Consider the following 53,486-nt stretch of genomic DNA (forward strand, 5'->3'; position numbering starts at 1 on the left):
CCGCCATCACCGCCGTGGTCCTGGAGGAGCCACCGCCGCCACGGCGGGCCGGAGCGCTGCGACCGGTCGTCGAGGCACTCCTGGTCAAGGATCCCGCCCGGCGGATCTCCGCGGAGGACACGGCGGCGGCGCTGGCCAGGATCATCACGCCCGAGCCCCACCCGCCGACCCGGGTCGACACGGGCTCGCAGCCGCCCTGGGCCGGTCTCGTCACCTCCGACGGGTCTTCGGGTCCCGGCGGGGCGGTGGGCGACCAGGGGTTTGCCTCTCCGGGCGCGTACACGCCCACGGCCGTGGGCTCCGGCAGCCCGGCCCGCGACCAGGGCTTCGCCGCTCCGGCGGCCGCGTACGCGCCCACCGCCCAGGCACCAGGTGCGTACATGCCGGCCGCGCCGGGACCAGCTGCGTATACGCCGACCGCACCGGGACCAGGTGCCTACACTCCGCCTGGCCAGGGGTTCGGCCCGCCCTGGTACGGAGGGCCGGCCACCCCTGTCACCGGTCCCGGTCCCGGTCCCGGCAGGCGGCGACGCAAGCGCCCGCGCGCCCTGCAAGCCATGACGGCGGTGCTCCTCGCGCTCGGGCTGACGGCCGGCGGGGTCTGGTACGCCATGGCGCACAAGGCCGAGCTGCCGTACGGCGCCGAGGTGGGCCTCTCCGAACCGCTCCGCAAGGGCGACTGCGTCCTCGGTGACCCCGCTCCCTGGAAGGCGGCGGGTGTCCCGCGTCTCAGGCTGGATCCGAGCTGCAAGGCGCTGCGCCCCGACGGGCAGGTGATGGCGCTGTACAAGGCGCCCTCGTTCGAGGTCGCGCGGCGTCAGGGTGAGAACCAGTGCTTGGAGCGGACGAAGGAGACCGCGGGCAAGCTCGCGTGGAACGTGCGCAGCATGGCCGTCGTCCCCACGCGCGAGGGCTTCGGCGCCACCGGCGGCAACGTCGCGTGCCTGCTGGTCGGCAAGGACGGCCCGGTGTACGGCCCGCTGGGCGACCTCCGCCCGTACGGGATGACCTTCGCGGACGCCACCCAGATACAGCGGAAGGACTGCCTCGGCCATGTCGACGGCGACGCACAGGTCAATGATCACTACGAGCTGGTCGCCTGCGACAAGGAGCACGTCGGGCGCGTCGTCGACATCACGCACCTCACGACCTACGCGTCGGACGAGGACCCCTTCGACCAGGCGAACGCGCAGTGCGAGAAGGATGCACCACCGGAGAAGTACCACTACCCCCGCACCGTCTACTGGAGTCATGGTCTGCGCAGCACAGGGATCTGGTCGAAGGGCAGGTACCTGGTGGTCTGCAGCATCGAGCGCTTGGACAAAGCCCCCATGCACGCAGACCAGTAGGCCACCCGGCCCTGGCGAACCGCCTCCCTCCGGGTGAAAATGGGCCCAAGGCCACGGCCCGCGTCGCGGACCCGCCTGGAGGAGGGTGTCGCGATGCCCGGTTCGACGAAGACGATGGGCGTGATCACCGTGAGTGGGCTCGTCGTGGTGACGGCCTACACGGTGGCGCTCGGCAGCAACGGCTGGCTGTGGTTCGGCTGGGTCGTTCTCGGCCTGATCACGCTGGGGATGGTGGCCTCGCGCAGCACCTGATGGTCACTCCCGGGGCAGCCGCCCCGCCGAGTGCACGCCCGGCTGGTACTTGGGCAGCCGGGCGGTGATCTTCATGCCGGCCCCCACCGCGGTCTCGATGACGAGGCCGTAGTCGTCCCCGTACACCTGGCGCAGGCGTTCGTCGACGTTGGACAGCCCGATGCCGCCGGAGGGGCTGACCTCTCCGGCGAGGATGCGGCGCAGCCGGTCGGGGTCCATTCCGGCGCCGTTGTCCTCGATGACGACCAGCGCCTCGGCGCCCGCGTCCTGAGCCGTGATGCTGATGTGGCTCTTGTCGGTCTTGCCCTCCAGACCGTGTTTGACGGCGTTCTCCACGAGGGGCTGGAGACAGAGGAAGGGCAGTGCGACCGGCAGCACCTCGGGCGCGATCTGCAGGGTGACCGACAGGCGCTCCCCGAAGCGGGCCCTGACCAGGGCCAAGTAGTGGTCGATGGCGTGCAGTTCGTCGGCGAGCGTGGTGAAGTCGCCGTGTCGGCGGAACGAGTAGCGGGTGAAGTCGGCGAATTCCAGTAGCAGTTCACGGGCCCGCTCTGGATCGGTGCGGACGAACGAGGCGATCACCGCGAGCGAGTTGAAGATGAAATGCGGTGAAATCTGGGCGCGAAGTGCCTTGATCTCGGCCTCGATCAGCCGGGTACGGGACTGGTCGAGGTCGGCGAGTTCCAGCTGCACCGAGACCCAGCGGGCGACCTCGCCCGCGGCCCGTACGAGGACGGCGGACTCGCGGGGCGCGCAGGCGACGAGCGCCCCGTGCACTCGTTCGTCGACGGTGAGCGGCGCGACGACGGCCCAGCGCAGCGGGCAGTCGGGCTCGTCGCACCTCAGCCGGAAGGCCTCGCCTCGGCCGGTCTCCAGCGGTCCGCCGAGCCGCTCCATGATCTCGGAGCGGTGGTGCGCCCCCACTCCGTCCCAGGCGAGGACCGTCTCCTGGTCGGTGAGGCACAGCGCGTCCGTGCCGAGCAGCGTGCGCAGCCGTCGCGCGGACCGGCCCGCCGTCTCCCCGGTGAGGCCCGCGCGCAGCGGGGGCGCGGCGAGCGAGGCGGTGTGCAGGGTCTGGAAGGTGGCGTGCTCGACGGGGGTGCCGAGCCCACCGAGAATTCCGGGCCGCGCGGTGCGCCTGCCGAGCCAGAAACCGGCGGCGAGCAGCGGCAGCACGGCGACACAGAGCCCCGCGAGGAATCCGCTCATCCCGCCGACTCCCCCGGCACGCCGCACACACCTCGCCCCTCGCCGACCCTCCACGCGCCTCCCCGCCCGCCGACGCCCGTCACGCCCCGGCTCCCACCACTCCCCCACACACCTCGGCCCCCACCCGTCCTCCTCAGACCCCCGCTCCCGCCGATCGCCCTCACGCCTCGACCCCCGCCCGACTCCGCAACGCCCCGGCCCCGCCACTCCCCCACACACCTCGGCCCCCGCCGCTCCCGCTCACGCCCCGGCCTCCTTCGTGGTCACCGTGGCGCGCACCTGGGCGCCGGCCAACTCCTCCGGAAGATGGAACCGTGCCAGGATCGCCGCCGTCCCGGCCGGCACCCGGCCCGGCGTGGCCAGTGACACCAGCATCATCGTCACGAATCCGAGCGGTACGGACCACAGGGCCGGCCAGGCGAGGAGCGCGTGCAGGGAGCCCGTGCCCGGATAGCCCGCCATGGTCGCGCCGACCGCGACCAGTGCGGAGCCGCCGCCGATCAGCATCCCGGCGGCCGCGCCCGGCGGGGTCAGCCGCCGCCACCAGATGCCGAGTACCAGCAAGGGGCAGAAGGAGGAGGCGGAGACGGCGAACGCGAGCCCCACCGCGTCGGCCACCGGCAGCCCGCCCACCAGCACGCTCGCCGCGAGCGGCACCGCCATCGCGAGCACGGTGCCGAGCCGGAAGTGCCGTACCCCACGCGTGGGCAGCACGTCCTGGGTGAGCACGCCCGCCACCGCCATGGTCAGTCCGGACGCGGTCGACAGGAACGCCGCGAAGGCGCCGCCCGCCACCAGTGCGCCCAGGAGGTCCGCGCCCACTCCGCCGATCATCCGGTCGGGCAGCAGCAACACGGCGGCGTCCGCGTCCCCGGTGAGGCTGAGCTCGGGGGCGTACAGCCGACCCAACGCCCCGTAGACGGGCGGGAGGAGATAGAAGGCGCCGATCAGGCCGAGCACGGCGACCGTGGTACGGCGGGCGGCGACGCCGTGCGGGCTGGTGTAGAAGCGGACGACCACATGCGGCAGTCCCATCGTGCCGAGGAAGGTGGCGAGGATCAGTCCGTACGTGGCGTACAGCGGGCGTTCCTCGCGCCCGGCCGCCAGCGAGGTCGACATGCCGCCGTTGCTGCCGCGGTCGGCCACCGGGACCGGGTCGCCCTTGGCGAAGGTGAGCCGGGTGCCGCGGTCGATGTGGTGGACGCCCGCGGATAGTTCGACGCGCTCGCCCTCGTACCGCCGTCCGTCGACGCCGCCCGTGGCCGTGACGCCCAACGGCCGGGAGAGCTTCAGGTCGAGAGTGTCGTCGACGCGTACGACCCGCTGTTCGCGGAAGGTCGCCGGTTCGTCGAAGGTTTCACGGGGTGCGCCGTGGGCCTGCCAGGCGAGGACCAGGAAGAGCGCGGGGACCAGCAGCGCGGTGAGCTTGAGCCAGTACTGGAAGGCCTGCACGAAGGTGATGCTGCGCATGCCGCCCGCGGCGACGGTGGCGACCACGACGACGGCCACGAGCACCCCGCCGAACCAGTCGGGCGCGTCGGTCAGCACGGCCAACGTCAGTCCCGCGCCCTGCAGTTGAGGCAGCAGATACAGCCAGCCGACGCCGACGACGAAGGCGCCGGCCAGCCGGCGCACCGCCTCCGAGCCGAGCCGCGCCTCCGCGAAGTCCGGCAGGGTGTAGGCGCCGGAGCGGCGCAGCGGGGCCGCGACGAACAGCAGCAGTACCAGGTAGCCCGCCGTGTAGCCGACCGGGTACCAGAGCATGTCCGGGCCCTGGACCAGCACAAGGCCGGCGATGCCCAGGAAGGAGGCGGCGGAGAGGTACTCGCCGCTGATCGCGGCCGCGTTGAGCCGGGGGCCCACGGTGCGCGAGGCGACGTAGAAGTCGGAGGTGGTCCGGGAGATGCGCAGGCCGAAGGCGCCGACCAGGACGGTGGCGACGACGACGAGGGCGACCGCGGGGACGGCGTAGTTCTGGTCCACGGTTCAGCGGTCCTCGACCAGGCGCACGAAGTCCTTCTCGTTGCGCTCCGCCCGGCGTACGTACCAGCGCGCGAGCAGTACCAGCGGTGGGTACACGCAGAATCCGAGCACGGCCCACTCCAGGCTCGCGCCGTCCGGCATCGCGGCGAAGACGAGGGGCAGCGGGCCCACGAGCAGCACCAGGACGGCGAACACCACGAGGGCGACGCGGAGTTGACTGCGCATCAGGGAGCGGACGTAGGTGTGGCCGAGCGTGGTCTGTTCGTCGATCTCGGTCCTGGGCCGGTAGTAGCCGGACGTCCGGCGGGTGTGCCGGGGCACACCGGTGACGACCACGCGGCGTTCGGTCGGGTCCTGCGGCACGCGGCCCTCCTCAGCTCGTGGTCCGGCGCAGCAGCAGATCGCGCAGTTCGCGCGCGTGCCGGCGGCTGACCTGGAGTTCGACGGAGTCGACGAGGACGCTCACCGTACCCGCGTCCAGGCGGAGTTCGCCGATGTGGCGCAGGGCGACGAGGTGGCGCCGGTGGATGCGGACGAAGCCGCGGGAGCGCCAGCGCTCTTCGAGGGTGGACAGCGGGATGCGTACGAGGTGACTGCCCTGGGCGGTGTGCAGGCGGGCGTAGTCGCCGTGCGCCTCGACGTGGGTGATGTCCTCGACGGCCACGAAGCGGGTCACACCGCCGAGTTCGACGGATATGTGGTCGGGGTCGGGCTCGTGCACAGGAATCAGCGGTGCCGTGTCCCGGAGTTGGGCGGCCCGCCGGACGGCCTCGGCGAGCCGCTCCCGGCGGACGGGTTTGAGGACGTAGTCGACGGCCTTGAGGTCGAAGGCCTGCACGGCGAAGCCCTCATGCGCGGTGACGAACACGACGAGCGGCGGTTTGGCGAAGCCCGTGAGCAGCCGGGCGAGGTCGAGCCCGTCGAGGCCGGGCATGTGGATGTCGAGGAAGACGACGTCGATCGCCTCGGGCCCGTCGGGTCCGGACTCCAGCGCCCGGTTGATCCGGCGCAGCGCCTCGGTCGCGTCGCTCGCGCCCTCGGCGCTGCTGACGCGTGGATCGGCGTTCAGCAGATAGAGGAGTTCCTCGAGGGACGGTTGTTCGTCGTCGACGGCGAGCGCGCGCAGCATGAGAGTGGAGTGTAAGAGCGATTCCGGCGACTGGACATGTGCGGGGCGTGGACGTTGCCGCTGGATGCGGCACGGATGTTGCGCCGGACGGGGCGTGGGCGGCGCGCTGGATACAGTGCCGCCATGAACAGCAAGCCCGCGATGTTCGACGACCTCGACCGCAAGATCATCACGGCCCTGATGGCCAATGCCAGGACGAGCTTCGCGGAGATCGGCGCGGCGATCGGCCTGTCCGCCACCGCGGTCAAGCGCCGCGTCGACCGGCTGCGCGAGACCGGCGTGATCACCGGGTTCACGGCCACGGTGAAGCCGACGGCGCTCGGGTGGCGCACGGAGGCGTACGTGGAGGTGTACTGCGAGGGCGCGGCCCCGCCCCGGCGGCTCGCGGAAGTGGTCCGCAACCATCCGGAGATCACCGCGGCGATGACCGTGACCGGGGGCGCGGACGCGCTGCTGCATGTGCGCGCCACGGACGTGGAGCACTTCGAGGAGGTACTGGAGCGGATCCGTGCCGAGCCCTTCATCCGGAAGACGATCAGCTACATGGTGCTGTCCCACCTGCTGCCGGAGGCCCCGGAGGCGGGCGCGACCCACGCCGCACCGGATGACGCAGCAACCGTGCGCTGACCCCCCGGATTGCGCAGCAAAGCTGCGCACACGCGCAGCTCTCGTCGCTTGTCGCCCGTATCCCCCGCTTCTTACCGTGGAGGCACACCCCCAGCCGACACCGCAGGAAGCGGAGGAACCTCTCTGTGCCCGACAGCCGTGTGCCGCGCCCCCGGCGCTTCCTCGTCTGCGAACCCAGACACTTCGCCGTGCAGTACGCGATCAATCCCTGGATGCATCCCGACACCCCCGTGGATGTCGACCTGGCCCGCGACCAGTGGCAGGCGCTGATCCGCGCCTACCGCGCCCACGGGCACACGGTCGACTCCGTCGAGCCCGTCGCCGACCTCCCCGACATGGTGTTCGCGGCGAATTCCGCGCTCGTCCTGTCTGGCCGTGTCTTCGGCTCGCTCTTCCACGCGCCGCAGCGCCGCCCCGAGTCCACCGCGTACGAGACCTGGTTCAAGGCGGCCGGTTTCGACGTCTACCGCCCCGAGTCGGTATGCGAGGGCGAGGGCGACCTGGTCCCGACGGGCCGGTACGTCCTGGCCGGCACCGGATTCCGTACGACCCCCGAGGCCCATCGCGAGGTCCAGGAGTTCTTCGGCGTCCCGGTGATCAGCCTCCAGCTGGTGGACCCGCGGTTCTACCACCTGGACACGGCCCTCTTCGTTCTGGACGACGAGAACATCGCGTACTACCCGCAGGCGTTCTCGCCGGGCAGTCGCGAGGTCCTCACGCGCCTGTTCCCGGACGCGGTTCTGGCGACCCGCGAGGACGCCATGGCCTTCGGCCTCAACTCCGTCTCGGACGGCCGCCACGTCTTCATCTCGCCGCGCGCCGAAGCCCTCGCCGACCAGCTCGTACGCCACGGCTACGTCCCCGTCCCCGTCGACCTCTCGGAGTTCCACAAGGCCGGCGGCGGCATCAAGTGCTGCACTCAGGAGATCCGTTCATGACCGCTCCCACCCGTACGCGCACCTCCGCCGACCTGATCCGCGCCGAGGCGCCCGTCCTCGCGCACAACTACCACCCGCTGCCCGTGGTGGTCGCCCGCGCCGAGGGCACCTGGGTCGAGGACGTCGAGGGACGCCGCTATCTCGACATGCTGGCGGGCTACTCGGCGCTCAACTTCGGCCACCGCAACCCGGTGCTGATAGAGGCGGCGCATCAGCAGCTCGACCGGCTGACGCTCACCTCGCGCGCCTTCCACAACGACCAGCTGGCCCAATTCGCCGAGTCGCTGGCCGAGTTGACGGGCCTGGACATGGTCCTGCCGATGAACACGGGCGCGGAGGCCGTGGAGAGCGCCATCAAGGTGGCCCGCAAATGGGCGTACGAGGTGAAGGGCGTCGCACCGGACCAGGCGACGATCGTCGTGGCCGCCGACAACTTCCACGGCCGTACGACGACCATCGTCAGTTTCTCCACGGACGAGACGGCCCGCACGGGCTTCGGCCCCTTCACCCCCGGTTTCCGTGTCGTCCCCTACAACGACCTCGCCGCGCTCGAAGCGGCGGTCGACGAGACGACCGCGGCCGTGCTGATCGAGCCCATTCAGGGCGAGGCGGGCGTCGTCATCCCCGACGACGGCTACCTCACCGGCGTACGCGAACTGACCCGACGCACCGGCTGCCTGTTCATCGCGGACGAGATCCAGTCGGGCCTCGGCCGCACGGGCACCACCCTCGCCGTCGACCACGAGGACGTCGTCCCGGACCTGCTGCTGCTCGGCAAGGCGCTCGGCGGCGGCATCGTGCCGGTCTCCGCGGTGGTCGGCCGCCGGGATGTGCTCGGAGTGCTGCGGCCCGGCGAGCACGGCTCCACGTTCGGCGGCAATCCGCTCGCCGCGGCGGTCGGTTCGGCCGTCGTCGAGCTCCTTGAGACCGGTGAATTCCAGCGCCGGGCCACAGAGTTGGGCGTGGTGCTGCGGGGCGGCCTCGCGGCGCTCGTGGGCAAGGGCGTCGAGGGCTTCCGCTCGCGCGGGCTGTGGGCGGGCGTCGACATCGACCCGGCCATCGGCACGGGGCGCGAGATCAGCGAGGGCCTGATGCGCGAAGGGATCCTGGTCAAGGACACCCACGGCTCGACCATCCGGCTGGCACCGCCGCTGACCATCACCGGCGAGGAACTCCGGTCGGCGCTCGGGGCGTTGGAGAAGGTCCTGACGCAAGGGGTCTGACACCGACGGCGATCTGGCAAGGGCGTCACCCCCGCTGGTGCGAGGCGATCCTGGCGGCGGAGGTTCCGAGGCCGGTGGGGCCGTGGAGGAGGCGCTCCGCGGGCCCTCGCGTGGAGCGGCCGGGTCGGCGGTACCACTCGTTGTCGCCGGCCATCCAGTCCTGGAGCGTTCTGACGTACCCGAGGACGTTCTCGGACACGTCCGGCCCCAGTTCCGCGAGGAGCTGGGGCAGTTCCGTGTCGGTGGTCTCCTCGAATTCGCGGATCCGGGCGGCGAACCGGTCGTAGGCGATGTCCACGGCCTGCTGCAGCTCGCAGTCGAGGAACCGCTGGCATCACGGACGTCGCCGAGTGGATGGGCCACAAGTCGATCGAGGTCACGTTCCGTATCTACCGGCATCCGTTGCCGTCATCGATCGGTAGAGCTGCAAAGCTGCGTGAGCTGTCGCTCTGCTTGCCGGGAGGCGGCAGCGGGCCCGGCGGGCCGAGTGTTGGCGGCCTGCCTATGGTCCACATTCAAGGAAGCTCGGTGGAGTCCTATGTGACGGTGCGGCGAGCCCACTTGCAGCAATTCTCGGAAAGCGCAATCCACCGAGGGATGTCTTCCGTATCCATTCACAGGAGGCAACCCCTCCAGACAAACAGATCCGCGATGCCGGGACCCACATGGCGAACCAGCGCGCGATGTCCCTGAGCGTCACCCGACATCGCAGGTACGGCCCGGTCGGCTCAGCGCGGAGCACTGATCCTCTTTGCCTGCAGCAGCCTTGATGGCCAAGGCTCCGACCATGTGCGCGGCCTGGCAAGCGACAAGGCCTCAACAGTGCTCACCGCGCGACCCGGCTCATGCTGCGTCGATCGGCGTGGCGGAACACGGCCGATTGCTGTCTTCCGTAGAGCCCCTTTGCTCCATGCACTGAACACCTGGAGTCACGATGAACTCCACCAATGCTGTCGAAGCCACCTCGACGGGTCTGGTCGAAGCCACCTCGACGGGTTTGGGAGTGTGCTGCGCCGTTGGCAACACGGTGCTGCACACGCTCCTCGTCCCTGATCACCTTGAGGAGATGTTCTACATCGGCGTCCTGTTCGTGGTGGGGAGCGCCATCATGCTCGTTGTGGCAGTAGCGCTCGTCATCATGAAACACCCCTTGGTCGCTTGGCTGACCGGGACACTCGTCAGCCTCGGCATGATCGTCGGTTTTGCGCTGTCGCGTACTGTCGGCCTGCCGGGCGGCTACTACGAAGCCGGCTGGGAGCCGCCATACGGCCCCCTGTCCTTGCTCGTCGAGGGGCTCTTTGTCCTTGCGTTCCTTGCCTGGCTCGGCGACCGGGCAGCCCATGGCGCCACGCCGAAACTGCTGTCCAGGTCGGACCACGAGCCGGTCGCGGTCGGGGCGGACGTTTCAACCGAGCGTCGCTGACTTGCGGCGCACGCGCTGGATACGGCGGATGCCGCCGCGGACTGCGTGTGCCCGCCGGTGGATGTCGTCGGCCGCGGCGGGCGGGGGCCCCTCGCTCCGGTGGCTGGGGGACTGCGCGAGGTCCAGCAGGCCGTGCTGCGCCACTTCGCGGCCACCGGCCACGCCCCCGGCATCGTGGAACGGGAAGCCGCTGCCGCCGCTCACGGCCGTACTGCCGGAGAGGCGATGGCCGAGCTGAGCGGCGACGACTTCCGGGCGTCGCAGGTGCGCCGGGCGATGTAGTCGCCAGTGCGCCGGGCGATGTGGACGAAGACGCTGCCGGGCCGCGCCCTGTCCGTGCTCGCGGCGTGGGCCGGGTCAGGGCAGCTTCTGCAGCCCGGCACCGGTCAGTAGGTAACCCGGGGCGACGGTGGCGGCATCCGCCCGTACCAGCTCCACCAGCGCGGCGCCGGCGACCTCTGGAGTGAGCGGCTCGCCCATCTGCTGGAGGTACTCCTCCTCGGACTGGCCGCTGCGAGCGGCGTACGCCCGAACCGCCGGCCGACCGAGGTCGGTCAGCGGCGTGAGCCGGGGCAGTACGGCGGTGAAGGTGATGCCCAGACCGGCGCGCTTCGCCTCGTCCTGGGCGTACCCCGTGATGAAGTGCTGGGTGGCCTTGGCGCCGGCGTACCCGCCGCTGAGCGGCGACCCGGCCAGCGCGGCGCCGCTGCTGACGACGATCACCCTGCTGCCGGGTCGCAGCGGCTTGAGCAGAGCCTCGCGCAGCCAGTGGAAGGCGATCCGGACATCGGTGTGCCAGTTGACCGAGAACGTCTCCCACGTGTGGTGCTGCAGCGGACGCATCAGCGGGCTTGCGCCGGCCACCAGGATGACGACCTCCGGCTGATGGCGGTCGAGGAGGCTGCCCGCCACTGTGGCGTCGCCGGCATCGGCGGCCTCTTGCTGGATGGTGCGGCCGCCGTTGGCCGGCTCGGCGAACGCCGCCGCGGTGCGGGCCACGGCGACCACTGGGGCGCCGGCCGCGGCGAAGGCCGTGGCGATCCCGCGGCCCAGGCCGCGGCTCGCACCGACGACGATGGTGGTCCTGCTGGACAGATCGCTCATTGTGTCCTCCACTGTTCCGCCCTCGCGGGCATCCAGACGCCGTACCGAGCCGACACCGCTGCTGCGCGGGTCGCGGTTGCGGACGCGTTCAATGGGACAGACACAGGGCGCGTCCGAAACTGGGCGCACTGGAGGTGACCAGTTCCGCCGGCCGTCGGTGTCAGTACACAGAGACGATCCAGACGGAGGTGGCAGATGTCGGCAGAACTGCTCCGGCGGGCGCGCGCCGGCGACCGGGACGCGTTCACCGCCCTGGTCGAGCCGCACCGCGGCGAACTGCAGGCGCACTGCTACCGCATGCTCGGTTCGCTGCAGGACGCCGAGGACGCGCTGCAGGAGACGCTCCTGGCGGCGTGGCTCGGCCTCGACGGCTTCGAGGGGCGCTCGTCGATCCGCACTTGGCTCTATCGCATCGCCACCAACCGCTGCCTCAACCTGCTGCGGTCGTCCGCACGACGGCCGGTGAGCGCGGCGCCGCTGCCAGTGCCGACGCCGGAGCCGACCCGCCTGGGCGAGGTGCCGTGGCTGCAGCCGTATCCCGACGCGCTGCTGGAGGGACTGCCCGATCAGGCGCCGGGGCCCGAGGCCCGGTACGAATCCCGCGAGGCGATCTCGCTCGCGTTCGTCACCTCCGTCCAGCTGCTGCCGCCGAACCAGCGCGCCGTGCTGCTGCTGCGCGACGTGCTCGGGTACCGCGCGAAGGAGACCGCCGAGCTGCTCGGGCTCACCGAAGACGCGGTGACCAGCGCACTCAAGCGCGCCCGCGCGACGATCGACATCGCTCACTCGCCCGACCAGCCGTCGCCGCCCCCACCCGGCGCGCCGCAAGAGCGTGCGCTGCTCGACCGCTTCGTCGCGGCCTTCACCGAACTGGACGTCGACGCGCTCGTCGCGCTGATGACCGACGACGCGTGGGTGCGCATGCCGCCCCTGCCATTCGAGTACCGCGGCACCGCGGCGGTGCATGGTTTCTTCACCGCGATCCACGCCCACTGGCGGCGGATCGACCGGATGGTGCCCGTGCGGGCGAACGGTCAGCCGGCGTGGGGCGCGTACGTCCGCGACCCCGTCACCGGGGGCCTGCATGTCAGGGAAGTCGTCGTGGTCGGCCTCGCCGGCGACCGTATGTGCGAGCTGACTCGGTTCGAGACGACGCTCGCCCCGTACCTCGGTCTGCCTCGGACGCTCGACTAGCGTGACACGAAGACCTCTGGTTGAGGAGCTGACTTCAGACAGCCCCACACCGCACTCGGAATTCTTCCCCATGGCACAACGACATGCCGGTTAACGTCAACACCATCTGTGGTCAACGTAGTTACAGCTCATACGGTTCGTGGTGGGCGAGGCGGCGAGCGTCATGTCGAACTCTGGCGGCGTGGCCTCGGTGAGAAGCCGCTTGGGGCACTGTGGATGTCGGATGCCTTGCCACGGACTGATGCCGCCCACTTTTCCTAGCTGCTCGCCCAGGCTCTGGAGTGGAAGCTGAACCACGCCACGAGAGGAATCCACAGCTGGAAGCCCCTGTGTCTGCGGCCACCCAAGGCTGCGAGCTGCTGCATCCACGCCCCCGAACGGTGACACCACATCACGGTCGTTCATGGCCAGAGCAACCGGAGCCGCTCAGGTTCACAAGCAGGTAATCATTCACCGTCGACGTCACCTGATGGCGTTCGGTGAGAGGCGGGCCAGGCCCTCTGAGAGCGCCGCTCGCGAGCGGGTGGCGCTCAACAGTGGTCGGCGCTTGGGATGTGGCAGGCATGGTGCGTGGCGGCAGTGGCCTGTGGAGTGGCCGTCCAGGACTCCTCCGCCTCGCGTCCTTCGTTCCGATGACGGTTCAGGAGGCGTGGGCCGGCGCCGTGGCGGAGCGGTACCGGCTGGGCCGGATCAGGACCAGCAAGACCGCGGTCAGCGCGATGGACATCGCGGTGACGATGCGGATCCCAGCGGTGACGTCATCGACGATCAGGGCTGGGACGGCGGACAGGGCCGAGATCACGCGGGTGACGGCGGTGATGGTGAAGCCGGTGCGGTTGCCCCTCCAGGCGAGGACCGCCGCGGCGAGGGTGACGACGCCGAGGACCGTCGTGGCGATGGCGACGCCCCTGGGCGGGTGCTCGCCGTCGGTGATCAGGACGCTGAGTACGTCGCTCAGGCCGAGCAGGATCGCGAGGACCAGGCCGGTCCTGATGGTTTTCATGAGGTGCTCCCTTCGAGGTCGGTGCCGGTGGCCGTGCTGGTGACCGAGCGCCCGTATCCCGGGCGTGCCGAGTGGTCGTTGCCGTGTGCAGCCCAGCTGTAGAGGTGCAGTTCGAGGCCGTCGGGATCGTTGAACACCAGCAGCCAGCCGATGGACGCCTCGATAAGGGGCGAATGCGCCACGCCCTGCGCGTCGAGGTGCGCGGCCCAGGCCTCCACGTCGGCCCGCCCCTGCACGGCAAAGCTGACGGGGTCGAAGCCCTGGCAGCCGCGCGCCGCCTGCGGGTTCTCGCGGAACGCGACGAGGACAGGGCCCAGCCCCGGCATCTCGCCTGCCGCGCCCCGTTCGACTCCGTCGGCGTCGGGGAACTTCAGCGTGACCTTGAGGCCGAAGACGCGGCCGTACCAGTCCAGCGAGCGGGAGAGGTCGGTGACGGGGATCTTCACATGGTGGATCCCTGCAAGCTCAGGCATGGTGCGACCCTTCCATTTTCACCGCAGCTCTACTGCGGCTAATTGGCCTTAGAATGCTCCTCATGACCGACCCCGTCAAGCACACGAGGCAGTACCGATCGACGAAGCGGGCCGCCTCGGCGGCACAGACCCGCGCCCGCATCCGAGCCGCGGCCGCCAAGCTGTTCGCCGAGCAGGGCTACGCCGCCACGAAGATGAAGGAGGTGGCGGCACTGGCAGGGGTCGGCGAGCGCACCCTCTACGACGCCTTCCCCACGAAGGCGGCGCTGTTCGGCCACACCCTCGGGGTCGCGACCGTGGGCGACGAGGAGCCGGTGCCCGTATCGGACCGACCGGAGATACAAGCGGTTCGCAAGCAACCCGACCCTCGAGCGGCCATCACCGACACCGTCGCCTACGTCACTGAACTGCTGGAACGCGCCGGAGATCTGATTATGGTCAGCGTCGAGGCGGCCGGAGCGGACCCGGACATGCGCGCAGCCGCCGACGCCGGCGCGCAGGCAACCCACAAGGTCTACCTGGCACTCACCACAGCCCTTCAACAACAGGGCACCCTGCGACCAGGCCTCGACGCGGCCACGGCGGCCGACATCTTCTACGCCCTGGGCTCCCCGCACATGCACCAACTGCTGCGCCGCCACCGACGCTGGCCGGCCAAGAACTACCGCGCCTGGCTGGAGCGCGTTCTGATCAGCGAGCTGCTGGGCTGACACACGCCGCGAAATCGTCGCGCCGCGGTCGACGGCGTACCGGCAGCACGAAAAGAGTTGCCGGAACCCTGCGACGCGCGCTTGAAGAAACCGCGTGCGCTCCGCGGGGCCGTGAATCCCGGAGCGTTGGGCGACAGCAAGAGGGCAATGTACGGACGAGCTTCCTTCGATCTCCTTCGGAACCGCATTCTCATCAAGCCGTAGTCTTCCGGCGTGCGCTAACTGGCAGAACCATTCATCCTCGGTGCCCTCAAGCGGGGTCGTTCCGTCGAGCAGTTCCTCGGACCGTCCGGAAGCTCCGAGCGGCTCGGAATCCACTGGCTCGAGATACGGCCGGCACAAGGGACCTGCGAGGTCTATCTGCACGCCGCTCTCGACTGCGAACCCCTGACTGGCGACCTGGATTCGCTGCCACCGCTGTTCGACGGCGAGGAAGAGGACTTCGGCCTCGTTCTGGCAATCACGAACGATCCGCTTGCCGCCCTGGACGCTGCCGAGACCCGGACCGGAGCTGTGCGCGAACGCTGGGTAAACCAGTCCATGGCAGGTGACGAGTACGTCGACTACGTACTGGCCGGCCGCCCCGCCACGGCACCTGACGGCCGACCGTGGCCCACTCCGCAGCCATCCTGATCAACGGCTTCACGAAACTCCGGTCAGAGCCTTGAAATTCCCCACCCGTGCTCGGGTCATTCCCCACATCGCCGCCGCCCGACGCGCCGCAGCCCCCGAGCCAGCCGTCTGACCGGGCCCAGGAAAGATCGCCCCCGGCTCCTCCCCCGAGGAAGCGCTGCCACTCCAGCCCCGCGGAGCTCACTCATGTCCGAAGGAGGCATCCGGAGTACCACCAAGCTCACGAAAACTCGGACACAGCAGGTAGGGAGCACCGATACAAGGGCCACATGCTTGCCACCGATCAACAGAGATTGCGCCACGCTGCGCCATCAGGTTGATCTCTACCGGCCAGCAGCAGCAACCTGGTCCGGCGGTCATCCCCGCCTGCGCGAGAACGACCCCGACGCACCACCCTGACGGATCGTCAGAAAAGTCGGCAAAGGGGCAGCATCAGTCCGAACAGACACGGTTCCACCCGACCACACCTGCACATAAACTGACACCCCACCGCATGCCCGCTGACCTGCTAGAACGCGGCGGTTGAGCCGATCCGCCAGAGTGAGGAGCGACCCCATGTTCTACTACGTCCTCAAATACGTCCTTCTCGGGCCGCTGCTGAGGCTTGTCTTCCGGCCCCGGATCGAGGGCCTTGAGAACATCCCGCCGTCGGGCCCCGCCATCGTCGCCGGCAACCATCTGTCGTTCTCTGACCACTTCCTGATGCCCGCGATCCTCAAGCGGCGGATCACCTTCCTCGCGAAGGCCGAGTACTTCACCGGCCCCGGTATCAAGGGCCGGCTGACGGCCGCCTTCTTCCGCAGCGCCGGGCAGATCCCGGTGGACCGCTCCGGCAAGGAGGCGGGCCAGGCCGCGATCCGCGAAGGACTCGGCGTGCTGCGCAAGAACGAACTGCTCGGCATCTATCCGGAGGGCACCCGCTCGCACGACGGCCGCCTGTACAAGGGCAAGGTCGGCGTCGCGGTGATGGCCCTCAAGGCCCAAGTCCCCGTGATTCCCTGCGCGATGATCGGCACCTTCGAGGCCCAGCCCCCGGGCAAGGTCATCCCGAACATCCATCCCGTCGTGATCCGCTTCGGCAAGCCCCTCGACTTCTCCCGCTACGCCGGGATGGAGAACGAGAAGGCCGTCCTGCGTGCCATCACCGACGAGATCATGTACGCCATCCTCACCCTCTCCGAGCAGGAGTACGTCGACCGGTACGCGGCCGTCGTCAAGGCCGAGGAAGCCGCCGAGAGCGCGGCGAAGGCCCGCTCGTTCCCGCGGATGCCGCTGAGCTGACCCGCGGGCCCGGCGAATCTGCCGAGGGCTAAATCCACTGGGAGACCATGCGCTCGCCGCCGTACGGTCCCGTCATGAGACGAGCTGTGGTGATCGGGGCGACGGGACAGATCGGGCGGGCGGCCGTGGGTGCGCTCGTGCGGGACGGCTGGGACGTGACGGCCGCGTCACGTGGCGGGGGCCGGGACGAGACCTGGCCCAAGGACGTACGGAGCGCACGACTCGACCGCGAGGACGACGCGGCGCCGGCCTCGGTGATCGGCGACGGCTGCGACGTGGTCGTCGACATCGTCGCCTACGGAGCGGGGCACGCACGGCAGTTGACGGGCCTGGCCGATCGCGTCGGCTCGGCCGTGGTGATCTCCAGCGTGTCGGTGTACGAGGACGACAGCGGGCGCGGCTTCGACACGCAGTCGCAGCCGGACGGCTTCCCGGAGTATCCGGTGCCGATCCCGGAGAGTCAGCGCACCGTGCGGCCCGGTGACGACACGTACAGCAGCCGGAAGGTCGCCCTGGAACGCGAACTCCTCGCCTTGGGCGGCCAGTTGCCGACGACCCTGCTGCGCGCGGGTGCCATCCACGGCCCGTACTGCCGTTCGCCCCGCGAGCTGTATTTCGTCAAGCGCAACCTCGACGGCCGGCGCAGGCGGATCCTCCCCTTCGGCGGCAGGAGCCGCTTTCATCCGGCGAGCGTCCACAACCTCGCCGAGCTGGTCCGCCTGGCGGCCGCGCGGCCGGGATCGCGCGTCCTGAACGCCTGTGACCCCGATGCGCCCACGGTGGCGGAGATCGGCGCGGCGATCGACGGTGTGATGGGCGTGGAGAGCGAGAACATCCTGGTGGAGGGCCCCCCTCCTGCCCCCACGGTGGGCGACACGCCCTGGTCGGTTCCGCATCCCGTGATCTGCGACATGACCGCGGCCGAAAGGGAGTTGGGATACCGCCCGGTGGTCCGGTACGCCGAGACACTCCCGGAGACGGTCGCCTCGATCGAACGTCAACTCGCCGGGCGGGACTGGCGCGTGGCGTATCCCGCGATGCTCCGGGCGTACGGGGATCTCTTCGACTACGCGGCGGAGGACGCCTGGCTGACGACATGAGGGAGGGGCGGCCGGAACTCCGGCCGCCCCTCCGTCACTTGATGACGACTACGGCGTCGGCGTGGCGTGCGGCGTGCACGTCACGTCGCTGCTGTCCGTCTTACCGGTCAGCAGGTAGGCGTCCACCCGGGAGTTGATGCACGGGTTGACCAGTCCGGTCACGCCGTGCGAGCCCGCGTCCTTCTCGGTGATCAGGCGGGAGCCCTTGAAGCGCTTGTGCAGTTCGACGGCGCCGGGGTACGGAGTGGCGGCGTCACGCGTGGACTGCACGATCAGGACGGCCGGCAGCCCCTTGCCCGTCTTCACATCCACCGGGGTCTGCTGCTTGACCGGCCAGGTGGCGCACGGCAGGTTCATCCACGCGTTGGCCCACGTCATGAACGGGTAGTCCTTGTTGAGCCGCGTGTTGTCCCGGTCCCACCTCTTCCAGCTGGTGGGCCACTTGGCGTCCGTGCACTCGACGGCCGTGTAGACGGCGTTGCCGTTCTCCGAGGCGATGTTGCCCGCGGTGTCCGACAGGTCGGGCGCGGCGGCGTCGACGAGCGCCTGGGTGTCACCGGCGACGTACTTGCTGAACACCGTCGCGACCGGCACCCACGAGGAGTCGTAGTACGGGGCGCTCTGGAAGAAGGAGATGAGCTCGGCGGGGCCGACGACGCCACCCAGCGGGCTCTGCTTCGCCGTGGCGCGCAGCTTCAGCCACTGGTCCTGCACCTTGGCACGGGTGTCGCCGAGGTGGAAGGTGGCGTCGTTCTTGGCGACCCAGTCCTCCCAGTCCTTCCAGCGGCCCTCGAAGGCGATGTCCTGCTCCAGGTTGGCCTGGTACCAGATGTTCTCGCGCGACGGGTTGACGACACTGTCGACGACCATGCGCCGGACGTGGCCCGGGAAGAGCGTGCCGTAGACGGCGCCGAGGTACGTACCGTACGAGACGCCCAGGTAATTGAGCTTCTTCTCCCCGAGTGCGGCCCGGATGACGTCCAGGTCGCGTGCGGTGTTCGGCGTGGTCATCTGCGGCAGCATGTCGCCGCTGCGCTCGGCACAGCCGTCCGCGTACTCGGCGGCCAGCTTGCGCTGGGCGAGCTTGTCGGCCTCCGTGTCCGGGACCGGGTCGGCCTTGGGCGCCTTCACGAACTCCTGCGGGTCGATGCAGGAGATGGGCGCCGAGTGGCCCACACCGCGCGGGTCGAAGCCCACGAAGTCGTACGCCTTGGCGGTGTTCGCCCAGATGGCGTTCTTGGTGGTCACGCGGCGCGGGAAGCGCATGCCCGAACCACCGGGGCCGCCCGGGTTGTAGACGAGAGCGCCCTGGCGCTCCTCCTTGGTGCCCGTGTTCCCGATGCGGTCCACGGCCAGCTTGATCTGCTTGCCGTTCGGGTGGGCGTAGTCGAGCGGCACGCTGACCCAGCCGCACTGGATCGGCTTCTCGAAGCCCCAGTCCGCGGGGCAGTCCTGCCAGTCGATCCCGGCCTTGGCGGCCCGCTCCGCGGCGATGGCCGCTCCGCGCTGCTCCCGGCTCTGACCGTGGCGTGAGTCGGCGGTGGCCGACGGGGCCGCCACGGCTCCGGCTATCAGGGTCGCCGTGACAAGCGCTCCGGCCGAACCGAACGCTGTCACCCGTCTCGACGGTCTCATGGACCTCAAGTGGGACCTCCCCGTACCTCGTTGCGATTGGTACGGGGATCCTTTCGGCTATGAGGTCCCTGAGAACAGATGTGACCGGCCTTCTTTACTAATCCGATAGCCGGTATCCGCTGTTCCGTTGAGCGGAGAGGCCGTCTTTCAGCCGAACATCCGCAGCGTCTCGTCCAACACGCGCCGCAGCCGCAGCCCGTCGGGCGCGAGCACGGTCACCAGCACGGCCGGCCCGACGAGCGGCGTGAGCGCCGCATACTCCCCCAGCAGACGCGCCCTCGCCGGCTCCTTCTCGAACTCCGGCCGCACGACGACGAGTTGCCCCAGAGCCCGATGCCCCGCGAGGACGGCGGGCCCGTCCCACCCACCGGGCGCACCAGGCCCGCACGCCAACTCCTGGTCCAGCAACGGCCGTCCACCGAGCCGCACGGTAAGACGGCTGGTGAGCCGCCCGGGTTCCTCACCCACCCGGCCGAGTACCTGCTCCTCCCGGAAGACGAGCCGAGCACCCTCGTCGAGGTCAATGCGCGAGGAGACGTACAGTTCGCTACCGCCCGCGGAGATCAACTGCTCGGGCAGCCAGCACAGTTCTCCCCCGTCGGCGACGTGGAGCCGCACATCGTAGTGCGCCTCCCCCTTGTTCTGCCCCGGCAGCGCGATGGTGGCGGCGGCCGACCCGACGTGCAGCCGCGCCCCCTGCCCCACCTCCGCCTCGACGGTGAAGTGATCACCGCCGAGCGGACCGCTCATCGCGCCGACGAGCATGACGCGCGCCTCGCAGCCGCCGGCCCGGGTACGGCGCAGGGCGAGCGGCCCGTCCCCCTCCAGCACGGGCAGCGAGGTCCCACCCCGCCCGTCGTCCCGAGCCGAGATCCGCGCGGTGGCCCGCACTCCCGCAGTCGTCATACGGTCCACGCGGCGAGCCGCTCCCGCACCCACTCGGCGACGTCCGTGACCCCGGCCTCGGTCCGGAGCGACTGGAAGACGACCGGCAGCTCGGAACGCTGCGCCTTCGCATCGGCCGCCATACGCCCCAGATCGGAGCCGACGTACGGCGCGAGGTCGGTCTTGTTGACGACGAGCAGATCGGCGGTCGTGACACCGGGCCCGCCCTTGCGCGGAATGTCGTCCCCGCCCGCCACATCGATGACGAAGATCTGCGCGTCGACCAGCCCCTTGGAGAACGTCGCCGTGAGGTTGTCGCCCCCGGACTCCACCAGAATCAGATCCAGCGGCCCCACCTCGTCCTCCAGATCCTCGACCGCTTCGAGGTTGGCGGAGATGTCGTCCCGGATGGCGGTGTGCGGGCAGGCCCCCGTCTCGACAGCGGTAATCCGCTCGGGCGGCAGCACGGCCTCCCGCAGCAGGAACTCGGCGTCTTCCCGCGTGTAGATGTCGTTGGTGACGACCGCCAGGGACAACTCGTCACGCAGCGCCTTGCAGAGCGCGGCGACGGTGGCCGTCTTCCCGGAGCCCACGGGTCCGCCGAGCCCAATACGAAGAGCACGACGCGCGCCGTCGGCACGATGGGCATCGGCACTGACGGCGGAGGCACCGCCGTGGGAGTGATCGTGGTCGAGGTGCATGATTACGGCTCCATTTTCCGGCCGGGGGTCAAGTATTCAGCCCGTCCGGCGTTTGAGGACGCGGCCGTCAAGGCCGATACGGGGGGTCTGGGGGCGGAGCCCCAGGGGACGGGAATGGGTTGGGGCGGCGGGGGCGGCAAACTCCCTACGACGCGAACAGCCGTACAGGCCAAGCCGCATGCGCCTCCGCACTGATCTCCAGCAACGGAGCGGAAGCAGCGGGCAGCGCATCGACCCCGTCGTCGACCACTCTGCGAGCGGCGTCGGCCGCGGCCTGGGCCACCAGATCCAACTCCGGCGCGAGCCGGGCGAGAACCGCGGTCGCGTCGAAGGGGTCCAGACTCAGCAACCGCACCGTCGCCGTAGCCGGCCCACTGACCGCCTCGTAGGCCGAGCAGTACGCGGCATCTTCCGCCCCGAGCCCAGCGGACCGAGCAGCCACCCCCAGCACTACCGGCTGATGCGCCCCCTTGGGAAACTCCCGAGCCACCGCATCGAGTTCCGCCGAAGGCCACGCCGCCCGAGCCGCCCGCATCAACTGCCGTCCGAGCCTGCGCGCGGCGACCCGCAACGCGGGCGACGGCGTACGGGCGTCCGCGGCGGCGTCCAACGCCGCCGGATCGACGCCGAGCGCGCCCGCCGCGGCGAGCGAGGCCGACACGAGCCCGGCCGTGTGCAACCGCCCCCGGCAGAACTCCTCCAGACTCGCCGCCCCGGTGATCCGTCCGGCCTTGACGGCCGCCTCCGCCCCGCCGGAGTGGGCATGCCCCCCGGCGGGAAAGCGGCCGTCGGCCAGGACGAGCAGTGCTGCGCGGGACATCAGAAGAGGAAGTAGCGCTGGGCCATGGGCAGTTCGGCGGCCGGAGTCGCCTCGACGAGCTCCCCGTCGATGTGCACGGCGAAGCTGTCGGGGTCGATCCGCACGCGCGGCCGCGCGTCGTTCTCGCGCATGTCGGCCTTGGTCACTCCACGCGTCGACTCGATGGCGACGAACCGCTTCCCGAGCGAGAGCCGTTCCGGCAGCCCGTCCTCGATGGCGAGCGGCGCCACGAAGTTGAACGAGTTCGAGGCCGGGGCCCGCCCGATGGCCCCGTACATCGGGCGGGGCAGAATCGGCTGCGGCGTCGGAATCGACGCGTTGGCGTCGCCCATCTGCGCGTACGCGATCTGCCCGCCCTTGATGACGAGATGCGGCTTGACCCCGAAGAACGCGGGCTCCCACAGCACGAGGTCGGCGAGCTTGCCCTTCTCGACCGAACCGACCTCGCGGGCGAGTCCCTGCGCGAGCGCCGGGTTGATCGTGTACTTGGCGACATAGCGACGTACGCGATGGTTGTCCGCGCGCCCGTCGCCGGGCAGAGCCCCCCGCCGCCGCTTCATCACATGGGCCGTCTGCCAGGTCCGCATGATGACCTCGCCGACGCGGCCCATGGCCTGGGCGTCGGACGAGATGATCGAGATGGCGCCGAGGTCGTGCAGGATGTCCTCGGCCCCGATCGTGGAGGGCCGGATCCGGGACTCCGCGAAGGCCAGGTCCTCCGGGACGGCCGGGTTCAGGTGGTGGCACACCATCAGCATGTCGAGGTGTTCCTCGGCCGTGTTGACGGTGTAGGGCCGGGTCGGATTGGTGGAGCTGGGCAGCACGTGCGGCTCGGAGACCACGGTCATGATGTCCGGCGCGTGCCCGCCGCCCGCACCCTCGGTGTGGTACGCGTGGATGCCGCGCCCGCCGATCGCGGCGAGCGTGTCACCGACGAAGCCGGCCTCGTTGAGGGTGTCGGTGTGGATGGCGACCTGAATGCCCGTACGGTCGGCCACGGTGAGCGCGGCGTCGATCGCCGCGGGCGTCGAGCCCCAGTCCTCATGGATCTTCAGGCCGAGCGCGCCGCCCCGGATCTGCGAGTACATCGCCTCGTGCGAGACCGTGTTGCCCTTGCCGAGCAGACCGAAGTTGAGGGGGTACTCCTCCATCGCCTCCAGCATCCGGGCCAGGTGCCAGGGGCCGGGCGTGACGGTGGTCGCCTTGGAGCCCTCGGCGGGACCCGTGCCGCCGCCGACCAGCGTCGTGATCCCGGCGGCGAGCGCCTCGTCCGCTATCTGCGGACAGATCAGATGCACGTGCGCGTCGATGGCGCCCGCGGTCAGGATCCGCCCGTTGCCCGCGATGATCTCCGTCTCCGGACCGATCACCAGGTCGGGGTGCACACCGTCCATGGTGTCCGGGTTGCCCGCCTTGCCGATGCCGGTGATCCGGCCGTCGCGGATGCCGACGTCGGCCTTGACGATTCCCCAGTGGTCGATGATCACGACACCCGTGATGACCGTGTCCGGGGTGCCGTCTGCGCGCGTAGCGCGCGCCTGACCCATGGATTCGCGGATGACCTTGCCACCGCCGAACACCGCCTCGTCACCGGCGAGTCCGGGGCCGCCGCTGCGATCCTCCTCGATCTCGACGAGCAGATCGGTGTCGGCGAGCCGGATGCGGTCGCCGGTGGTGGGTCCGAACAGATCGGCGTACGCGGCACGCGAGATCTCAGGCATCGAGGGCACCTCCAATCTCACCGCGCAGTCCGGGAACCACACGGGCGCCGGCGAGCGGAACGAGTTCGACGTCGACGGGGATCCCCGGCTCGAAGCGCACGGCGGTGCCGGCGGCGACGTTGAGCCGCTTGCCGCGCGCGGCGGCGCGGTCGAAGTCCAGACCGGGGTTGGCCTCGGCGAAGTGGTAGTGGGAGCCGACCTGGACGGGCCGGTCGGCGGCATTGAGGACGGTCAGCCGGGTGACCTCTCGGCCTTCGTTGAAGGCGACGGGTCCGTCGGCGAACAGGATCTCTCCGGGAATCATGGCTCTCGCTCCCCCGTCAGACGATCGGGTCGTGGACGGTGACGAGCTTGGTGCCGTCCGGGAAGGTCGCCTCGACCTGGACGTCGTGGATCATCTCGGGGATGCCCGCCATGACGTCGTCCCGGGTGAGGATCTTGCGTCCGGAGGACATCAGTTCGGCGACGGTACGGCCGTCACGCGCGCCTTCGAGGATGTGCGACGTGATGAGGGCGACGGCCTCGGGGTGGTTGAGCTTCAGCCCGCGGGCCCGCCGCTTCTCGGCCACGTCGGCGGCCACATGAATGAGCAGCCTCTCCTGCTCGTGCGGGGTCAGTTGCACGGCGTCCCACCTCACATCCTCGCTCCGGACCGTGCGGGGCCCGGTGGCCGCAGCCACCAAAACCCCTGGTGGCATGGATGCGCACGGTAGTTGGCCGGAGTTTCAAGGACGTTAACCAGCCTGTGCTCCCTTCACGGCCGGGCGGCGGACTCCCGCATGCTCATCAGGGCCCGCAGACCGTCCCGGAGGATCTCCGGCGAGGCGGCGCCGAAGACGGCCATCTGCGCCGCGAACCCCTGCGCGAGCGCGATCATCGTGCGCGCCATGGCGTCGGCGTCGGCCTCCTCGGGCATCAGCCCCGCGGCCTTGTAGCTCTCGACGAGCTTCGCCCAGGCGGCGCGTACCTTGTCGTATCCCGCAGTGATCAGGACCGACAATTCGTCGTTGCGCAGGGTCTCGGTCCACACCTGGATCATCAGCCGCGGGAACACCCAATCGCCGTTGTCCAGCTTGCCCGGCTTCACCTCCTGTATCTGCGTCATGACCCTCGGGATCAGCACGTCCGGCAGCGGCGGCGGGCTCTCCTGGGCCGCACGCTCGTAGGTGACACGCACGGTCTCCAGCACCTCGGCGACGATCGCGCCGATCAGCTCCTCCTTGCCGCTGAAGTAGCGGTAGACGGCCCCCGCGGAGAGGTCGACCTCCTTGAGCACGTCCTGCATCGACGTGGCGTGGAAGCCATTGCGGGCGAAGCAGAGGGCCGCGCCGTTGAGGATCTGGCGGCGACGGGCGTCGAGGTGTTCCTGGGATACGCGGGCCATGACAGCAAACGTAAAACGAACATTCCTTCTTGACAAGGCGGCATGGCGGCAGGACAGTGAGGGCCGATCGCAAAACGAACGATCCTTCTTTTTAGACTCGACAGATCGACAGATCGACAGATCGAGGCATCGAAGCGAGGAGATCATGTCCGCCACGTCCGCTACGCCCGCCGCCACCGCAGCACCCCCACTGCCGCACGGCCGCCGCATGGTCGCCGTGATCGTGCTCGTCCCAACCCTGGTGGCACTGGCGCTCTGGGCCTTCGCATGGCCCGCCGCCCGCACGGCACCCCGTGATCTTCCGCTCGGTGTGGCGGGCCCCGCCACCGCGACCGCACAGATGCAGAAGCAACTGTCGCAGCACCAGGGCGCCTTCGAGATCCATCGCTACGCCGACGAGGCCGCCGCCCGGGACGCCATCGAGGACCGGACCGTATACGGCGCGGTCGTCGTCACCGCGCAGGGACCCAAGCTGCTGACCGCCACCGCCGCGAGCCCGCTCGTCGCCCAGCTGCTCCAACAGGCGGTGGCCCGGCAAGCCCCCGAGGGCACCAAGGTGACGACCATCGATGTCGTGCCCGCCCCCGCGAAGGATCCGCGCGGCGCGGCCCTGGGCGCGAGCGTGCTGCCGCTCGCGCTGGTCGGCATCGCCGCAGGATCCGTCGTGACCCTGCTCGGACTGCGCGGCGCACGCGCCGTCGCCGCACTGGTCGGCGCCGCGGCTCTGGTCGGCGTGGTCGCGGCCGCGCTCGCACACAGCTGGCTGGGGGTCTTCACCGGCAACTGGTGGGCGGAAGCCGCCGCGCTCGGGCTGTCGACCCTGGCCGTGGGCGCCGCTGTCGCCGGGCTCGGGGCGCTGATCGGCCCTCCCGGCATCGGGCTCGGCGCGTTCGTGGTCATGCTGCTGGGCAACCCGTTCTCCGCGGCGTCCTCGCCTCCGCAGATGCTGCCCGAGCCTGTCGGGACGATCGGCCAGTGGCTGCCGCCGGGCGCGGGCGCGTCACTGATGCGCTCGGTGTCGTTCTTCGACGGCGCCGCCGCGACCGGACCGGCGCTGACCCTGACCTGGTGGGCCGTGCTCGGCCTGGGCGCGGTCCTGCTGGGCAACACGCTCAAGCGAGACCGGACGACGACGGAGGCGGTCGCCGAGCGGAAGCCCGCCCTGGTGAGCTGACCGCCTGAGCCGACCGCCCACGGAACGGACCGTGCGCCCCCGCAGTAGCGGACGGGGGCGCACGGTCTCTTTGCTTCTGCGGTTCGGAGCTTCTGGGGTTTCGACTCTCTGCAATTCCGGCCTCTGCGGTTCCGGGTCTCTCCGCTTCTCAGTCTCTACGTCTCTGGTGAACCGCCTTGCGCCTACGAGGCGCTGGGCCCCCGGTGCTCCGCGGCGATGCCGAACCGCTGTCGCTCGCGCGGCGCAGACGCGACCTCGCGGACGCTGGAGAGGGAGCTGATCACCTGCTCGTCCGCGGGGTCCTGGAGTTCTTCGAGGCGCTCCAGGTCGGCGGCGGAGACCAGGGCGACGAGGGGCTTCCCGTGCCGCGTCACGACGACGCGCTCACCGCCGTACACCACGCGGTTGATCAGATCGGCGAGCTCAGCCCTGGCTTGCGTCACCGGAATCTCGTAGGCCATGCCGTCCAGCTTAGACCGGCCACCGGCACCCCCCGCAGAGCGGACGATCTCGTTCGGATCCGCCGCATCTCACCCCGCGGGGCATTTCGCTGTCAGCGAGGGCACCCCTACAGAGAGCGTACGTCCTGTACATTTTTTACAGATGTCGATCAGAGGAGGCACGCGCCATGGACAGCCCGTCCGCCCGCTATGTCCTGCCCGAGTTCACCGAACGGACCAGTGCGGGGCACCGGACCCTGGATCCGTACTCGAAGCTGCTCGACGAGCGGATCGTGTTCCTCGGGACGCCGATCGACGACACCTCGGCGAACGACGTGATGGCACAGTTCATGCACCTCGAGTACCTGGCCCCCGACCAGGACATCTCCCTGTACATCAACTCTCCCGGCGGCTCGTTCAGCGCGATGTCGGCGGTCTACGACACGATGCAGTTCGTCACCTGCGACGTGGAGACGGTCTGCCTGGGGCAGGCGGCGTCGGCCGCAGCCGTGCTGCTGGCCGGCGGTACGCCGGGCAAGCGGTTCGCGCTGCCGGGCGCCCGCGTGCTCATCCACCAGCCGTCGACACCCGAACCGATCCAGGGGCAGGCGAGCGATCTCGCCATCCAGGCCGAGGAGTTGATGCGCACCCGGAAGCTGCTGGAGGAGATGCTCGTACGGCACACGGGGCAGAGTCCGGAGCAAGTCGCCGCGGACATCGAGCGGGACAAGATCCTGGACGCGCCGGCGGCGGTGGCGTACGGACTGGTCGACCGGATCATCCCGAGCCGCAAGGCCTCCCGCACCGCGCCCGGCGCCAGGTGATCGCCGGATGATCCCCGACCTGCCCCCACTGCCCGCGCTGACGCGCGCCGAGGCCGAGTTGATCGACCGCTATCTCGACGTGGTCGATCTGCTCGGCCGCATCAACCCGGCCCGCCCCGGGGACACCTACCGCGGCCTGAGGGCCGCTCAGGCACTGGTCGGCAAGGCGACGGCGCTGCGTGACGCCCTCGCGCTGATGCACCAGCGGGGCGAGAGCGAGGTGCACGCCCCGACCCTGGCACAGGCCCTGCGCGTCCTCGACGGCGAGCGGCGGGCGGCGCGCGTCACCCTGCCCCCCGACTCCGGCAGTTGACGCAGGGACACCCGGGCCGCGGCACGCGTCGAGCCGGCGAACGTCCGGCCCGGGTTTCAAACGGACCAAATGGCGTACCCCCTGATGGAGTAGACGCGGGTCCTTTCAAGAACGCGCAAAAGTTGCGCAATGCGCGTAGCACAGAGGCGAAATGAAGTCCTCCGTTGCAGGTACGGGCATGGTCGACTTCCTCAACACCCCCTCGAACTGAGGGGTGTCCACCCGAACGGGTGAGTGGTGACTAACACCACAAACCGCCGATTCCGCTCGGATTTTCCGACACTCATGCGTGAAGATCCCTTCCGACGACAAGCCCCCGCCGCAGCGGCGGGGCGGTCCGGGCGGACGCCGAGTCCTGCCGCCGCCCGGATGTCCGGTCGACAGAAGTGGATCGGCAGGAGTGGAGGACCCAGCACGACGGGCCGCCGGAGAGATCCGGGCGGTCCTTGGGGTGAAGCCGCATACGCGGCCGGGCTACTTCGCCAGCCCGAATCCGACAGGTCATCCTTCACAGGCGGCTGACGAAGGGTTGCGCATGACTGCGCTCAATCGTGTCCCGTCGCTGTGGACCAGGGCCGGTACGGCCTCGGCTCTCACCATCGCCGCCGTGGGCGGCAGCCTCGTGGTCCCAGGCGTCGCATCCGACGCCGAGGCGGCCACGCCTGCGACGAAGGCACTTCAGATCGCGGCCTCCAAGAAGGGCTCCCCGTACAAGTGGGGCGCCGCGGGGCCGCGCCGCTTCGACTGCTCCGGGCTCACGCTCTACTCGTACAAGAAGGCGGGCAAGAAGCTGCCTCGTACGGCCGCGGCGCAGTACAACAAGACGCATCACATCTCCGCCTCGCACCGCAAGGCCGGAGACCTCGTGTTCTTCCACTCGGGCCGGAACGTGTACCACGTCGGCATCTACGCCGGGAAGGGAAAGATCTGGCACTCCCCGAAGACCGGGGAGGTCGTGAAGCTCCAGAAGATCTGGACGAAGAGCGTCTGGTACGGCCGGGTCAGCTGACCTGCCCGAGGGGGTGACGGCGCACGCCGCCGTCACCCCCTCCGGGCGTGAAAGCGGGCGGAACCGGTTACTCGTGCACCATGGCCGAGCAACCTCACCCCGCGGCACGTCACGAGACGCGCCTCGAACGCGCAGACCGCAATTTCGCGGAACTGCTCCAAGAGCTGCGCGTCACCCAGACCGGGGTGCAGATCCTCTTCGCCTTCCTGCTGACCCTGGCCTTCACACAGCGCTTCCCGTCCCTCGACACCGTGCAGCGCGCCACCTACGTCACCACACTGCTGCTCTCGATGCTGGCCGCCGCCCTGTTCACGGCCCCCGCCGCCCTGCATCGGGCGCTGTTCCAGCAAAACGTGAAGCCCGTCATCGTGCGGGTCTCCTCCCGGCTGGCCCACATCGGCCTGTACGTGCTGATGCTGGCGTTCACCGGATCGGTGCTCCTCGTCGTGGACGTGACGCTGGGTCGCGGCGCCGGCATCGCCGCGGGCGCGGGCACGCTGGCCGTCTGTCTGGGGCTGTGGGGCCTGCTCCCCCGGCTCGTGCAGCGTGGTGTCAGCCCCTCAGAGGCTCCAGCAGAAGCACCAGACCGAGAGTCGTGAGCGCGGTGCCGGTGACCGCCTCGACGGCCCGGGCGGCACGCGGCCTGCGCAGCCACCGGCCGAGCCGGTCCACCAACAGCGCCACCGCGGGGAACCACAGCAGCGCGAGGACGACCACGATCAGCGCCAGCAGCAGGGTCCGGGGCATCGCCGGACTGCCCGCCGGCACGAACTGCGGCAGCAGGCTGAGGAAGGTGATCGGCGCCTTGGGATTGAGCGCGTTGGTCACGAAGCCCTGCCGCAGCGGGCGCGCATCGGACCCCGCCTCCTCGGCCACCGCCTCGCGCGGCCGTCCCAGCGACCGCAGCGTCCGTACGCCGAGATACAGCACATAGGCGCCGCCGAGCAGTTGCAGCGCCCGGAACAGCGCGGGTACGGCGGTGAGGACCGCGGCGACCCCGGCGACGGCGAGCGCCGTGTGCAGGAGCAGCCCACCGGTGATCCCCAGCGCGCACGCGACTCCGGACCGGCGTGAGACCAGGGCGTTGCGTACGACGACGGTGAAGTCCGCTCCCGGCATGGCGACCATGCCGGCTGCGACCCCCGTGAAGGCGATGAGCTGTGCGTCCATGAGCACCAGAGTGCCTCCGCCGGGCCTTCAGCAGGTATGTCGAATATCCTGGGTGAGCCTTAAGCAATCGTTTATACCCGGGTCAGCCCAGAGCCTGGGGAGCCCCGGGCAGCAGGAGGGGCACGATGTACGACCCGACGCGGCTCGCGGCGCTGGTGGCGGTCGCCGAGGCGGGGTCGATCACCAGGGCCGCCGAGCGCCTCGGCTACACCCCGCCCGCGCTCTCCCAGCAGCTGGCGAAGCTGGAGCGGGAGGCGGGCGCGACCCTGCTGGTGCGGTCGCATCGCGGGGCGCGGCTGACGGCGGCGGGCGAGCTGCTCGTGGCGCGGGCCCGCCGGATTCTCGACGAGATGGAGCGGGCCCGCCACGAACTGGCGCGCCTGTCAGGCCTGTCGGGCGGCACGCTGCGGCTCGGCACCTTCCAGACGGCGGGCATCCATCTGCTGCCGCCGGTGCTCAGCGCCTTTCGCCGGGCACATCCCGACGTGGAGCTCGCGGTGGCCGACTACGAGCCGCCCGAAGGTGTTTCGGCTGTCGCGGCGGGTGAGGTGGACCTGGCCCTGACGCACACCTACGAGCCCTCGACCCCCGTACCGCTGCCTTCGTCCGTGCGCGCGGAGCCGGTCCTGGTCGAGGAGTTGGTGCTGGTGACCGCTCCCGGGCATGTCCTCGCGGGCGGCTCGGCGCGGCTGCCGCTGACCGAGCTCGCCGGGCAGCCGCTGATCAGCATGGCCCCGGACCTTCCGGCCCGGCAGGGCGTGGAGGCCGCGCTCGCCCGGGCCGGGGCCACCCCCGCCGTGCTGGTCGAGACACCGGGGTACGCCCTGGTGTGCGCGCTGGTCAGCGCCGGGCTCGGGGTCGCGGTCGTACCGGAGATGGTGGCCACGACCGCGGCCACACCGGTGGGGACGAGGCTGCTGGAACCGGGAGATCTGCGCCGTACGATCTCGGTCGTCCACCGGACCGACGAGGCGGCACCCGCGGCCGATGCCTTCCGTGCCCTGCTGCGCGGTGCTTTCGGACGGGCCGGGCAATACCGGCACGACACCGGGCAGCACAGACACGACAACTGAGCCGCTCCTCAAGGCTCTTGAGGTCCCCCGGCCGCCACCGGCTGGACCGGTGCCGTCCACGGCAGTTCGATGGAGACGGTCTTGCCGCCCTCCCGGGTCGGCCGGACGGTGAGTCTGCCGCCGCACTCGGCGGTCAGCCAGCGGATGATCACCATGCCGCGGCCGTTGTCCTGTTGGACGGCTGCGGGCAGCCGTTTCGGAAAGCGCGGGTGGCTGTCGGTGACGCCGAGGCGCAGGTGTTCGTCTCGGTCGAGCCGGACGTCCACCGTGAAGGTGGGCGACTGCCCGAAAGTGTGCTGGACGGCGTTGGTGGCTAGTTCGGACACGATCAGGCGTACGGTGTCCGCGACTTCGGAGTCGCACGGCAGGCCCCATTCGGCCAGCACGTCGGCGACGAATTTCCGGGCCGCGGAGACCGAGGCGGGATCGCTCGGCAGAGTGACGGATGCTTCCTGGTGATCTGCCATGGCGACGTCGTCCCTTTCCCACGGGACCGGAGTCCGACACGGAGCGGATGGTTCGAGTACGGTCCCGGACTGGTGCTTCGCGCCAGACTGCCATCACCGGGCCGGTCACGGGTGCGATCCACCAAGATATGCATATATCTGTCGCTCGAAGCGGTGAACTCTGCGACGGCAGACCGTATTTGGGCGGCTCGGAAGGAGTAAGGAGTACGGCCATGCAGCACGGTCCCGCGGTGCGCCGCCGCAAGCTCGGTGCCGAACTGCGCGCGCTGCGCGCCGATGCGGGCCTCACGAGTGGTGAGGCGGCCCGCCTCCTGGGCTGGCATCAGTCGAAGGTGAGCCGGATCGAGACCGGCACCAGCGGGGTGAAGCCGGCGGACGTAAGCCGGCTGCTGGACGCGTACGCCGTCGAGGACCCCGAATTACGAGACCTCCTGGTCGTGTTGGCGGGCTCCGAGGGCAACGGACGGCACCACTGGTGGCACGCCTATCGCGGGGTGCTGCCGCCGACATACCGCGACTTCATCAGCCTGGAGTCGCAGGCCAGTGGGATGCGCACGTTGGAGACCTCCGTCGTGCCCGGGCTGCTGCAGACGCCCGAGTACGCCCGTGCGGTGACGCAGGCCGCCGTGGACGGACTGGAGGACGGCAAGCTCGACGCGCTCGTCGAGGTGCGCCTCGCCCGCCAGGACGTGCTGCGTTCGAATCCGCCGCTGGAACTGAGCGCGGTCCTGGACGAAGCGGTGTTACGAAGGGAGGTCGGCGGACCGGAGGTCATGGCACGCCAGCTGGAGCGGTTGCGGGAGGCCGCCACGCTGCCTCAAGTGCGGCTTCAGGTACTGCCGTTCGCCGCCGGAGCACACATCGGGGTCACCGGGCCTTTCGTTATCTTCTCATTTCCGAACACAACTGATCTGGATGTGGTTGTTCTCGACCACTTGACGAGTAGCCTCTACCTCGAACGGAAAGAAGACCTTCAGGCCTACAGCGAGGCCTTCAACGCCCTTCAGATCCACGCCCTTTCGCCCGAGGACTCGTTGGATTACATCGCCGTGATTGGTGACGGCGCGTAAGGAGGCACCATGTCTGCACTGCCTCGGTACGTACCTTCCAGTACTTCACTGCACGACGTGCGATGGCTGCGCAGCAGCCGCAGTACGGGAATGAACAACTGCGTGGAGACGGCACGCCCCGGACCGGGCCCCTGGTCGGGACTGGTGGCCGTGCGCGATTCCAAGAACACGGCAGGTCCCGCCCTGCTCTTCCCTCCTGCCGCCTGGGAGGGGTTCATCGCCGGACTGAGCTGACCGCCACCCCATTCACCGCTTCTGGCTGATCACGCGCACGGCGTGCTCGATCTGCTCCTCGGTGAGGTCCGCGCGGGCCGTCAGCCGCAGCCGTGAGATGCCGTCGGGCACGGACGGGGGCCGGAAGCAGCCGACGGCGAGTCCCGCCTCACGGCAGTCGGCCGCCCACCGCACGGCCCGTTCGGGGGACGACGCACGCACGGAGACGACAGCGGCGTCCGGTCGTACCGCTTCCAGACCCTCGGCCGTCAGACGGGTGTGCAACGCCGTCGCCACCGCGCGCGCCCGAGCGGCACGCTCCGGCTCGCGGCGCAGCAGCCTGAGCGCCGCGAGGGCCGCGCCCGCCGCCGCGGGCGCGAGACCGGTGTCGAAGATGAAGGTGCGCGCCGCGTTGACCAGGTGGTCGATGACCGGGGCGGGGCCGAGGACGGCGCCGCCCTGGCTGCCGAACGACTTGGAGAGCGTGACGGTCACGACGACGTCCGGATCGCCCGCGAGCCCCGCCGCGTGCGGCGCGCCCCTGCCACCGTCGCCCAGCACACCCAGCCCGTGCGCGTCGTCGACGATCAGTCCGGCCCCGTACTCCCGGCAGGCGAGGGCGAGTTCGGACAGCGGCGCCGCGTCCCCGTCCACCGAGAAGACCGTGTCGCAGACGGCGACGGCGGGGCCCTCGTGGGTGCCGAGCGCCTTGCGCACGGCGTCGGGGTCGGCGTGCGCGACGACCTGCGTGGTGCCGCGGGCCAGCCGACAGCCGTCGATCAGCGAGGCGTGGTTGCCCGCGTCCGAGACGACGAGCGAGCCGTGCGGCGCGAGCGCGGTGACGGCGGCGAGATTGGCCGCGTATCCGGAGGAGAAGACGAGCGCGGACTCGAAGCCGCAGAAGTCGGCCAGCTCGCGTTCGAGCTCGCCGTGCAGTTCGGTGGTGCCCGTGACGAGCCGGGAGCCGGTGGCGCCGCCGCCCCACCTGCGCGCGGCCTGTGCCGCGCCCTCGGTGACCTCCGGATGGCGGGCGAGACCGAGGTAGTCGTTACTCGCGAGATCGAGGAGCGGCGAGTCGGCGGGGCGCGGGCGCAGGGTGCGTACGAGTCCGGCCCGGCGGCGCGCCTCGGCCTGCTCGTCGATCCAGCCGAACGCCATGTGTCCTCCGGGCCTTGGTGGTGGGTGTTTTGTAGGCAGTGCACAGACCCTAGCGGCCGGTCCGGCAGCCCATGATGTGGCAATACCCACACGTCGAACCGTCTCTGTTGTGCAAACTCTCCTTGGCCGAGAGCGGTCGCATAGGCCAGGATCGGATCTCATGGACCTGCTGAACACGCTGGTGGACAAGGGGCTTCGGCGCGAGCTGCCGACCCGGGACGAAGCTCTGGCCGTGCTGGCCACCTCCGACGACGATGTGCTCGACGTGGTGGCCGCGGCCGGCAAGGTACGCCGGCAGTGGTTCGGCCGACGGGTGAAACTGAACTATCTCGTCAACCTCAAGTCGGGCCTGTGCCCCGAGGACTGCTCGTACTGCTCGCAGCGGCTCGGCTCCAAGGCCGACATCCTGAAGTACACCTGGCTCAAGCCCGACGAGGCCTCGCAGGCCGCGGCGGCCGGGCTCGCCGGGGGCGCCAAGCGGGTCTGTCTGGTGGCCAGCGGGCGCGGTCCGACGGACCGTGACGTGGACCGGGTCTCCGACACCATCAAGGCGATCAAGGACCGACACGAGAACGTCGAGGTGTGCGCGTGCCTCGGCCTGCTCTCCGACGGCCAGGCCGAGCGGCTGCGCGAGGCGGGCGCGGACGCGTACAACCACAACCTGAACACGTCCGAGGGGACGTACGGGGACATCACGACCACGCACACGTACGCCGACCGGGTGGACACGGTCGAGAAGGCGCACGCGGCGGGGCTGTCCGCCTGCTCGGGTCTTATCGCCGGCATGGGCGAGTCCGACGAGGACCTCGTCGACGTCGTCTACGCCCTGCGCGAGCTCGACCCGGACTCCATTCCGGTGAACTTCCTGATCCCCTTCGAGGGCACCCCGCTCGCCAAGGAGTGGAACCTCACCCCGCAGCGCTGTCTGCGGATCCTGGCGATGGTCCGCTTCGTCTGCCCCGATGCCGAGGTCCGCATCGCGGGCGGCCGCGAGGTCCATCTGCGCACGATGCAGCCGCTGGCCCTGCACCTGGCCAACTCGATCTTCCTCGGCGACTACCTCACCAGCGAGGGCCAGGCCGGCAAGGCCGACCTGGACATGATCGCGGACGCCGGCTTCGAGGTGGAGGGCGCGGGCGAGGTGACGCTGCCGGAGCACCGGGTTTCGGCGGGTGGCGGGTGCGGGTCACACGCGGAGGCCGGATGCGGATCGCACGCGGAAGCCGGGTGCGGCTCGCACGAGAGTGCCGGGTGCGGGTCCCACGAGGGGGGCGCGGTGTGCGGCTCCGCTTCAGTCGCTCCCGCGGCCTCCGCGGAGAAGCCCGCTGACGCCCGTACGGATCTCGTCGCCGTACGCCGCCGAGGTGCCGGAACGGATCTCGCGCCCAATGCCTGACCTGTCCGTGGAGGAACTGCTCGACCTCGACCGGCGGCACGTCTGGCATCCGTACGGGCCGATGCCCGGCCGCCAGGAGCCGCTGGTCGTGGAGTCGGCGAGCGGGGTTCGTCTGAACCTGCGCACGGCCGATGGAACCGACGCCGAAGTCATCGACGGCATGTCGTCCTGGTGGTCGGCCATCCACGGCTACAACCACCCGGTCCTCAATGACGCGGTGCGCGACCAGTTGGAGCGCATGAGCCACGTCATGTTCGGCGGGCTCACCCATGAGCCCGCCGTTCGGCTGGCGAAGCGCCTTGTCGACATCTCGCCGGAGGGCCTGGAGCACGTCTTCCTCGCCGACTCCGGTTCGGTCTCGGTCGAGGTCGCCGTCAAGATGTGCCTCCAGCACTGGCGCTCGCTCGGCCGCCCCGGCAAGCAGCGGCTGCTGACCTGGCGCGGCGGCTACCACGGGGACACCTGGCAGCCGATGTCGGTGTGCGACCCCGAGGGCGGGATGCACGAGCTGTGGCAGGGCGTGCTCCAGCGCCAGGTGTTCGCCGATCCGCCGCCGGTCGCCTACGAGGAGGCGTACGCCGATCAGCTGCGCGAGCTGATCGAGCGGCACGCCGACGAGCTGGCCGCGGTGATCGTGGAGCCGGTGGTGCAGGGCGCGGGCGGGATGCGGTTCCACTCCCCCGCGTACCTGCGCGTGCTGCGGGAGGCCTGCGACGCGCACGACGTGCTGCTCGTGTTCGACGAGATCGCGACCGGCTTCGGCCGTACGGGCGCACTGTTCGCGGCGGAACACGCGGGCGTCACGCCGGACGTGATGTGCGTCGGCAAGGCGCTGACCGGCGGCTATATGACGATGGCGGCGACGCTGTGCACCTCGCGCGTGGCCGACGGCATCTCGCGGGGTGAGGTCCCGGTGCTCGCGCACGGGCCGACCTTCATGGGCAATCCGCTGGCCGCCGCCGTGGCGTGCGCCTCGATCGACCTGCTGCTCGGGCAGGACTGGCAGACCGAGGTCAAGCGCATCGAGTCGGGGCTGCGGGAGGGACTGGCTCCGGCATCGGAACTTCCCGGGGTTCGTGACGTACGTGTCCTGGGTGCCATCGGCGTCGTCCAGCTCGACCACGAGGTGGACATCAAGGCGGCGACGGCGGCCGCCGTGCGCGAGGGCGTGTGGCTGCGGCCGTTCCGCGACCTCGTCTACACGATGCCGCCGTACGTCACGAGCGACGGCGACGTGGCACGGATCGCGAGCGCGGTGTGCGCGGCGGCGCGGGAGGGATGACATGCCGGTACTGGTGATCACGGGCACGGGCACGGAGGTCGGCAAGACGGTCACGACGGCCGCCGTCGCCGCGGTGGCCGTCGCGGCCGGACGCTCGGTGGCCGTGCTCAAGCCCGCGCAGACCGGTGTACGTCCGGACGAGCGAGGCGACGCCGACGAGGTGGCCCGGCTCGCGGGCACCGTCACCACGCTCGAACTCGCCCGGTATCCCGAGCCGTTGGCGCCCGCTACAGCTGCCCGGCGGGCGGGTCTGCCTGCCGTGCGTCCGCGTGAGGTGGCAGAGGCCGCGGCCAAGCTGGCCACCGAGCACGACCTGGTGCTGGTCGAAGGGGCGGGCGGCCTGCTCGTACGGTTCGACGACGAGGGCGGCACCTTGGCGGACGCGGCGCACCTCCTCGACGCACCGGTACTGGTGGTCGCCTCGGCAGGGCTCGGCACGCTCAACACGACGGAACTGACGGCTCAGGAACTACTGCGCCGGGGGCTGGACTTCGCCGGTGTGGTCATCGGCAGCTGGCCCGACGACGCGGACCTGGCGTCCCGTTGCAACCTCGCGGACCTGCCGACCGTGTCCGGCGCACCACTGCTCGGTGCGGTGCCGGCGGGCGCCGGGGCACACACCCCCGACGAGTTCCGTGCGAGTGCGTCAAGTTGGCTGGCTCCCCGACTGGGCGGAAGCTGGGACGCGAACGCCTTCGCGTCGGCCTACGCCTGGTGAAGACGCCGGGAGCTCCCCCCGTCAGGGGCGCGGGGAACTGTGCGACCAGCCACGGACAACCGGCGGCCGACGACCCGCACCACAACGCTCACCCCTTCCCTCGCACACCGGCATGAACAACGCCTACGGCGTCTACGAACAGGTGCGCGACTTCATCGCCTGCCACTGACGCGCAACGCGTGTGTCGGACGTCCTGGGGGGACAATCACGGTAAGGAACGTCCTCCCGGGAGGTCCGTCATGCCGCTCAGGTCAGCCGACTCCGGCAAGGTGACACGGGACCCCGTGCACCATCCGCTGTTCGCCCGCTACTACGCCCGGATCAGCGTGACCGCCGAGACGCGGTTGGGCATGGGCGGGGTGCGCGAGCGGCTGCTCGACGGGCTGTCCGGGCGGGTCATCGAGATCGGCGCGGGCAACGGTCTGAACTTCGCGCACTATCCGAGCACCGTCTCGGAGGTCGTCGCCATCGAACCCGAGCGACTGCTACGGCAGTTGGCCGTGGAGGCCGCCCTTCGCTCCGACGTGCCCGTCGACGTGGTGCCGGGCGCGGCGGAGGCTCTGCCGGTCAAGAGCGAGGCGTTCGACGCGGCCGTGGTCTCACTGGTGCTGTGCAGCGTGCGCGATGTGCCGCGTGCCCTCGCCGAACTGCGGCGCGTGCTGCGTCCCGGCGGCACCCTGCGGTTCTTCGAGCACGGCAAGGGCGGCGGGCGCGCGATGGCGTACACCCAGCGCGGCCTGGACCGTACGGTGTGGCCGCGGCTGAACGGCGGCTGCCATCTGGCCCGCGACCCGATCGCGGCGCTGCGCGACGCCGGGTTCGAACTCGGCCCCTACCGGCGGATGTTGATGCCCGAGAAGGGGCCGCGGCTGCCCACCTCGTACTGCGTGCTGGGCACGGCGTGGCGCCCGGCCTCATAGGCTCCATTGGCGCAGTTGCTGCGCGATGTCGTGCACGGTCGCGTCGCCGCCCTTCACCAGGCGGGCCAGTTCGCGCACCTGCTCGGGAGAGGTGACGACCTTCAAGCCGCTGGCGACGAGATAGGCGTACGCGACGGCCGAGGCGAACATCGCGTTGGAGCGCTCGAGCGCCGGTACGTGCAGCAGGAGCTGGAGCAGCGCGGCGGCGCGGGCGTGCGGGCTGTCGTAGACGGGAATGCCGAATATCTCGGCCTCGTGCCGGCTGACGGCGGCGACGAGGGCTCCCCAGTCCGTGACCTGGGGATCTCCGGGCGTCTTCTGTTCGGCGATCATGAGGAGCCAGGCAAGGTCGACTCTGAGACTGCTCAAGGGATCAACGACGACCTTCGCGTGTGCCTTCGCGCTCCGCGCCGAATTCCTCGGCGAAGACGGACTCGTACTGCTTCATGAAATCGGCGGCGGCCTCCACGAACGTGTGGCCCACCTCTCCGGTGTCCTGTCTGACCAGCTCTTCGATATAGCGGTTCACGCTCATCCCACGCTCCAGGGCTCGCTCGCGGGCGGCGCGGGCCGTGCCCTCGTCCACCCGTACGTTCAGCTGAGTCTTCGCCATGCTTCGAAGCTAGCGCCGAATTGCTAGCACCGGCAAGAGGGCCTCGGGTGGAGACGAAGGTGGAGAGCGCCGGTGGAGAGTGCCCCTTACACGGGTATCAGGGGCACAACCTGGGGCGGAGGACGCGCGGCACCTCGGGGGGATACCGAGTGTGCCTCGGCTCACATTAGGCTCGGCCGGACAAGGGAGTCGGGACGTCCATCACCTAGGAGGCGGCCTTGTCCACACCTGCTGCGGAGCGTGCCGTCGGCCGCGCGGAGGCGGAGGGGATCGCCGCCCGCGCCCGCGGCCTGACGAAGGCGTACGGCTCGGGCGAGACGACGGTGCTCGCGCTCGACTCGGTCGACGTGGACATCGCGCGCGGCCGCTTCACCGCGGTCATGGGCCCGTCGGGGTCCGGGAAGTCCACCCTCATGCATTGCCTGGCGGGGCTCGACAGTGTCTCGGCCGGACAGGTGTGGCTGGGCGACACCGAGATCACGGGGCTGAAGGATCGTGAGCTGACCCGGCTGCGCCGCGACCGGATCGGCTTCATGTTCCAGTCGTTCAACCTGATCCCCACGCTCAACGCGGCCGAGAACATCACGCTGCCCATGGACATCGCGGGCCAGAAACCCGACCAGAAGTGGCTGGACCAGGTCATCGACACGCTCGGTCTGCGTGACCGGCTGAAGCACCGGCCGGCGCAGCTGTCCGGCGGCCAGCAGCAGCGTGTCGCCTGCGCCCGCGCGCTCGCCTCGCGCCCCGAGCTGATCTTCGCGGACGAGCCGACGGGCAACCTCGACTCCCGCGCGGGTCTCGAAGTGCTCGGCTTCCTGCGCGAGGCGGTCGATGAACTGGGCCAGACCGTCGTGATGGTGACGCACGACCCGGGCGCGGCCGCCCACTCCGACCTCGTGCTCTTCCTCGGCGACGGGCGGATCGTGGACGAGATGGAGCGGCCTTCGGCGGAGGCCGTGCTGGAGCGCATGAAGCGGTTCGACACCATCCGGGTGACCTTCGACGGCGGGGGCGGCGGACCCGACGGGACGACCCCTGCGGGTGCCTCCGGTGACGTACTGCTTGATGGCAGCCCCGGCGCCGCGACTCCCGACGGCGACTCCGGCGACGTAACCCTCGAGAAGGACTGAGGCGGGCGTGCTCAAGGCGACTCTGCGGAGCTTTCTCGCGCACAAGGGGCGGCTTCTGCTCTCGGCGCTGGCTGTCGTGCTGTCCGTGGCGTTCGTCGCGGGCAGCCTCATCTTCTCGGACACGGTGACCCGGACCTTCGACCGGCTCTTCGCCTCCACCTCGGCCGATGTGACCGTGGAGCCGAAGAACGACCTCAGCTCGCAGATCCCGACCGGCGCCACCCAGACCGTGCCCGCCTCGCTCGCCGACCGACTGACGAAGGTCGACGGCGTCGCCGCCACCCACGTGGACGCGGCGGTGGAGAACGCCACGGTCGTCGACAGCAAGCACGAGTCGGTCGGTCCGACCACGGGCGCCCCCACCATCGTCACCAACTGGGAGGTCACCGAGCGCAGTCCGGTGAAGCTGACCTCCGGCCACGAGCCCCAGGGCGGCGGCGAGGCGCTTCTGGACGCGGACACCGCCAAGAAGAAGCACGTCCGCATCGGCGACACCCTGACGGTCCAGGCGCAGCCCGGCCCCTTCAAGGTGCGGATCGTCGGGATCGCCACCTTCACCACCACCAACCCCGGTGCCGCGCTGATCTTCCTCGACACCCCGACCGCACAGACCAGACTGCTCGGCAGCCCGGCCGCCGCCACGAGCATTTCCGTGGACGCGGCGCCAGGAGTCAGCGACGCCCAGCTCAAGCAGCGGATCGCCGACGAACTCGGCACGAAGACCTATGACTTGAAGACCGCGGAGGAGCAGGCCAAGTCCGCCGCCGCCCAACTGGGCGGATTCCTGGACGTCATCAAGTACGTGATGCTCGGCTTCGCCGGAATCGCCGTCCTGGTGGGCGTCTTCCTGATCGTCAACACCTTCTCGATGCTGATCGCCCAACGCACCCGCGAGCTGGGCCTGTTGCGCGCACTGGGCGCCGACCGGCGTCAGGTGCGCCGGTCCGTGCTCACCGAGGCGCTGCTGCTCGGTCTGGTCGGTTCGACGCTCGGACTCGCCGCGGGGATCGGGCTCGCGCTGGGCCTGATCAAGCTCATGACCGCGTTCGGCATGAACCTCAAGTCGACCGAGATGGTGATCGGCTGGGCGACACCCGTCGCGGCGTACGTCGTCGGGGTCGGCGTCACCTTCGTGGCGGCGTATCTCCCGGCCAGGCGGGCGGCGGGCGTCTCCCCCATGGCGGCCCTCGCGGACGCCGAGGTCGCCGGTGTGGGACGGCCGTTGCGGGTGCGCGCCATGGTGGGCGCGGTCGTCGGCGCGTTGGGTGCCGCCGCGCTCGCGGGGTGCGCCGCGTCGTCGAAGACCTCGACGGCCGCCTCCCTGCTGGGACTCGGCGTCGTCCTGACGCTCATCGCGACGGTGATCGCGGGTCCGCTTCTGGTGCGGCCGGTCATCCGGGTCCTGGGCGGGGCCTTCCCCGCGGTCTTCGGCTCCGTCGGGCGGATGAGCCAGCGCAACGCGCTGCGCAACCCGCGGCGCACGGGCGCCACCGCGGCCGCCCTGATGGTGGGTCTCGCCCTGGTCGGCGGTATGTCCGTGGCCAGCGCGTCCATGACCAAGTCCTTCGACCATCAGATCGACAAGACACTCGGCGCCGACTTCGTGATCCAGAACAGCAACTTCGTGCCGTTCCCGCAGGACCTCACCGACAAGGTGCGCCGGACGGAGGGCGCCGGGCTCGTGGTCCGCCAACGGTTCACCCCGGTCGCGGTGCGGCTGCCGGACGGCAAGCGGATCGAGACGACCGCCGCGGCCTACGATCCGCGGCTCGACGACGTCGCCCACGTCACGTACGCGCAAGGAGACACCGCGGCAGCGCTCGGCGACGGGCACATCGCCATGGACCTGAAGTTCGCGCGGAAGCACGACGTGCGCGTCGGCAGCGTGATCCCCGTCGAATTCCCCGCCAAACGGAAGACCGAGCTGACGGTGGCGGCACTCACCGACCAGGACGCCGCCGAAGGCTTCGGAATGCAGGGCGGGCTCTACTTCGGCATGGCCACCATCGAGAAGTACGTGCCCGGCGGACAGGACTCCGCGCTGTACGTGAACGCGGCCCCGGGTACCAGCGCCGATCAGTTGCGCTCGCGGCTGGAGAAGACGCTCGACCCGTATCCGCAGGCCAAGGTCCTCGACCAGGCAGACTACAAGAAGCTGATCCACGATCAGATCGCCGTACTGCTCTACCTCGTGTATGCGCTGCTCGGCCTCGCGATCGTCATCGCGGTGCTCGGCGTCGTCAACACCCTCGCCCTGTCGGTGGTGGAGCGAACCCGCGAGATCGGACTGCTGCGCGCCATCGGGCTCGCCCGGCGCCAGTTGCGCCGGATGATCCGCCTGGAGTCGGTGGTGATCGCCGTGTTCGGCGCGGTCCTCGGCCTGGCGCTGGGGATCGTCTGGGGTGTGTGCGTCCAGCAAGTACTCGCGCTGCAGGGCATGAAGTCGCTCGCCATCCCCTGGCCGACGATCATCGCGGTGGTGGTCGGTTCGGCGGTCGTGGGCATCGTGGCGGCGTTGCTTCCGGCGTTGCGCGCGTCGCGTATGAACGTGCTGGCGGCGATCGCGCACGAATGATGTACTCGCGTCAAGTCGCCTCCGGGTAAGGAGAGTTCATGCCGCGCCCCTTCCGATTCGGCGTCAACCTGATCAGCCCCGCATCCGCCGATGAATGGCGCGCCAAGTGCCGCAGGGCCGAGGAACTCGGCTACGACGTCATCGCCGTGGCCGACCACCTCGGCATGCCCGCCCCGTTCCCCGCCCTGGTCGCCGCCGCCGAGGCGACCGAGCGGCCCCGCCTCGGCACATTCGTGCTCAACACGGGCTTCTGGAACCCCACGCTGCTGGCCCGCGAGGTGGCCACCACCGACACGTTGACCGGCGGACGCCTCGAACTGGGCCTCGGCACCGGCTATGTACAGGCGGAGCACGAGACCGCGGGCCTCCCGTGGGGTTCGCCGCGTGAGCGGGTCGATCATCTTCTGCGCACGGTCAAGGAGTTGGACCGGCTCCTCGGCTCGGAGGCGCTCCCCCACTCTCGGCTCCCCTCGAGCGGGGGGACCCCCAAGCAGCAGGCCGCGCAGAAGCCTCGCGTGCCGCTCCTGATCGGCGCCAACGGCGACCGGATGCTGCGGCTCACCGCCGAGCACGCGGACATCGCGGCCTTCACCGGCGCGCGCACCCTGGAGGGCGGCACGCTGGCGCCCATCACGGCCGAGGAACTCGACGAACGCGTCGCCCTGTTCCGGGAGTCCGCCGCGGGGCGCAAGGAGCCCGCCGAGCTCAACCTGCTGATCCAGATCGTCACCGTCACCGACGACCGCGGTGCCGCCATTCAGCCCTGGCTGCCCCGCATTCCCCACCTGACCGAGCAACAGGTGCTCGAGCTGCCGATCGTGCTGGTGGGCACCTTGGAGCAGATCATCGAGCAGGTGCGGGCGCAGCGGGAGCGGTACGGATTCTCGTATCTGACCGTGCTGGAGCCGAACATGGAGGTGTTCGCCCCCGTCGTCGAGGCACTGCGTGGCGAGTGACGTCCGGATGGTGGAATTTCCGTAGCCCGGGTGAGGGCCCGTGATGGGATCGCGGCATGACTGACCTGCGTATACGGGCCGCGACGCCCGACGACCTCGACACCGTGCTGGCCTTCTGGAAGGTGGCCGCCGAGGGCACGAGCATCAGTGACGACCGGGACGGCGTGGAGCGGCTCATCGCCCGCGATCCCGCGGCGCTGATCCTCGCCGAACAGGACGGCGAGCTGGTCGGCACGGTGATCGCGGGCTTCGACGGCTGGCGGTGTCATCTGTACCGCCTCGCGGTGCACCCCGAACGCCGGCGCCTCGGCATCGGCTCGGCGCTTCTCGCCGCGGCCGAGGAACGTTTCGTACGACTCGGGGGGCGCCGCGGCGACGCGATGGTGCTCCAGCGGAACGAGACCGCGCAGCATGCGTGGCGGGCCGCCGGGTATGCACCCGAGGAGCAGTGGCGCCGCTGGGTGAAGCCGCTCACCGACTAGGGCCCGCCGGAGCCCCCCGCGACGAGAGTCCTTTGCTGATCCTTTACCATTGGAGGATCACCAGGTCCTCCAATGAAAGGTGTGAGCGTCCGCCCATGGGCGAGCCTCCCAGTACCCGATATCGCGCGATCCCCCGCCCCTGGCCGATCATGGGACGGAGGTGACCCGATGAACGAAGTGCTCCTCCTCCTGGTGGCGATTCTGCTCTCACTGGCCTGTGGCGCCTTCGTCGCCGCGGAGTTCTCGCTGACCACGGTCGAGCGCAGTGAGCTGCAGCGGGCCGTCGAGCGCGGTGAGCGCGGCGCGTCGGGCGCCCTCAAAGCCGTACGGAATCTGACCTTCCAGCTCTCCGGCGCCCAGCTCGGCATCACCGTCACCAACCTGGTGGTCGGCATGCTCTCGGAGGCGTCGATCGCCAAGCTGATCGCGGGTCCGCTGGAGTCGATCGGCATCTCGCCCTCCGCGTCGAACTCGGTGGCCCTGGTCATCGGCACGGCTCTGTCGACGGTCTTCCTGATGGTCGTCGGCGAGCTCGTGCCCAAGAACTGGGCGATCTCCTCTCCGCTCGCCGTGGCCAAGCGGGTGGCGACGCCGCAGCGCTGGTTCAGCGCCGCCTTCCGCCCGTTCATCACGCACCTCAACAACACGGCGAACAGTGTCGTACGACGCTTCGGCCTCGAACCCGCCGAGGAGCTGGCCTCCGCACGCGGGCCCCAGGAACTGGTGGCGCTCGCCCGGCACTCCGCCAAGCAGGGCGCCCTGGAGGCGGACACCGCCGAGTTGTTCGTGCGCACGCTGAATCTGGCCGACCTGACCGCGGAGAACGTGATGACCCCGCGCGTGCAGGTCATCGCGCTGGACGCGCAGGCGACCTGCGAGGACGTGGCGAACGCGACACGGGCGACCGGCCTGTCCCGCTTCCCCGTCTACCGCGGCAATCTCGACTCGGTCGTCGGCATCGCGCACATCAAGGACGTGCTGACCGTGCCCGCCGAACGCCGGACTCAGACACCCGTCTCCCAGATCATGCGTGAGCCGCTGCTCGTCCCGGAGTCCCTGACCGTCGACCGGCTGCTGGACCGGCTGGTCGGCAAGCGCACCATGGCCGCGGTCATCGACGAGTACGGCGGTACGGCCGGGGTCGCCACCCTGGAGGACATCGTCGAGGAGGTCGTCGGCGAGGTGCGGGACGAGCACGACCCGCACGAGACGCCCGACCTGGCCCCGGCCGGCGCGGACGACGAGGGGCGGGCCCTCTACTCGGCCGACGGGTCGGCCCGCATCGACCAGCTGGCGCGCGTCGGTCTGCGGGTGCCCGACGGACCGTACGAGACGCTGGCCGGTTTCATGGCGACCGAGCTCGGTCGCATTCCCGACGTCGAGGACAGCGTCGAGGTCGCCGGGTGGCGGCTCGACGTGGTGGACGCCTCGGGGCGGCGGGCAGCGCGGGTGCTGCTGCACGCTCCGCGCGACGGTGGGGAGGGGGAGCGATGACCGCCGTACAACTGCTGATCGGCCTCGCGACGCTGGTCGTGAACGCCTTCTTCGTGGGCGCCGAGTTCGCGCTGATCTCGGTGCGCCGCAGCCAGATCGAGCCGCACGCCGAGCGGGGCGACCGTCGGGCGCGCAGCGTGCTGTGGGGCCTGGAGCACGTGTCCGCGCTGCTGGCGGCCGCGCAGCTGGGCATCACCCTGTGCACGCTGGTCCTGGGCATCGTGGCCGAGCCCGCGATCGCGCACCTTCTGGAGCCGGTGTTCCACGCGGTGGGCGTCTCGCAGAGCGCTGGCCACGCGATCTCGTTCATCATCGCGCTCACCCTGGCGACGTATCTGCACATGCTGCTCGGCGAGATGGTGCCGAAGAACATCGCGCTCGCGGAGCCGGTGCGCACCGCGCTGCTGCTCGGCCCGCCACTGGTCGGGCTCTCGCGCGCGCTGCGCCCGGTCATCTTCTCGATCAACGCCTTCGCGAACGGACTGCTGAAGCTGCTGCGGGTCGAGGCGAAGGGCGAGGTCGCGGCGACCTTCTCCGACGACGAACTGGCCCGGCTGGTCAAGGACTCCAGCGCCGCCGGGCTGATCGACGACCGGGCTCAGGAGCGGCTGCACGACGCGCTGGAGCTGGGCCGGCGACCCGTGCGGGACGTCGTCCTCCCCCTGGAACGCGTCGTCTACGCGCGCGTGGGCGTCACTCCGGACGAACTGGAACGGCTGTCCGCCGAGTCCGGCTTCTCCCGCTTCCCCGTCGTCGACGAGGGCCGCCGCATCGTCGGCTACCTCCATGTCAAGGACGCACTGGACGCGATGCCGCGCGACGTGGCGTTCCCGGTGCGGGACATGCGCCCCATCGCACGGGTACGGGAGAGCACTCCACTGGACGACGTGCTGACGGCGATGCGGCGCAGTCGTACGCATCTCGCGGCGGTCATGGGCAGCGACGGGCGGCTCGCGGGGCTGGTGACGATGGAGGACGTGCTGCGGGAGTTGTTCGGGCAGCCGGCGTGAGCACCACAGGGGCCGCCGGAGCGTCCCCGCCCGGCGGCCCGACAGACAAGAGCGCCCGGCGGCCCGACCGACAGGAGTCTCCGCGCCCGGCGACCCGACCGACCGACGGGTATGCAGGCGGGTTACCATCTTTTCCGCCATGCAGACGAATGCCACGTACACCAGTCTTGTCGCGGTCGGCGACTCCTTCACCGAGGGCATGTCGGACCTGTTGCCCGACGGCTCGTACCGCGGCTGGGCCGATCTCCTCGCGGCCCGGATGGCGGCACGGACGCCCGGCTTCCGGTACGCCAACCTCGCGGTGCGCGGCAAGCTGATCCGGCAGATCGTCGACGAGCAGGTGGACGTGGCAGCCGCGATGCGACCCGACGTGATCACGCTGGTCGGCGGGCTCAACGACACGCTGCGCCCCAAGGTCGACATGGGACGCGTCCGCGGTCTCCTGGAGGAGGCCGTGGAGCGGCTCGCCCCCGCATGCAAGCAGCTCGTCCTGATGCGCAGCCCCGGCCGCAACGGCCCGGTTCTCGAACGGTTCCGACCGCGTATGGAGGAGCTCTTCACCGTCGTCGACGACCTCGCGGAGCGGCACGGCGCGCTCGTGGTCGACCTGTACGGTGCGCCCTCGCTCGCCGACCCCCGCCTGTGGGACGTGGACCGGCTGCACCTGACGGCGGAGGGGCACCGTCGCGTCGCCGAGGCGGTGTGGCAGACGCTCGGGTACGAGCCGCAGGACGCGCAGTGGCATACGCCTATGGCGGCCACCGCGCCACCCGGCTGGGTCGCCCGCCGCACCGCCGACGCCCGGTTCGCCAAGCAGCACCTGCTGCCGTGGATCGGACGGCGGCTGACAGGCCGCTCGTCGGGTGACGGACGCCCGGCCAAGCGGCCCGAGCTGCTGCCGTACGAGGGATCGGTGGGGTAGACATACGGCGGAAGGGAGCCGCATGCCCACCACCGTGATCAACCTCAAGGGCCACATCCACGACTTCGGTCCCCGGCTGGAAAAGGCCCCGGCGGACCTCGTCTACATCGGTCGTCGCTGGACCATCGGCCACTGGGACCTCCCGCAGCACCCGCTCTACAACCCGTTCGCGCCCGACACCCCCACCAAGAAGCGCGACGGCACCCGGGCCGAGGTCATGGAGATGTACCGGGCGTATCTCCTCGAACGCCCCGAGCTCCTCGCCCAGGTACCCGCCCTGCGCGGCAAGACGCTGGCGTGCTGGTGCGCGCCCGAGCTGTGCCACGGCGACATCCTCGCGGAGCTGGCGGACGCCTCGTAGGACGAACCCCGGCCGTCACTCCCGTGGGTGTCACCGATGGCGTGGGTGAGCCACTGCCTGCTTTCTGGACCCAGAGGGGAACCGGAGAAGAAGGCGAGCGCCGATGGAGCCGAAGGACGAGCGGCTGCGGACGCCGCGGGCCGCCGGTATGGCAGGGGCGGTGTTCGCGGTCCTGCTGGCGGCGGCGATCGTGCTGGTGCGGATCGCGGTCCCCTCGGGCAACGCCGCCAACGCGAAGATCGATCCGGACGAGCGGTGGGCGGTGCGGGTGGCACTGGAGATTCTCCCGTTCGCGGGAATCTTCTTCCTGTGGTTCATGGGCGCCCTGCGCGCACAGGTCGGCGACGCCGAGGACAGATTCATCGCCACCGTGTTCCTGGGCAGTGGACTGGTATTCGTCGCCACCATGTTCGGTGCCGGCGCCGCGGCGGGCACCGTACTGAGCGAGACTCAGCCCTCGAGCTTCGGGCGCCACTTCGCGTACACGCTCATGACGACGTACGCGCTCCGCATGGCGGCCGTGTTCGTCTTCACGACCTCGACCATCGGACACCGCCTCGGCGTCTTCCCACGTCCGCTCGCCGTCCTCGGATACCTCGTGGGCCTTGTCCTGCTCGTCTTCGGGTCCGGCCTGCCCTGGTCCGAGTTGGTCTTCCCGGCCTGGGCGCTGGTCGTCAGCGTCCACATCCTCCGTGCCGGTCCTCGCGAGCCGCTCCCTTGTGTGGCCTAGCGGTGATTCCGCCACCCGACGGGTGCCTCGGCGCGCGGCTTCGCACCCGCTCGCGCATGCTGAACAGGAGGGGGCGAGAAGGGGCTACGGAAAGGCTGATCCTCGGTGAGGCTTGTCGTCGATCTCAACCGCTGCCAGGGATACGCGCAGTGCGCGTTCCTCGCTCCCGACGTATTTGCCATGCACGGAGAAGAGTCGCTGCTCTACAACCCGCAGGCCGAGGAGGAGAGGCGCGAGGAAGTGGCGCGAGCCGTCGCCGCGTGCCCCGTCCAGGCCATCCTCGTGGAGGCGGACGCCTCGGACGAGGCCCCCGGAGGCGACCGGGAGGGCGACCGGTGAGCGGCAACGGATCTCTCGAGCGGCTCAAGCGCGAAGGGCGCATCGTCGTCGTCGGCGCCTCACTGGCGGGGCTGCGTGGCGCGGAGACGTTGCGCGAGGAAGGGTTCACCGGCTCCCTCACGATGATCGGCGACGAGCCGTACGAGCCTTACGACCGCCCCCCGCTGTCGAAGCAGGTCCTGCTGGGCAAGGCGACGGCGGATCGCACCCTCCTCCCGCGGCGCCGGGCGATCGACGCGGAGTGGCGCCTCGGGGTGCCGGCCACCGGCCTGGACATGGCGGTCGGACGGGTACGGCTGGCCGACGGCGACGAGGTGGAGTACGACCGGCTGCTCATCGCCACCGGTGTACGGGCCAGGCCATGGCCCAGGGAGGACGAGGCGGAGCTCGACGGCGTGTTCGTCCTGCGGACCCGCGACGACGCCCACGCACTGGAGCGCTCGCTCGCGCAGGGACCGCGCCGCGTGCTCGTGATCGGCGCGGGATTCACCGGCTCGGAGATCGCCTCGGCCTGCCGGGAACGCGGGATCGCGGTCACCGTGGCCGAACGGGCCGACGCACCCCTGGTCGGAGCGCTCGGCGGAGTGATCGGCCAGGTCGCGGCCGAGCTGCATCGCGAGAACGGCGTCGACCTGCGCTGCGGCGTCATGGTGACCGGTCTGGAGGGCGACTCCACGGGACGCGTCCGCGCCGCCCATTTCTCCGACGGGAACTCCGTCGAGGCGGACGTGGTGGTCGTATCGCTCGGTGCCATGCGCAACACCGAATGGCTCGCGGGATCCGGACTCGGCGCGGGTCCTCGGGGCATCGCCTGTGACGCCGGCTGCCGGGCCTTCGACATCCGGGGCATCGTGACCGACGACATCTATGTGGCGGGCGACGTCGCCCGGTCCCCGCATCCGCTGTTCGGATACCAATTCCTGTCTCTGGAGCACTGGGGGAATGCCGTTTCCCAGGCCGAGACCGCGGCGCACAACATGATGAGTGAAAGCACGGACCGCCGCCCCCACATCTGGGTGCCCGCGTTCTGGTCCTCACAGTTCGGTGTGAACATCAAGTCCGTCGGGGTGCCGACGATGGGGACGGAGATCCTCATCGCGCAGGGCGCTCTCAACGAGCGCAGATTCACCGGCGTGTACGGCTATCAGGGGCGTGTCATCGGCGCCGTCACCTTCGACCAGTCGAAGTGGCTGCAGTTCTACCAGCAGCAGATCGAGACCACGGCGCCGTTCCCCCCGCCCTACCCCACGATGGACCGCCGTCCCGAGGGACAGCACCCGATGGACGCCGACTTCCCCGACCCGTCGGTGCCCACGCACGGCCCGACCGTCACTCTCAGCGGATATTCGCCCGCCGACCGGCGGATGACGTTCACCCCCGCCAGGCACTGATCCGACGCTCACGAGGACGCACCCATGGACATCCTGCGGCAGATCATCGACCACGCCAACCGTGCCAATCCGTATCCGCTGTACGAGCAGCTCCGCAAGACGCCGGTGTACCACGAGGCGGACGGGCCGTACGTCGTCAGCACGTACTACGACATCCAGAGTCTTCTGCACGATCCGCGGGTCAGCTCCGACGTGCGCAACCTGAAGTCGGCGGCGGCCGATCCGCTGGCCGCCGACCAACAGGAGGAGACCGCGCTGCCGCCGAGCTTCCTGCGGCTCGACCCTCCGGAGCACGACCGGCTGCGGCGTATGACGAACCGGCCTTTCGGCCCACCGCACTCCCCTCGGCGCATCTACGAGATGCACGACGAGCTGAAAGGCATCGTCGCGGGGCTCATCGACGGTATCGACGCCCCGGATCGGATCGATCTGGTCGACCAGGTCTCCTATCCCTTCCCGGTGACCGTGATCTGCCGACTGCTGGGGGTGCCGCGTGAGGACGAGACGCGCTTCCACACCTGGGCGGACACCATCGCCGCCAGCCTGGACCCCGTCCTGGACGACGATCGCGAGGAGCGCACCAAGATCGCGCACAATGCGCGCACGGAGCTGGGCATGTATCTGGCCGGGCTCATCGAGGAACGTCGCAAGAAGCCCGGCGACGACATGTTGTCGGAGCTGGCCACCTCGCACGGGCCGGACGGTGCCATGACGACGATGGAGGCCCTGAGCACGTCGGTGCTCCTGCTGATCGCCGGTCATGAGACGACGGTCAACCTCATCACCAACGGCATGCTGACCCTGCTGCGCAACCCCGACGTCCTCCAGCGGCTGCGCGAGGACCCGAAACTGTCCGTCCCCCTCGTCGAGGAGTTGCTGCGCTTCGAACCACCGGTGCAGCTGGTGCCGCAGCGCAGCACCCTCGCCGACATCGAGGTGCGCGGCGTCACCATCCCCAAGGGCGCGTCGCTGTGGCTGGTGCTGGCAGCGGGCAACCGCGACCCCGACCGCTTCGACCATCCGGACCGGTTCGACCCTGACCGCGGGGACATCCAGCATCTGGGCTTCGGCAGCGGCATTCACAGCTGCTTCGGCGCCCCACTGGCCCGGCTGGAGGCGCAACTCGCGCTGAGCGAGCTGGCCCGCAGGCTGGAGAATCCCCGACTGCTGGAGGATCCGCCCCCCTACCGGCAGAGCGCGGTCCTTCGCGGCCCGCGCCATCTGCCGATCGCCTGCGACGGCATCCGGCCTTAGAGCTTCACCAGACTGACCTGGGCGCTCTGAGCTGTGCGGACGTACAGAGCCCCACCGGACGCCGGGTAAACTCCCTACACGTGACTGCCGCGCCCGCAAAGCCCCGTATCCCCAACGTCCTCGCCGGACGCTACGCCTCCGCCGAGCTCGCCACGCTCTGGTCCCCCGAGCAGAAGGTGAAGCTGGAGCGTCAGCTCTGGCTCGCCGTGCTGCGGGCCCAGAAGGACCTCGGGATCGAGGTGCCGGACGCCGCCATCGCCGACTACGAGCGCGTCCTCGACCAGGTCGACCTCGCCTCGATCGCCGAGCGCGAGAAGGTCACGCGGCACGACGTGAAAGCGCGGATCGAGGAGTTCAACGACCTCGCCGGACACGAGCACGTGCACAAGGGCATGACGTCCCGGGACCTCACCGAGAACGTCGAGCAGCTGCAGATCCGGCTCTCGCTGGAGCTGATGCGTGACCGCACGGTCGCCGTCCTGGCGCGCCTCGGCAAGCTCGCGGGCGAGTACGCCGAACTGGTCATGGCCGGCCGCTCGCACAACGTGGCCGCCCAGGCCACCACCCTCGGCAAGCGCTTCGCGACCGCCGCCGACGAGCTGCTCGTCGCGTACGGCCGCGTCGAGGAGCTGCTCGGCCGCTACCCGCTGCGTGGCATCAAGGGCCCGGTGGGCACGGCGCAGGACATGCTGGACCTGCTGGGCGGCGACGCGGCGAAGCTCGCGGACCTGGAGCAGCGCATCGCCCAGCACCTCGGCTTCTCGCAGGCCTTCACCTCCGTCGGCCAGGTCTACCCGCGCTCGCTCGACTACGAGGTCGTCACCGCGCTGGTGCAGCTGGCGGCCGCGCCGTCCTCGCTGGCCAAGACGATCCGGCTGATGGCCGGGCACGAGCTGGTCACCGAGGGCTTCAAGCCCGGCCAGGTCGGCTCGTCCGCGATGCCGCACAAGATGAACACCCGCTCCTGCGAGCGCGTCAACGGCCTGATGGTCATCCTGCGCGGCTACGCGTCGATGACCGGCGAGCTGGCGGGCGACCAGTGGAACGAGGGCGACGTGTCGTGCTCGGTCGTACGCCGCGTCGCGCTGCCCGACGCGTTCTTCGCGCTGGACGGCCTGTTGGAGACCTTCCTCACCGTCCTCGACGAGTTCGGCGCCTTCCCGGCCGTCGTCGCGCGCGAGCTGGACCGCTACCTGCCGTTCCTCGCGACGACCAAGGTCCTCATGGGCGCGGTGCGCGCGGGCGTCGGCCGCGAGGTCGCGCACGAGGCCATCAAGGAGAACGCCGTCGCCTCCGCGCTCGCCATGCGTGAGCAGGGCGCCGAGCGCAACGAGCTGCTCGACAAGCTCGCCGCGGACGAACGCATCCCGCTCGACCGCGCCCAGCTCGACGAGTTGATGGCCGACAAGCTCTCCTTCACGGGTGCCGCGGCCGACCAGGTCGCCGTCGTCGTCGGCCGTATCGAGGACATCGTGAAGCAGCACCCGCAGGCCGCGGCCTACACGCCGGGGGCGATCCTCTGACGCGGCTCACTCCCGCGGACCTGGAGGCCGCCCGCGACCGGCTCGTGCCGGATGTCGTCGCGGACGGCCTCCACGTTCTGTTCTGCGGCATCAATCCGGGACTGATGACGGCCGCCACCGGCCATCACTTCGCCCGGCCCGGAAACCGCTTCTGGCCGGTGCTGCACCTTTCCGGGTTCACACCCCGCCTCATGAAGCCGTCGGAACAGGGCGAGTTGCTCTCGTACGGGCTCGGCATCACGAATGTGGTGGCGCGCGCGACGGCTCGGGCCGACGAGCTCAGCGCCGCGGAGTACCGCGAGGGCGGGCGACTGCTCAGCGAGAAGGTGGAGCGACTGCGGCCGCGGTGGCTCGCGGTGGTCGGTGTGACCGCGTACCGGACGGCGTTCGGTGACCGCAAGGCTCAAGTCGGCCCGCAGGAGCGGACGATCGGGGCCAGCCGGGTGTGGGTACTCCCCAACCCGAGTGGGCTCAACGCGCATTGGACGGCGGCGACGATGGCGGAGGAGTTCGGGCGGTTGAGGGAGGCCGCGCAGGCTCAGTAGGTCACGGTGGGTCTATCTCCGTGACCACGGCCAGGAGCTGGAACGGCAGTTCCTTGTCCCACTGCGAGACGCCGAGGGCAACCCAGCGGCCGTGCGCTTCCGCCTTCCAGAGGTGCACATCGGGCACATGGGAACTCAGGATGCCCCATGGCTCGGC

The 53,486-nt window shown here is 70.3% G+C and carries 60 protein-coding genes and 1 riboswitch (2 of these 61 only partly in view); of the genes, 37 read left to right on the top strand and 23 right to left on the bottom strand.

What is annotated here, in order from left to right; translation table 11 throughout:
- Together AB5J53_RS08030 and AB5J53_RS08035 are read left to right on the top strand one after the other, a co-directional pair.
- Positions 1 to 1,349, top strand: partial view of a serine/threonine-protein kinase gene (locus AB5J53_RS08030; RefSeq protein WP_369244916.1) — the 3' portion only. 715 nt of this gene lie to the left of the window's left edge; only the last 1,349 of its 2,064 coding nucleotides appear in the window; its start codon lies beyond the left edge, outside the window; the stop codon is at positions 1,347 to 1,349.
- A gap of 93 nt (positions 1,350 to 1,442) precedes the next feature.
- A complete protein-coding gene (locus AB5J53_RS08035; RefSeq protein ID WP_369244917.1) occupies positions 1,443 to 1,601 on the top strand; it encodes a hypothetical protein in 159 nt (52 codons plus the stop codon).
- Between the two features lie 3 nt (positions 1,602 to 1,604).
- On the opposite strand, the gene AB5J53_RS08040 is transcribed toward AB5J53_RS08035, so the two are convergent.
- From AB5J53_RS08040 to AB5J53_RS08055, 4 genes are all read right to left on the bottom strand, one after another.
- Positions 1,605 to 2,810, bottom strand: a complete 1,206-nt coding sequence (locus tag AB5J53_RS08040; RefSeq protein ID WP_369244918.1) for a sensor histidine kinase — start codon at positions 2,808 to 2,810, stop codon at positions 1,605 to 1,607.
- 240 nt (positions 2,811 to 3,050) lie between these two features.
- Positions 3,051 to 4,793, bottom strand: coding sequence for a cation acetate symporter (locus tag AB5J53_RS08045; RefSeq protein WP_369244919.1), 1,743 nt, complete (start codon positions 4,791 to 4,793; stop codon positions 3,051 to 3,053).
- A 3-nt stretch (positions 4,794 to 4,796) separates the two neighbouring features.
- A complete protein-coding gene (locus AB5J53_RS08050) occupies positions 4,797 to 5,156 on the bottom strand; it encodes a hypothetical protein (protein ID WP_369244920.1) in 360 nt (119 codons plus the stop codon).
- Positions 5,157 to 5,166: 10 nt separating this feature from the next.
- A complete protein-coding gene (locus AB5J53_RS08055) occupies positions 5,167 to 5,922 on the bottom strand; it encodes a LytR/AlgR family response regulator transcription factor (protein ID WP_369244921.1) in 756 nt (251 codons plus the stop codon).
- Positions 5,923 to 6,045: 123 nt separating this feature from the next.
- Here AB5J53_RS08055 and AB5J53_RS08060 point away from each other — a divergent pair, with 123 nt between their 5' ends.
- Genes AB5J53_RS08060 through rocD form a run of 3 tightly spaced genes read left to right on the top strand, consistent with a single transcriptional unit; the run spans position 6,046 to position 8,710 of the window.
- The gene (locus AB5J53_RS08060) at positions 6,046 to 6,549 is read left to right on the top strand and encodes an Lrp/AsnC family transcriptional regulator (RefSeq protein WP_189184385.1); all 504 of its coding nucleotides are present in this window, start codon (positions 6,046 to 6,048) and stop codon (positions 6,547 to 6,549) included.
- Between the two features lie 59 nt (positions 6,550 to 6,608).
- Positions 6,609 to 7,487 carry a dimethylargininase gene (gene ddaH / locus AB5J53_RS08065; RefSeq protein ID WP_369252110.1) on the top strand — a complete coding sequence of 293 codons (879 nt, stop codon included), beginning with the start codon at positions 6,609 to 6,611 and terminating at the stop codon, positions 7,485 to 7,487.
- A complete protein-coding gene (rocD, locus tag AB5J53_RS08070) occupies positions 7,484 to 8,710 on the top strand; it encodes an ornithine--oxo-acid transaminase (protein WP_369244922.1) in 1,227 nt (408 codons plus the stop codon). Before ddaH ends, rocD begins: the two co-directional genes overlap by 4 nt.
- A 25-nt stretch (positions 8,711 to 8,735) precedes the next feature.
- Here rocD and AB5J53_RS08075 read toward each other — a convergent pair whose 3' ends face one another.
- A complete protein-coding gene (locus AB5J53_RS08075) occupies positions 8,736 to 9,008 on the bottom strand; it encodes a hypothetical protein (protein WP_369244923.1) in 273 nt (90 codons plus the stop codon).
- 636 nt (positions 9,009 to 9,644) lie between these two features.
- On the opposite strand from AB5J53_RS08075, the gene AB5J53_RS08080 reads away from it, so the two are divergent.
- Positions 9,645 to 10,133: a hypothetical protein gene (locus AB5J53_RS08080; RefSeq protein WP_369244924.1), complete on the top strand. Its 489-nt coding sequence runs from the start codon at positions 9,645 to 9,647 to the stop codon at positions 10,131 to 10,133.
- Between the two features lie 99 nt (positions 10,134 to 10,232).
- Positions 10,233 to 10,415 (top strand): hypothetical protein, encoded by a 183-nt coding sequence (locus AB5J53_RS08085; protein ID WP_369244925.1) that lies wholly within the window; start codon positions 10,233 to 10,235, stop codon positions 10,413 to 10,415.
- A 75-nt stretch (positions 10,416 to 10,490) separates the two neighbouring features.
- Here the strand turns inward: AB5J53_RS08085 and AB5J53_RS08090 are convergent, their stop codons facing one another.
- Positions 10,491 to 11,237 (bottom strand): SDR family oxidoreductase, encoded by a 747-nt coding sequence (locus AB5J53_RS08090; RefSeq protein WP_369244926.1) that lies wholly within the window; start codon positions 11,235 to 11,237, stop codon positions 10,491 to 10,493.
- Between the two features lie 195 nt (positions 11,238 to 11,432).
- Between AB5J53_RS08090 and AB5J53_RS08095 the strand changes: the two genes are divergently transcribed.
- Complete coding sequence (locus tag AB5J53_RS08095) at positions 11,433 to 12,431, top strand: sigma-70 family RNA polymerase sigma factor (RefSeq protein WP_369244927.1); 999 nt, start codon at positions 11,433 to 11,435, stop codon at positions 12,429 to 12,431.
- Positions 12,432 to 13,071: 640 nt separating this feature from the next.
- Here the strand turns inward: AB5J53_RS08095 and AB5J53_RS08100 are convergent.
- Both AB5J53_RS08100 and AB5J53_RS08105 read right to left on the bottom strand, forming a co-directional pair.
- On the bottom strand, positions 13,072 to 13,434 hold the full coding sequence (locus AB5J53_RS08100) for a hypothetical protein (RefSeq protein ID WP_369244928.1): 363 nt from the start codon (positions 13,432 to 13,434) through the stop codon (positions 13,072 to 13,074).
- The gene (locus tag AB5J53_RS08105; protein ID WP_369244929.1) at positions 13,431 to 13,907 is read right to left on the bottom strand and encodes a VOC family protein; all 477 of its coding nucleotides are present in this window, start codon (positions 13,905 to 13,907) and stop codon (positions 13,431 to 13,433) included. The genes AB5J53_RS08100 and AB5J53_RS08105 overlap by 4 nt, the downstream gene beginning before the upstream one ends.
- 62 nt (positions 13,908 to 13,969) lie before the next feature.
- On the opposite strand from AB5J53_RS08105, the gene AB5J53_RS08110 reads away from it, so the two are divergent.
- The 3 genes from AB5J53_RS08110 to AB5J53_RS08120 all read left to right on the top strand — a co-directional run bounded on the left by AB5J53_RS08110 (position 13,970) and on the right by AB5J53_RS08120 (position 17,631).
- Positions 13,970 to 14,617 carry a TetR/AcrR family transcriptional regulator gene (locus tag AB5J53_RS08110; RefSeq protein WP_369244930.1) on the top strand — a complete coding sequence of 216 codons (648 nt, stop codon included), beginning with the start codon at positions 13,970 to 13,972 and terminating at the stop codon, positions 14,615 to 14,617.
- A gap of 1,188 nt (positions 14,618 to 15,805) precedes the next feature.
- Positions 15,806 to 16,531: a lysophospholipid acyltransferase family protein gene (locus AB5J53_RS08115; protein WP_369244931.1), complete on the top strand. Its 726-nt coding sequence runs from the start codon at positions 15,806 to 15,808 to the stop codon at positions 16,529 to 16,531.
- A gap of 86 nt (positions 16,532 to 16,617) precedes the next feature.
- A complete protein-coding gene (locus tag AB5J53_RS08120) occupies positions 16,618 to 17,631 on the top strand; it encodes an NAD-dependent epimerase/dehydratase family protein (RefSeq protein ID WP_369252112.1) in 1,014 nt (337 codons plus the stop codon).
- A gap of 48 nt (positions 17,632 to 17,679) precedes the next feature.
- On the opposite strand, the gene AB5J53_RS08125 is transcribed toward AB5J53_RS08120, so the two are convergent.
- The 8 genes from AB5J53_RS08125 to AB5J53_RS08160 all read right to left on the bottom strand — a co-directional run bounded on the left by AB5J53_RS08125 (position 17,680) and on the right by AB5J53_RS08160 (position 24,777).
- Positions 17,680 to 19,275, bottom strand: coding sequence for an alpha/beta hydrolase (locus AB5J53_RS08125; RefSeq protein WP_369244932.1), 1,596 nt, complete (start codon positions 19,273 to 19,275; stop codon positions 17,680 to 17,682).
- Positions 19,276 to 19,413: 138 nt separating this feature from the next.
- Positions 19,414 to 20,172 (bottom strand): urease accessory protein UreD, encoded by a 759-nt coding sequence (locus AB5J53_RS08130; protein WP_369244933.1) that lies wholly within the window; start codon positions 20,170 to 20,172, stop codon positions 19,414 to 19,416.
- A complete protein-coding gene (gene ureG, locus AB5J53_RS08135) occupies positions 20,169 to 20,852 on the bottom strand; it encodes an urease accessory protein UreG (protein WP_369244934.1) in 684 nt (227 codons plus the stop codon). Before ureG ends, AB5J53_RS08130 begins: the two co-directional genes overlap by 4 nt.
- Before the next feature lie 145 nt (positions 20,853 to 20,997).
- Positions 20,998 to 21,672, bottom strand: a complete 675-nt coding sequence (locus AB5J53_RS08140; protein ID WP_369244935.1) for an urease accessory protein UreF — start codon at positions 21,670 to 21,672, stop codon at positions 20,998 to 21,000.
- On the bottom strand, positions 21,672 to 23,393 hold the full coding sequence (locus tag AB5J53_RS08145) for an urease subunit alpha (protein WP_369244936.1): 1,722 nt from the start codon (positions 23,391 to 23,393) through the stop codon (positions 21,672 to 21,674). The genes AB5J53_RS08140 and AB5J53_RS08145 overlap by 1 nt, the downstream gene beginning before the upstream one ends.
- Positions 23,386 to 23,697: an urease subunit beta gene (locus AB5J53_RS08150; protein ID WP_369244937.1), complete on the bottom strand. Its 312-nt coding sequence runs from the start codon at positions 23,695 to 23,697 to the stop codon at positions 23,386 to 23,388. Before AB5J53_RS08150 ends, AB5J53_RS08145 begins: the two co-directional genes overlap by 8 nt.
- 16 nt (positions 23,698 to 23,713) lie before the next feature.
- Positions 23,714 to 24,016 (bottom strand): urease subunit gamma, encoded by a 303-nt coding sequence (locus AB5J53_RS08155; RefSeq protein ID WP_369244938.1) that lies wholly within the window; start codon positions 24,014 to 24,016, stop codon positions 23,714 to 23,716.
- 131 nt (positions 24,017 to 24,147) lie between these two features.
- On the bottom strand, positions 24,148 to 24,777 hold the full coding sequence (locus AB5J53_RS08160) for a TetR/AcrR family transcriptional regulator (protein WP_369244939.1): 630 nt from the start codon (positions 24,775 to 24,777) through the stop codon (positions 24,148 to 24,150).
- A gap of 145 nt (positions 24,778 to 24,922) precedes the next feature.
- On the opposite strand from AB5J53_RS08160, the gene AB5J53_RS08165 reads away from it, so the two are divergent.
- Positions 24,923 to 25,951, top strand: coding sequence for an ABC transporter permease (locus AB5J53_RS08165; protein ID WP_369244940.1), 1,029 nt, complete (start codon positions 24,923 to 24,925; stop codon positions 25,949 to 25,951).
- Positions 25,952 to 26,133: 182 nt separating this feature from the next.
- Here the strand turns inward: AB5J53_RS08165 and AB5J53_RS08170 are convergent, their stop codons facing one another.
- The gene (locus tag AB5J53_RS08170) at positions 26,134 to 26,412 is read right to left on the bottom strand and encodes a type II toxin-antitoxin system Phd/YefM family antitoxin (RefSeq protein ID WP_028800395.1); all 279 of its coding nucleotides are present in this window, start codon (positions 26,410 to 26,412) and stop codon (positions 26,134 to 26,136) included.
- A gap of 167 nt (positions 26,413 to 26,579) precedes the next feature.
- Here AB5J53_RS08170 and AB5J53_RS08175 point away from each other — a divergent pair, with 167 nt between their 5' ends.
- The 4 genes from AB5J53_RS08175 to AB5J53_RS08190 all read left to right on the top strand — a co-directional run bounded on the left by AB5J53_RS08175 (position 26,580) and on the right by AB5J53_RS08190 (position 29,136).
- On the top strand, positions 26,580 to 27,215 hold the full coding sequence (locus AB5J53_RS08175; RefSeq protein WP_369244941.1) for an ATP-dependent Clp protease proteolytic subunit: 636 nt from the start codon (positions 26,580 to 26,582) through the stop codon (positions 27,213 to 27,215).
- A 7-nt stretch (positions 27,216 to 27,222) separates the two neighbouring features.
- Positions 27,223 to 27,528, top strand: a complete 306-nt coding sequence (locus tag AB5J53_RS08180; RefSeq protein WP_369244942.1) for a hypothetical protein — start codon at positions 27,223 to 27,225, stop codon at positions 27,526 to 27,528.
- Positions 27,529 to 27,874: 346 nt separating this feature from the next.
- A riboswitch (cyclic di-AMP (ydaO/yuaA leader) is annotated at positions 27,875 to 28,060 on the top strand.
- A 3-nt stretch (positions 28,061 to 28,063) separates the two neighbouring features.
- Positions 28,064 to 28,537, top strand: a complete 474-nt coding sequence (locus AB5J53_RS08185; RefSeq protein WP_369244943.1) for a C40 family peptidase — start codon at positions 28,064 to 28,066, stop codon at positions 28,535 to 28,537.
- An 80-nt stretch (positions 28,538 to 28,617) separates the two neighbouring features.
- The gene (locus AB5J53_RS08190) at positions 28,618 to 29,136 is read left to right on the top strand and encodes a DUF6328 family protein (protein ID WP_369244944.1); all 519 of its coding nucleotides are present in this window, start codon (positions 28,618 to 28,620) and stop codon (positions 29,134 to 29,136) included.
- Here AB5J53_RS08190 and AB5J53_RS08195 read toward each other — a convergent pair.
- Complete coding sequence (locus AB5J53_RS08195; RefSeq protein ID WP_369244945.1) at positions 29,090 to 29,707, bottom strand: LysE family translocator; 618 nt, start codon at positions 29,705 to 29,707, stop codon at positions 29,090 to 29,092. The genes AB5J53_RS08190 and AB5J53_RS08195 overlap by 47 nt on opposite strands.
- A 125-nt stretch (positions 29,708 to 29,832) precedes the next feature.
- On the opposite strand from AB5J53_RS08195, the gene AB5J53_RS08200 reads away from it, so the two are divergent.
- Entirely contained in the window at positions 29,833 to 30,780 is a 948-nt protein-coding gene (locus AB5J53_RS08200; protein ID WP_369244946.1) for a LysR family transcriptional regulator, read from the top strand.
- 8 nt (positions 30,781 to 30,788) lie between these two features.
- On the opposite strand, the gene AB5J53_RS08205 is transcribed toward AB5J53_RS08200, so the two are convergent.
- Positions 30,789 to 31,247 carry an ATP-binding protein gene (locus AB5J53_RS08205; protein WP_369244947.1) on the bottom strand — a complete coding sequence of 153 codons (459 nt, stop codon included), beginning with the start codon at positions 31,245 to 31,247 and terminating at the stop codon, positions 30,789 to 30,791.
- 212 nt (positions 31,248 to 31,459) lie between these two features.
- Here AB5J53_RS08205 and AB5J53_RS08210 point away from each other — a divergent pair, with 212 nt between their 5' ends.
- Both AB5J53_RS08210 and AB5J53_RS08215 read left to right on the top strand, forming a co-directional pair.
- Positions 31,460 to 32,317: a helix-turn-helix domain-containing protein gene (locus tag AB5J53_RS08210; RefSeq protein ID WP_369244948.1), complete on the top strand. Its 858-nt coding sequence runs from the start codon at positions 31,460 to 31,462 to the stop codon at positions 32,315 to 32,317.
- 9 nt (positions 32,318 to 32,326) lie between these two features.
- Positions 32,327 to 32,551, top strand: coding sequence for a DUF397 domain-containing protein (locus AB5J53_RS08215; protein WP_369244949.1), 225 nt, complete (start codon positions 32,327 to 32,329; stop codon positions 32,549 to 32,551).
- 12 nt (positions 32,552 to 32,563) lie between these two features.
- Here the strand turns inward: AB5J53_RS08215 and AB5J53_RS08220 are convergent, their stop codons facing one another.
- Positions 32,564 to 33,688, bottom strand: a complete 1,125-nt coding sequence (locus tag AB5J53_RS08220) for an 8-amino-7-oxononanoate synthase (protein ID WP_369244950.1) — start codon at positions 33,686 to 33,688, stop codon at positions 32,564 to 32,566.
- Between the two features lie 160 nt (positions 33,689 to 33,848).
- Here AB5J53_RS08220 and bioB point away from each other — a divergent pair, with 160 nt between their 5' ends.
- The 4 genes from bioB to AB5J53_RS08240 all read left to right on the top strand — a co-directional run bounded on the left by bioB (position 33,849) and on the right by AB5J53_RS08240 (position 38,004).
- Positions 33,849 to 35,084 (top strand): biotin synthase BioB, encoded by a 1,236-nt coding sequence (bioB, locus tag AB5J53_RS08225; protein WP_369244951.1) that lies wholly within the window; start codon positions 33,849 to 33,851, stop codon positions 35,082 to 35,084.
- Complete coding sequence (locus AB5J53_RS08230) at positions 35,077 to 36,366, top strand: adenosylmethionine--8-amino-7-oxononanoate transaminase (RefSeq protein WP_369244952.1); 1,290 nt, start codon at positions 35,077 to 35,079, stop codon at positions 36,364 to 36,366. Before bioB ends, AB5J53_RS08230 begins: the two co-directional genes overlap by 8 nt.
- Before the next feature lies 1 nt (position 36,367).
- Positions 36,368 to 37,084 (top strand): dethiobiotin synthase, encoded by a 717-nt coding sequence (bioD, locus tag AB5J53_RS08235; RefSeq protein ID WP_369244953.1) that lies wholly within the window; start codon positions 36,368 to 36,370, stop codon positions 37,082 to 37,084.
- Between the two features lie 239 nt (positions 37,085 to 37,323).
- Entirely contained in the window at positions 37,324 to 38,004 is a 681-nt protein-coding gene (locus tag AB5J53_RS08240) for a class I SAM-dependent methyltransferase (protein WP_369244954.1), read from the top strand.
- Here the strand turns inward: AB5J53_RS08240 and AB5J53_RS08245 are convergent.
- Positions 37,999 to 38,373, bottom strand: a complete 375-nt coding sequence (locus AB5J53_RS08245; RefSeq protein WP_369244955.1) for a fic family toxin-antitoxin system, toxin component — start codon at positions 38,371 to 38,373, stop codon at positions 37,999 to 38,001. The genes AB5J53_RS08240 and AB5J53_RS08245 overlap by 6 nt on opposite strands.
- 4 nt (positions 38,374 to 38,377) lie before the next feature.
- Positions 38,378 to 38,617, bottom strand: a complete 240-nt coding sequence (locus tag AB5J53_RS08250; RefSeq protein ID WP_369244956.1) for a toxin-antitoxin system HicB family antitoxin — start codon at positions 38,615 to 38,617, stop codon at positions 38,378 to 38,380.
- A 218-nt stretch (positions 38,618 to 38,835) separates the two neighbouring features.
- Here AB5J53_RS08250 and AB5J53_RS08255 point away from each other — a divergent pair, with 218 nt between their 5' ends.
- The 14 genes from AB5J53_RS08255 (at position 38,836) to mug (ending at position 53,329) form a co-directional block, all read left to right on the top strand.
- Complete coding sequence (locus tag AB5J53_RS08255) at positions 38,836 to 39,747, top strand: ABC transporter ATP-binding protein (RefSeq protein ID WP_369244957.1); 912 nt, start codon at positions 38,836 to 38,838, stop codon at positions 39,745 to 39,747.
- Positions 39,748 to 39,754: 7 nt separating this feature from the next.
- Positions 39,755 to 42,322: an FtsX-like permease family protein gene (locus AB5J53_RS08260; RefSeq protein ID WP_369244958.1), complete on the top strand. Its 2,568-nt coding sequence runs from the start codon at positions 39,755 to 39,757 to the stop codon at positions 42,320 to 42,322.
- A 38-nt stretch (positions 42,323 to 42,360) separates the two neighbouring features.
- Positions 42,361 to 43,278, top strand: a complete 918-nt coding sequence (locus tag AB5J53_RS08265) for an LLM class F420-dependent oxidoreductase (RefSeq protein WP_369244959.1) — start codon at positions 42,361 to 42,363, stop codon at positions 43,276 to 43,278.
- 56 nt (positions 43,279 to 43,334) lie between these two features.
- Entirely contained in the window at positions 43,335 to 43,760 is a 426-nt protein-coding gene (locus AB5J53_RS08270; protein WP_369244960.1) for a GNAT family N-acetyltransferase, read from the top strand.
- Between the two features lie 168 nt (positions 43,761 to 43,928).
- On the top strand, positions 43,929 to 45,254 hold the full coding sequence (locus AB5J53_RS08275; RefSeq protein WP_369244961.1) for a hemolysin family protein: 1,326 nt from the start codon (positions 43,929 to 43,931) through the stop codon (positions 45,252 to 45,254).
- Positions 45,251 to 46,264, top strand: coding sequence for a hemolysin family protein (locus tag AB5J53_RS08280; protein WP_369244962.1), 1,014 nt, complete (start codon positions 45,251 to 45,253; stop codon positions 46,262 to 46,264). The genes AB5J53_RS08275 and AB5J53_RS08280 overlap by 4 nt, the downstream gene beginning before the upstream one ends.
- A gap of 139 nt (positions 46,265 to 46,403) precedes the next feature.
- A complete protein-coding gene (locus AB5J53_RS08285) occupies positions 46,404 to 47,186 on the top strand; it encodes an SGNH/GDSL hydrolase family protein (RefSeq protein ID WP_369244963.1) in 783 nt (260 codons plus the stop codon).
- Between the two features lie 22 nt (positions 47,187 to 47,208).
- The gene (locus tag AB5J53_RS08290) at positions 47,209 to 47,547 is read left to right on the top strand and encodes a DUF4326 domain-containing protein (RefSeq protein WP_369244964.1); all 339 of its coding nucleotides are present in this window, start codon (positions 47,209 to 47,211) and stop codon (positions 47,545 to 47,547) included.
- Positions 47,548 to 47,650: 103 nt separating this feature from the next.
- The gene (locus AB5J53_RS08295; protein ID WP_369244965.1) at positions 47,651 to 48,277 is read left to right on the top strand and encodes a hypothetical protein; all 627 of its coding nucleotides are present in this window, start codon (positions 47,651 to 47,653) and stop codon (positions 48,275 to 48,277) included.
- A gap of 105 nt (positions 48,278 to 48,382) precedes the next feature.
- Positions 48,383 to 48,616, top strand: coding sequence for a ferredoxin (locus AB5J53_RS08300; protein WP_369244966.1), 234 nt, complete (start codon positions 48,383 to 48,385; stop codon positions 48,614 to 48,616).
- A complete protein-coding gene (locus AB5J53_RS08305) occupies positions 48,613 to 50,007 on the top strand; it encodes an NAD(P)/FAD-dependent oxidoreductase (RefSeq protein ID WP_369244967.1) in 1,395 nt (464 codons plus the stop codon). Before AB5J53_RS08300 ends, AB5J53_RS08305 begins: the two co-directional genes overlap by 4 nt.
- 24 nt (positions 50,008 to 50,031) lie before the next feature.
- Complete coding sequence (locus AB5J53_RS08310) at positions 50,032 to 51,261, top strand: cytochrome P450 (RefSeq protein ID WP_369244968.1); 1,230 nt, start codon at positions 50,032 to 50,034, stop codon at positions 51,259 to 51,261.
- 80 nt (positions 51,262 to 51,341) lie between these two features.
- Positions 51,342 to 52,784: an adenylosuccinate lyase gene (gene purB / locus AB5J53_RS08315; RefSeq protein ID WP_369244969.1), complete on the top strand. Its 1,443-nt coding sequence runs from the start codon at positions 51,342 to 51,344 to the stop codon at positions 52,782 to 52,784.
- 44 nt (positions 52,785 to 52,828) lie between these two features.
- A complete protein-coding gene (gene mug, locus AB5J53_RS08320; protein ID WP_369244970.1) occupies positions 52,829 to 53,329 on the top strand; it encodes a G/U mismatch-specific DNA glycosylase in 501 nt (166 codons plus the stop codon).
- A gap of 1 nt (position 53,330) precedes the next feature.
- Here mug and AB5J53_RS08325 read toward each other — a convergent pair whose 3' ends face one another.
- Positions 53,331 to 53,486, bottom strand: the end of a protein-coding gene (locus AB5J53_RS08325; RefSeq protein ID WP_369244971.1) for a hypothetical protein. 288 nt of this gene lie beyond the right edge of the window; 156 of the gene's 444 nt are visible here — the last part of the coding sequence; its start codon lies beyond the right edge, outside the window — the gene reads right to left on this strand; it ends in the stop codon at positions 53,331 to 53,333.

It is taken from the genome of Streptomyces sp. R41 (genome assembly GCF_041053055.1).
Classification (GTDB): domain Bacteria; phylum Actinomycetota; class Actinomycetes; order Streptomycetales; family Streptomycetaceae; genus Streptomyces.

What these genes read in the sequence shown, in the direction of transcription:
- AB5J53_RS08035 (WP_369244917.1), top strand. Translation starts at nt 1,443, where the DNA reads ATGCCCGGTTCGACGAAGACGATGGGCGTGATCACCGTGAGTGGGCTC.
- AB5J53_RS08040 (WP_369244918.1), bottom strand. Translation starts at nt 2,810, where the DNA reads ATGAGCGGATTCCTCGCGGGGCTCTGTGTCGCCGTGCTGCCGCTGCTC.
- AB5J53_RS08055 (WP_369244921.1), bottom strand. Translation starts at nt 5,922, where the DNA reads ATGCTGCGCGCGCTCGCCGTCGACGACGAACAACCGTCCCTCGAGGAA.
- AB5J53_RS08060 (WP_189184385.1), top strand. Translation starts at nt 6,046, where the DNA reads ATGAACAGCAAGCCCGCGATGTTCGACGACCTCGACCGCAAGATCATC.
- rocD (WP_369244922.1), top strand. Translation starts at nt 7,484, where the DNA reads ATGACCGCTCCCACCCGTACGCGCACCTCCGCCGACCTGATCCGCGCC.
- AB5J53_RS08080 (WP_369244924.1), top strand. Translation starts at nt 9,645, where the DNA reads ATGAACTCCACCAATGCTGTCGAAGCCACCTCGACGGGTCTGGTCGAA.
- AB5J53_RS08090 (WP_369244926.1), bottom strand. Translation starts at nt 11,237, where the DNA reads ATGAGCGATCTGTCCAGCAGGACCACCATCGTCGTCGGTGCGAGCCGC.
- AB5J53_RS08095 (WP_369244927.1), top strand. Translation starts at nt 11,433, where the DNA reads ATGTCGGCAGAACTGCTCCGGCGGGCGCGCGCCGGCGACCGGGACGCG.
- AB5J53_RS08100 (WP_369244928.1), bottom strand. Translation starts at nt 13,434, where the DNA reads ATGAAAACCATCAGGACCGGCCTGGTCCTCGCGATCCTGCTCGGCCTG.
- AB5J53_RS08105 (WP_369244929.1), bottom strand. Translation starts at nt 13,907, where the DNA reads ATGCCTGAGCTTGCAGGGATCCACCATGTGAAGATCCCCGTCACCGAC.
- AB5J53_RS08110 (WP_369244930.1), top strand. Translation starts at nt 13,970, where the DNA reads ATGACCGACCCCGTCAAGCACACGAGGCAGTACCGATCGACGAAGCGG.
- AB5J53_RS08115 (WP_369244931.1), top strand. Translation starts at nt 15,806, where the DNA reads ATGTTCTACTACGTCCTCAAATACGTCCTTCTCGGGCCGCTGCTGAGG.
- AB5J53_RS08130 (WP_369244933.1), bottom strand. Translation starts at nt 20,172, where the DNA reads ATGACGACTGCGGGAGTGCGGGCCACCGCGCGGATCTCGGCTCGGGAC.
- ureG (WP_369244934.1), bottom strand. Translation starts at nt 20,852, where the DNA reads ATGCACCTCGACCACGATCACTCCCACGGCGGTGCCTCCGCCGTCAGT.
- AB5J53_RS08140 (WP_369244935.1), bottom strand. Translation starts at nt 21,672, where the DNA reads ATGTCCCGCGCAGCACTGCTCGTCCTGGCCGACGGCCGCTTTCCCGCC.
- AB5J53_RS08145 (WP_369244936.1), bottom strand. Translation starts at nt 23,393, where the DNA reads ATGCCTGAGATCTCGCGTGCCGCGTACGCCGATCTGTTCGGACCCACC.
- AB5J53_RS08150 (WP_369244937.1), bottom strand. Translation starts at nt 23,697, where the DNA reads ATGATTCCCGGAGAGATCCTGTTCGCCGACGGACCCGTCGCCTTCAAC.
- AB5J53_RS08160 (WP_369244939.1), bottom strand. Translation starts at nt 24,777, where the DNA reads ATGGCCCGCGTATCCCAGGAACACCTCGACGCCCGTCGCCGCCAGATC.
- AB5J53_RS08165 (WP_369244940.1), top strand. Translation starts at nt 24,923, where the DNA reads ATGTCCGCCACGTCCGCTACGCCCGCCGCCACCGCAGCACCCCCACTG.
- AB5J53_RS08170 (WP_028800395.1), bottom strand. Translation starts at nt 26,412, where the DNA reads ATGGCCTACGAGATTCCGGTGACGCAAGCCAGGGCTGAGCTCGCCGAT.
- AB5J53_RS08175 (WP_369244941.1), top strand. Translation starts at nt 26,580, where the DNA reads ATGGACAGCCCGTCCGCCCGCTATGTCCTGCCCGAGTTCACCGAACGG.
- AB5J53_RS08180 (WP_369244942.1), top strand. Translation starts at nt 27,223, where the DNA reads ATGATCCCCGACCTGCCCCCACTGCCCGCGCTGACGCGCGCCGAGGCC.
- AB5J53_RS08185 (WP_369244943.1), top strand. Translation starts at nt 28,064, where the DNA reads ATGACTGCGCTCAATCGTGTCCCGTCGCTGTGGACCAGGGCCGGTACG.
- AB5J53_RS08190 (WP_369244944.1), top strand. Translation starts at nt 28,618, where the DNA reads ATGGCCGAGCAACCTCACCCCGCGGCACGTCACGAGACGCGCCTCGAA.
- AB5J53_RS08195 (WP_369244945.1), bottom strand. Translation starts at nt 29,707, where the DNA reads ATGGACGCACAGCTCATCGCCTTCACGGGGGTCGCAGCCGGCATGGTC.
- AB5J53_RS08200 (WP_369244946.1), top strand. Translation starts at nt 29,833, where the DNA reads ATGTACGACCCGACGCGGCTCGCGGCGCTGGTGGCGGTCGCCGAGGCG.
- AB5J53_RS08205 (WP_369244947.1), bottom strand. Translation starts at nt 31,247, where the DNA reads ATGGCAGATCACCAGGAAGCATCCGTCACTCTGCCGAGCGATCCCGCC.
- AB5J53_RS08210 (WP_369244948.1), top strand. Translation starts at nt 31,460, where the DNA reads ATGCAGCACGGTCCCGCGGTGCGCCGCCGCAAGCTCGGTGCCGAACTG.
- AB5J53_RS08215 (WP_369244949.1), top strand. Translation starts at nt 32,327, where the DNA reads ATGTCTGCACTGCCTCGGTACGTACCTTCCAGTACTTCACTGCACGAC.
- AB5J53_RS08220 (WP_369244950.1), bottom strand. Translation starts at nt 33,688, where the DNA reads ATGGCGTTCGGCTGGATCGACGAGCAGGCCGAGGCGCGCCGCCGGGCC.
- bioB (WP_369244951.1), top strand. Translation starts at nt 33,849, where the DNA reads ATGGACCTGCTGAACACGCTGGTGGACAAGGGGCTTCGGCGCGAGCTG.
- AB5J53_RS08230 (WP_369244952.1), top strand. Translation starts at nt 35,077, where the DNA reads ATGCCTGACCTGTCCGTGGAGGAACTGCTCGACCTCGACCGGCGGCAC.
- bioD (WP_369244953.1), top strand. Translation starts at nt 36,368, where the DNA reads ATGCCGGTACTGGTGATCACGGGCACGGGCACGGAGGTCGGCAAGACG.
- AB5J53_RS08240 (WP_369244954.1), top strand. Translation starts at nt 37,324, where the DNA reads ATGCCGCTCAGGTCAGCCGACTCCGGCAAGGTGACACGGGACCCCGTG.
- AB5J53_RS08250 (WP_369244956.1), bottom strand. Translation starts at nt 38,617, where the DNA reads ATGGCGAAGACTCAGCTGAACGTACGGGTGGACGAGGGCACGGCCCGC.
- AB5J53_RS08265 (WP_369244959.1), top strand. Translation starts at nt 42,361, where the DNA reads ATGCCGCGCCCCTTCCGATTCGGCGTCAACCTGATCAGCCCCGCATCC.
- AB5J53_RS08270 (WP_369244960.1), top strand. Translation starts at nt 43,335, where the DNA reads ATGACTGACCTGCGTATACGGGCCGCGACGCCCGACGACCTCGACACC.
- AB5J53_RS08275 (WP_369244961.1), top strand. Translation starts at nt 43,929, where the DNA reads ATGAACGAAGTGCTCCTCCTCCTGGTGGCGATTCTGCTCTCACTGGCC.
- AB5J53_RS08280 (WP_369244962.1), top strand. Translation starts at nt 45,251, where the DNA reads ATGACCGCCGTACAACTGCTGATCGGCCTCGCGACGCTGGTCGTGAAC.
- AB5J53_RS08285 (WP_369244963.1), top strand. Translation starts at nt 46,404, where the DNA reads ATGCAGACGAATGCCACGTACACCAGTCTTGTCGCGGTCGGCGACTCC.
- AB5J53_RS08290 (WP_369244964.1), top strand. Translation starts at nt 47,209, where the DNA reads ATGCCCACCACCGTGATCAACCTCAAGGGCCACATCCACGACTTCGGT.
- AB5J53_RS08295 (WP_369244965.1), top strand. Translation starts at nt 47,651, where the DNA reads ATGGAGCCGAAGGACGAGCGGCTGCGGACGCCGCGGGCCGCCGGTATG.
- AB5J53_RS08310 (WP_369244968.1), top strand. Translation starts at nt 50,032, where the DNA reads ATGGACATCCTGCGGCAGATCATCGACCACGCCAACCGTGCCAATCCG.